At 65.1% G+C, this 45,872-nt stretch carries 38 protein-coding genes; 16 read left to right on the top strand and 22 right to left on the bottom strand.

Annotated features, from left to right (window positions below; translation table 11 throughout):
- Positions 1-84: 84 nt before the first annotated feature.
- On the bottom strand, positions 85-2,328 hold the full coding sequence (locus tag BO1_RS35545; RefSeq protein ID WP_174490621.1) for a TonB-dependent siderophore receptor: 2,244 nt from the start codon (positions 2,326-2,328) through the stop codon (positions 85-87).
- A gap of 550 nt (positions 2,329-2,878) precedes the next feature.
- Between BO1_RS35545 and BO1_RS54080 the strand changes: the two genes are divergently transcribed.
- The 7 genes from BO1_RS54080 to BO1_RS35580 all read left to right on the top strand — a co-directional run bounded on the left by BO1_RS54080 (position 2,879) and on the right by BO1_RS35580 (position 10,772).
- Positions 2,879-4,261, top strand: coding sequence for a lysine N(6)-hydroxylase/L-ornithine N(5)-oxygenase family protein (locus BO1_RS54080; protein ID WP_043287933.1), 1,383 nt, complete (start codon positions 2,879-2,881; stop codon positions 4,259-4,261).
- Positions 4,258-5,529 (top strand): MFS transporter, encoded by a 1,272-nt coding sequence (locus BO1_RS35555; protein WP_028221641.1) that lies wholly within the window; start codon positions 4,258-4,260, stop codon positions 5,527-5,529. Before BO1_RS54080 ends, BO1_RS35555 begins: the two co-directional genes overlap by 4 nt.
- The gene (locus BO1_RS54085) at positions 5,519-6,163 is read left to right on the top strand and encodes a GNAT family N-acetyltransferase (RefSeq protein WP_156992582.1); all 645 of its coding nucleotides are present in this window, start codon (positions 5,519-5,521) and stop codon (positions 6,161-6,163) included. Before BO1_RS35555 ends, BO1_RS54085 begins: the two co-directional genes overlap by 11 nt.
- Before the next feature lie 14 nt (positions 6,164-6,177).
- On the top strand, positions 6,178-8,073 hold the full coding sequence (locus BO1_RS54090; protein WP_043287936.1) for an IucA/IucC family protein: 1,896 nt from the start codon (positions 6,178-6,180) through the stop codon (positions 8,071-8,073).
- Positions 8,074-8,075: 2 nt separating this feature from the next.
- Entirely contained in the window at positions 8,076-8,879 is an 804-nt protein-coding gene (locus BO1_RS54095; protein WP_043287938.1) for a siderophore ferric iron reductase, read from the top strand.
- 40 nt (positions 8,880-8,919) lie between these two features.
- Positions 8,920-10,131, top strand: coding sequence for an aromatic ring-hydroxylating oxygenase subunit alpha (locus BO1_RS35575; RefSeq protein WP_028221642.1), 1,212 nt, complete (start codon positions 8,920-8,922; stop codon positions 10,129-10,131).
- A gap of 104 nt (positions 10,132-10,235) precedes the next feature.
- Positions 10,236-10,772 carry a hypothetical protein gene (locus BO1_RS35580; protein ID WP_028221643.1) on the top strand — a complete coding sequence of 179 codons (537 nt, stop codon included), beginning with the start codon at positions 10,236-10,238 and terminating at the stop codon, positions 10,770-10,772.
- A gap of 165 nt (positions 10,773-10,937) precedes the next feature.
- Here BO1_RS35580 and BO1_RS35585 read toward each other — a convergent pair whose 3' ends face one another.
- The gene (locus BO1_RS35585; RefSeq protein WP_028221644.1) at positions 10,938-12,065 is read right to left on the bottom strand and encodes an MBL fold metallo-hydrolase; all 1,128 of its coding nucleotides are present in this window, start codon (positions 12,063-12,065) and stop codon (positions 10,938-10,940) included.
- 81 nt (positions 12,066-12,146) lie between these two features.
- Between BO1_RS35585 and BO1_RS54100 the strand changes: the two genes are divergently transcribed.
- From BO1_RS54100 to BO1_RS35605, 4 genes are all read left to right on the top strand, one after another.
- The gene (locus tag BO1_RS54100; protein WP_043287940.1) at positions 12,147-12,761 is read left to right on the top strand and encodes a TetR/AcrR family transcriptional regulator; all 615 of its coding nucleotides are present in this window, start codon (positions 12,147-12,149) and stop codon (positions 12,759-12,761) included.
- A gap of 433 nt (positions 12,762-13,194) precedes the next feature.
- Positions 13,195-14,598 carry a GABA permease gene (gene gabP, locus BO1_RS35595; protein WP_028221645.1) on the top strand — a complete coding sequence of 468 codons (1,404 nt, stop codon included), beginning with the start codon at positions 13,195-13,197 and terminating at the stop codon, positions 14,596-14,598.
- A gap of 193 nt (positions 14,599-14,791) precedes the next feature.
- Positions 14,792-15,529, top strand: coding sequence for an aldolase (locus tag BO1_RS35600; RefSeq protein WP_028221646.1), 738 nt, complete (start codon positions 14,792-14,794; stop codon positions 15,527-15,529).
- A gap of 107 nt (positions 15,530-15,636) precedes the next feature.
- Positions 15,637-16,482, top strand: coding sequence for an AraC family transcriptional regulator (locus BO1_RS35605; protein ID WP_043287943.1), 846 nt, complete (start codon positions 15,637-15,639; stop codon positions 16,480-16,482).
- An 80-nt stretch (positions 16,483-16,562) separates the two neighbouring features.
- Here the strand turns inward: BO1_RS35605 and BO1_RS35610 are convergent, their stop codons facing one another.
- The 5 genes from BO1_RS35610 to BO1_RS60425 form a co-directional block, all read right to left on the bottom strand.
- Positions 16,563-17,588: a helix-turn-helix domain-containing protein gene (locus BO1_RS35610; protein WP_028221648.1), complete on the bottom strand. Its 1,026-nt coding sequence runs from the start codon at positions 17,586-17,588 to the stop codon at positions 16,563-16,565.
- Between the two features lie 378 nt (positions 17,589-17,966).
- Positions 17,967-18,785, bottom strand: coding sequence for an ethanolamine ammonia-lyase subunit EutC (eutC, locus tag BO1_RS35620; RefSeq protein WP_028221649.1), 819 nt, complete (start codon positions 18,783-18,785; stop codon positions 17,967-17,969).
- Positions 18,782-20,179 (bottom strand): ethanolamine ammonia-lyase subunit EutB, encoded by a 1,398-nt coding sequence (locus tag BO1_RS35625; RefSeq protein WP_028221650.1) that lies wholly within the window; start codon positions 20,177-20,179, stop codon positions 18,782-18,784. Before BO1_RS35625 ends, eutC begins: the two co-directional genes overlap by 4 nt.
- A gap of 33 nt (positions 20,180-20,212) precedes the next feature.
- Entirely contained in the window at positions 20,213-21,646 is a 1,434-nt protein-coding gene (gene eat / locus BO1_RS54105; protein ID WP_043287946.1) for an ethanolamine permease, read from the bottom strand.
- 216 nt (positions 21,647-21,862) lie between these two features.
- Entirely contained in the window at positions 21,863-22,036 is a 174-nt protein-coding gene (locus BO1_RS60425; RefSeq protein WP_167338422.1) for a helix-turn-helix domain-containing protein, read from the bottom strand.
- Positions 22,037-22,193: 157 nt separating this feature from the next.
- Here BO1_RS60425 and BO1_RS35640 point away from each other — a divergent pair, with 157 nt between their 5' ends.
- Both BO1_RS35640 and glgX read left to right on the top strand, forming a co-directional pair.
- A complete protein-coding gene (locus BO1_RS35640; protein WP_028221651.1) occupies positions 22,194-22,514 on the top strand; it encodes an antibiotic biosynthesis monooxygenase family protein in 321 nt (106 codons plus the stop codon).
- Positions 22,515-22,539: 25 nt separating this feature from the next.
- Positions 22,540-24,720, top strand: coding sequence for a glycogen debranching protein GlgX (gene glgX, locus BO1_RS35645; RefSeq protein WP_028221652.1), 2,181 nt, complete (start codon positions 22,540-22,542; stop codon positions 24,718-24,720).
- Positions 24,721-24,742: 22 nt separating this feature from the next.
- Here the strand turns inward: glgX and BO1_RS35650 are convergent, their stop codons facing one another.
- The 3 genes from BO1_RS35650 to BO1_RS54115 all read right to left on the bottom strand — a co-directional run bounded on the left by BO1_RS35650 (position 24,743) and on the right by BO1_RS54115 (position 28,011).
- The gene (locus BO1_RS35650; protein ID WP_028221653.1) at positions 24,743-25,492 is read right to left on the bottom strand and encodes a glycosyltransferase family A protein; all 750 of its coding nucleotides are present in this window, start codon (positions 25,490-25,492) and stop codon (positions 24,743-24,745) included.
- Positions 25,493-25,627: 135 nt separating this feature from the next.
- Complete coding sequence (locus BO1_RS35655) at positions 25,628-26,011, bottom strand: nucleotide pyrophosphohydrolase (protein WP_043287967.1); 384 nt, start codon at positions 26,009-26,011, stop codon at positions 25,628-25,630.
- Positions 26,012-26,142: 131 nt separating this feature from the next.
- Positions 26,143-28,011, bottom strand: a complete 1,869-nt coding sequence (locus BO1_RS54115) for a bifunctional diguanylate cyclase/phosphodiesterase (protein WP_043287951.1) — start codon at positions 28,009-28,011, stop codon at positions 26,143-26,145.
- 586 nt (positions 28,012-28,597) lie between these two features.
- Between BO1_RS54115 and motA the strand changes: the two genes are divergently transcribed.
- Both motA and motB read left to right on the top strand, forming a co-directional pair.
- The gene (gene motA / locus BO1_RS35665; RefSeq protein WP_028221655.1) at positions 28,598-29,464 is read left to right on the top strand and encodes a flagellar motor stator protein MotA; all 867 of its coding nucleotides are present in this window, start codon (positions 28,598-28,600) and stop codon (positions 29,462-29,464) included.
- Between the two features lie 19 nt (positions 29,465-29,483).
- Entirely contained in the window at positions 29,484-30,446 is a 963-nt protein-coding gene (gene motB, locus BO1_RS54120) for a flagellar motor protein MotB (RefSeq protein WP_043287954.1), read from the top strand.
- Positions 30,447-30,837: 391 nt separating this feature from the next.
- Here the strand turns inward: motB and BO1_RS35680 are convergent, their stop codons facing one another.
- The 5 genes from BO1_RS35680 to BO1_RS35700 form a co-directional block, all read right to left on the bottom strand.
- On the bottom strand, positions 30,838-31,254 hold the full coding sequence (locus tag BO1_RS35680) for a VOC family protein (protein ID WP_028221656.1): 417 nt from the start codon (positions 31,252-31,254) through the stop codon (positions 30,838-30,840).
- Between the two features lie 137 nt (positions 31,255-31,391).
- Positions 31,392-32,090, bottom strand: coding sequence for a fumarylacetoacetate hydrolase family protein (locus BO1_RS35685; RefSeq protein ID WP_028221657.1), 699 nt, complete (start codon positions 32,088-32,090; stop codon positions 31,392-31,394).
- 98 nt (positions 32,091-32,188) lie between these two features.
- Positions 32,189-33,235, bottom strand: a complete 1,047-nt coding sequence (gene gtdA, locus BO1_RS35690) for a gentisate 1,2-dioxygenase (protein WP_028221658.1) — start codon at positions 33,233-33,235, stop codon at positions 32,189-32,191.
- 104 nt (positions 33,236-33,339) lie between these two features.
- Positions 33,340-34,596, bottom strand: coding sequence for a flavin-dependent oxidoreductase (locus tag BO1_RS35695; RefSeq protein WP_028221659.1), 1,257 nt, complete (start codon positions 34,594-34,596; stop codon positions 33,340-33,342).
- 141 nt (positions 34,597-34,737) lie between these two features.
- The gene (locus BO1_RS35700; RefSeq protein ID WP_084688458.1) at positions 34,738-36,324 is read right to left on the bottom strand and encodes an ABC transporter substrate-binding protein; all 1,587 of its coding nucleotides are present in this window, start codon (positions 36,322-36,324) and stop codon (positions 34,738-34,740) included.
- Positions 36,325-36,657: 333 nt separating this feature from the next.
- Between BO1_RS35700 and BO1_RS35710 the strand changes: the two genes are divergently transcribed.
- On the top strand, positions 36,658-37,734 hold the full coding sequence (locus BO1_RS35710) for a porin (protein WP_028221662.1): 1,077 nt from the start codon (positions 36,658-36,660) through the stop codon (positions 37,732-37,734).
- 168 nt (positions 37,735-37,902) lie between these two features.
- Here the strand turns inward: BO1_RS35710 and BO1_RS35715 are convergent, their stop codons facing one another.
- The 7 genes from BO1_RS35715 to BO1_RS35745 form a co-directional block, all read right to left on the bottom strand.
- The gene (locus tag BO1_RS35715) at positions 37,903-39,486 is read right to left on the bottom strand and encodes an inorganic phosphate transporter (protein ID WP_028221663.1); all 1,584 of its coding nucleotides are present in this window, start codon (positions 39,484-39,486) and stop codon (positions 37,903-37,905) included.
- Positions 39,487-39,667: 181 nt separating this feature from the next.
- The gene (locus BO1_RS35720) at positions 39,668-40,657 is read right to left on the bottom strand and encodes an ABC transporter ATP-binding protein (RefSeq protein ID WP_028221664.1); all 990 of its coding nucleotides are present in this window, start codon (positions 40,655-40,657) and stop codon (positions 39,668-39,670) included.
- Positions 40,654-41,640 (bottom strand): ABC transporter ATP-binding protein, encoded by a 987-nt coding sequence (locus BO1_RS35725; RefSeq protein ID WP_028221665.1) that lies wholly within the window; start codon positions 41,638-41,640, stop codon positions 40,654-40,656. Before BO1_RS35725 ends, BO1_RS35720 begins: the two co-directional genes overlap by 4 nt.
- On the bottom strand, positions 41,637-42,569 hold the full coding sequence (locus tag BO1_RS35730; RefSeq protein WP_028221666.1) for an ABC transporter permease: 933 nt from the start codon (positions 42,567-42,569) through the stop codon (positions 41,637-41,639). Before BO1_RS35730 ends, BO1_RS35725 begins: the two co-directional genes overlap by 4 nt.
- 25 nt (positions 42,570-42,594) lie before the next feature.
- Complete coding sequence (locus BO1_RS35735; protein WP_028221667.1) at positions 42,595-43,572, bottom strand: ABC transporter permease; 978 nt, start codon at positions 43,570-43,572, stop codon at positions 42,595-42,597.
- A gap of 224 nt (positions 43,573-43,796) precedes the next feature.
- The gene (gene hisC, locus BO1_RS35740) at positions 43,797-44,924 is read right to left on the bottom strand and encodes a histidinol-phosphate transaminase (protein ID WP_028221668.1); all 1,128 of its coding nucleotides are present in this window, start codon (positions 44,922-44,924) and stop codon (positions 43,797-43,799) included.
- A gap of 91 nt (positions 44,925-45,015) precedes the next feature.
- The gene (locus tag BO1_RS35745) at positions 45,016-45,780 is read right to left on the bottom strand and encodes an HD domain-containing protein (protein WP_028221669.1); all 765 of its coding nucleotides are present in this window, start codon (positions 45,778-45,780) and stop codon (positions 45,016-45,018) included.
- Positions 45,781-45,872: the final 92 nt, after the last annotated feature.

A 45,872-nucleotide genomic window follows, 5' to 3' on the forward strand; every position in this document is an offset into this window, starting at 1 on the left:
GCAACGCTTGCGGCCCGCCGCGAATACAAGTTAAGGCCAACGTGCCCAGCGCCCCACCCAAACTCCAGGCTTCAATCCCCTGACTTAAAAATCAATCTTGGCGTTCAAGCTCACGGTCCGCGGATCACCCGGCGCGATATAACTGTCGTACTGGAACATCCAGTACCGCCGGTTCGTGAGGTTGTCGATAGCGGCACGCAGCGTCACGTCGTGACCACCAATGCGCGTCATATAATTCGCGCCCACATTCACGAGCATGTAGCCGCCCGTCTCCAGATCCCCGGCCGGACGCACCTCGGTGTTGCCCGTGTACTTCGCGTCCGCGCCCACCTGCAGACCCGGCACGAACGGCACGTCGTAGGTCACGCGCGCCGCCGCGACGAACTGCGGTGCGCCGGCCACGCGCTTGCCGTTGTACTGCTGCCCCTTCGCATACCACGTATCGAGCAGCATGACATCGCCCGCGACCTGCCAGCTACGACCCAGCCGGACGCTGCCGCCCGCCTCCAGGCCTTCGTAGATCGAATCGCCGTCCTGCGTAAGCACGTTCTGGCTGTTCGCATAGGAGGCGCCGCGCTCGATGCGGAACAGCGCCGCGTTCGCGCTCCAGCTTGCATGCTCGCTCTTGATGCCCACTTCATACTGGCGCGAGCGCAACGGATTGAGCACCGATCCGCCATTTGCATAGTTATCCGCAACAACCTGACCCGGCTCCAGCGACTCCACATAGCTCGCATAGAGCGTGGTTTTCGGCTCGAGCTTGTACATGAGCGCGAAGGTCGGCGTAACGACGCCGTTCTGCCCATAGGCCGAGGTCGTCGCGCCAGATATCGCAAAACCTTCCTGATCGTAGTTCGTGTAGCGCAGGCCCGCGAGTACCGACCAGCGGCTTGTGATCTCGACGGTATCGCTCAGGAACAGCGCCTTCTGGTTGATTTCACTCGTGCGATAGCTCTGCAGGCCGCTGCCCGAGTAGTAGCGCAACAGGTTGGGCTCGTACAGGTTGCCATCGCCCAGCAGGCCCGAGCCCGGAGCCGTCGCCGCCGGATAGTCGTTGGTCTGATGCTGGATCGCCGCACCGAACACCAGTTGATGCGTGAACGGCCCGGTCTTCACCTTGCCCTCGAAGGTGCCCTGCCAGTAGATGTCCTGATTCCTTTCGTCACCGTTCCAGCGGCTGTCCTGATAATCGCCGGCCTGGTTGAGCAGGATGAGCGTGCTTTCGTTGCGGTCGCGCGTCGACTTGGTGTAGCTCGCCGAGGTATTGAAGGTCCAGTCGGGTGCGATCTGGTATTTGACGCCCGCCGTGTAGAGCTGCAGGTTGGTGTTCAGGTGCTGGTCGGTGCCGCCGAGCCAGTTGGTGCCGCCGCTGATCGTCGCCGGCAGGCTCGTGCCGATGTAGCTCGGCGAGACGTAGATCGCCGGCGTCTGACCGCTCGAACGGCTTTGCTGATAGATCGCGTTGAAATAGACGTCGAGGTCGCGCGTGAGTTGCCCGTCGAGCGCGAGTGCCACCGAGTTGCGGTTGATGTCGCCCGCGTTGTAGGTCTTGCCCGCCTCGTGCGTGTAGTTGATGCGCGCGCCGAACATGCCATCGGGGCCGAAGCGGCGGCTCAGGTCGACGTGCTGGCTGAGCACGCCGTCCATCCGGTAGCCGAAGTCGAGGCTCGTGACCGGATCCTGGCCCGGCTTCTTCGTGACGTAATTGACCACCCCGCCCGGCTCCGCGAAGCCATACATGAAGCCGCCGAGGCCCTTGAGCAGTTCGACGCGCTCGAGGTTCTCGTAGGGCATCGTGATGCCGTACGAAATGAACGGATTGCCGTCGATGCGAAAGCCGTTCTGCCAGTCGATGGGCAGGCCGCGAATCGTGATGTAGGTTGCCCACGCGCTATAGGCGTTGCTGTTGTCGGTGACCGAGGCGTCGCCGGCAAACACGTCGCCGAGCTTGTTCACCTGGCGGTCGGCGAGGTCCTCGCCCGTGACCACGGTGGTCGAAAACGGCGTGTCGAGCTGCGAGCGCGTGCCGAGCGCGCCGTTGGACACCGGCGTTTCCAGATGCAGCGGCGAGTCGGTCTCGGCGGCAGCGCTCACCTTCACGGCGGGCAGCGACTGCTCGGCGGCAGCCGGCGCAAGGCCGGAGGCGGCCCCGCCCGTCGTCGCGGCGTTCGCGCCGCTCGGGGGATTGGCCTGCGCGGCAGCGCCCTCACCGGCTGCGGACTGGGCAAAGGCGGACTGGGCCGCGGCGGCAAACGCAAGCCAGGCGGCAATCCGCACTGGACGGTGGAGCCTGCGCCCCGTATGGCGTGTGGTCTGTTGGTTCTTCATATCGGCCGGAGTTGGGGGGGCGCCTCTCGCCCCGAAATATAAATGCGACTCATTCGTATTTCATATCGGGCCGCATCTTAGCAAAGCCTTTCGTCTTTTGAAAGCGTTTCGCATCAATTCGTCAGGGCGACTTGCTCGGCGTCGCGCCAATCTCCCCAACGGCCGCAGGGTCTTTCGTCTGAAGATTTTTCATAAAAAAGCGACTGAAGACGCTTCGCTCGCACGCACCGGGCGCAGTGCGGTCGATCCCGCTCGCGTGCCTGTGCGCTCGGGCTTTCAGGGCCCTGCGCGGTGACGGGGCTTCATGCCTGATGGATCAAGGCGTTCGTTCGGTTTCCTTAGTACCTCGCTTTTCGCTCTTGCCATGGCCGACTGAGTTTCCTATGATTCGCAAACACGAATCGTTCTCATTTACATTGTTCAGACGCCGCTTCGGGCAAACGTTTCCTGCGCCCGGCACCGGTGTCGGCTTTGTGACTGTCCTTCCCGTCTTCGTCCATCGATGAGGTATCGCAACATGGTCCTGTCCGGCCCGAGTGAAAGCTCAATCATGAGTACACCTAATGTCAAACCGAAAACCCATTCACGGCCCGCGCCCGGCTCCGGCGTGCTCGACTTCATCGCCATCGGCCTCGGTCCGTTCAACCTGAGTCTCGCGTGTCTTGCCGAGCCGATCCGCGACCTGCGCGGTCTGTTCCTCGAACGCAACGAGGACTTCGACTGGCATCCCGGCATGCTGATCGACGACACCACGCTGCAAAACCCGTTTCTCGCGGACCTCGTGAGTCTCGCCGACCCGAAGAGCCCGTTCAGCTTCCTCAACTACTGCAAGCAGGAAGGCAAACTCTATGCGTACTACATTCGCGAGCGCTTCTATCTGAGCCGCGCCGAATACAACCGCTACTGCAAATGGGCGATCCGCCAGCTTTCGAGCATTGCGTTCGGCTCGCTCGTGGAGAGCGTGGAATACGTGGAATGCGACGGCGGAGAAGGTCATTACGCAGTGCGCGGGCGCCACGTGCGGACCGGCGCGCCGTTCGTGCACCGCGCGGCGCGACTCGTGATCGGGGTGGGCTCGGTGCCGCAGTTGCCGTCGTGCTGCGAAGAGGCGCGCGAGCACTGCATTCATAGCGCGCACTATGTGGCCCGCAAGCGCGAGCTGCAAAAGAAGCGTTCGATTGCCGTGATTGGCAGCGGCCAGAGCGCCGCCGAGATCTTCTACGACCTGCTCAAGGAAAGCGACGAGCACGACTATGCGCTCACATGGATCACGCGCTCGCCGCGCTTCTTCCAGATGGAGAACACCAAGCTCACGCTGGAGATGATCTCGCCCGACTACATCGACTACTTCTACAACCTGCCGGACAGCGTGCGCGAGGGCATCATCGCGAGGCAGGACAGCCTCTACAAGGGCGTGAACGCCTCGCTCATCAACCAGATCTACGACCTGCTCGACGACCGGCGCAGCCGCGCGAGCCATCCCGCGCGCCTCATCACCAATTCCGAACTCACGGGCTGTCATTACGACAGCAACGAAGCGCGCTTCCAGTTGCGCTTCGTGCAGCGCGACGAAGGCGTGCAGTATACGCATGCGACCGATGGCGCGATCTTCGCGACCGGTTATGGCCAGAACGTGCCGGGCTTCATCGACGGCATACGCGAGCGCATCCGCTGGGACGACAAGGGCCGTTACCGGCTCTCGCGCAACTACGCGATCGACGTGAACGAATGCGACATCTTCGTGCAAAACGCCGGGCTGTACAGCCACGGCCTCACCAATCCCGACCTGGGCATGAGCTGCTACCGCAACTCGTGCATCCTGCGCGAGCTCACTGGCGTGGAGCACTACAAGATCGAGCGGCGCATCGCGCTGCAGGACTTCTCGGTGCCCGATACGGACGCGTTCGTGAAAGCGCCGCTGGAGACGCAATGAATCTGCGCAATACCATCATCCTGATGACGACCTTCGCCGTCGTCAGCGACGCGATCCTGATTCCGTTCTATCCGCAGTTCTTCGCCGCGCGCTACGGCGTCACGAGCCCCGTGCATGCGGGCGCGTACGTGGCGTGCATCTCCATCGTCGTGATGCTCACGCTGCCCGTTTGGGCGCGCATTGCGAAGCGCCTCGACGCCATGCATCTGCTCGTCTACACGCAGTGCGCGGCAGGCGTGCTCTCGGTCGCGAGCTATTTCGCGGCCACGGTGCCGCTTTTCTGGGTGCTCTCGCTCGCGATGTTCATGTGCAAGAGCAGCTATCTGCTGATGTACCCGTACATGATGCGGCTCGAAGCGAAGGCATCGCACGCGCATACCATCGGCGTGCTTTCCGTGGTCGTGCACTTCGGCGCGATTGCGGGCGCCGTGGCGGGCGGCCTCGTGATGCAGGTGTGGGACGCGCATCACTGCATCTTCGCGATGGCCGCCGGCGATTTCGTGCAGATGGCGATCTGCATGCACCTGATCCGTACACATCGCATCGCACGGCGCTGCCGCTTTTGGGTCAATGATGCCGAAGGTGCCGAGGCGCATGCGGTCCGCCCCAGCCTGCGCGAGCGCATGCCGATCTTGCGGCTCGCGCTGCTCATGCTCGCGTTCGACTTCTGCGTGTATCTGATCCGGCCGTTCATGTCGTCGTACTGGCAAGACGTGACCGGCTCGTCAAGCGAGCTTGCCTCCGGCCTCGTGTTTGCGATTCCCGGCATGGTCGCGCTGGCCGCGCTGCGCATCAACAAGCGCCTTGCCGCGCGTGGCAAGCCGCTGCCCAGCCATATGACCGCGAACCTGCTGCTGTGCACGGCGGGCGTGCTGCTGCAAGGCGTGGAGGTGCCGCTCGCGATCGTCGCGGGCCGGGTGATATTCGGCTGGGCGCTGTTCCAGATCGTCGTGAAACTCGACGTGACGATGTTCGCGCTCAGCACCCCGGCTTCCTATGCCGCCGATTACAGCGTCATCAACTTCTTCCAGAACCTGGGCGTGCTGCTCGCTTCGTTCGCGGCGGGCGCGATCGTCGATACGACCGGACTGCGCGCGCCGTTCTTCATCGCATCGGCGGGCCTCCTGGTCACCGTGTTGCTGGGCGCCTGGCTGCTCGATCGCCCCCGCGCCGGTGTATCCGATGTGTCCGATGCGACGCGCCAGCCCGCCGAAAGCGCCCATTCCCGCGACCTCACCGACTCAGGAGTCACCGCCCGTGCGAACTGACATCGTTGCCGAAGAAATCGCGCTGCATTCAGCGCCGCCGCGCGCCGCCAGCCGCGTCTCCGCCGCCTCCCGCGCGCGCCACGCAACGCATTGCGCCAGCCTTGATGGCTTCCAGATCCGCCCGCTCGATCCGGAGCACGACGCGCCCACGCTCCAGCGCTGGTTCGTCGAAGAACGCGCCGCGTTCTGGAACATGCGCGAGAAGAGCGTGAGCGAAGTGGCCGCGTTCTATCGGGCCATCGAAGACTCGGGCCACGCGCGGGCCTGGCTCGGCCTGCGGCACGGCGCGCCCGCGTTCCTCTTCGAGAGCTACGACCCGGCTCACGACGAAGCCGGTGAGCACTACGAGGTACTCGCGGGCGACCTGGGCATGCACCTCTTCGTGGGGCCGGCCAGCACGCCCGAGCCCGGCTACACGCGCCACGTGTTCCGCACGCTCATGACGTTCCTGTTCGAGCAATTGAACGCCGAGCGCATCGTCGTGGAACCCGATGCACGCAACACGCGCATTCATGCGCTCAATCGCGCAATGGGCTTCGTCTACGCCAAGGACGTACCGTTCCGCGAAAAGACTGCTTCGCTCGCGTTCTGCACGCGAGCCGATTTTTACGCTGCCATTCAACAGGACTTCTAAAAGGACGCCACACCATGAACCAACTCCTCGCCCAACCGTCGATGCAACACATCCAGCTCGCGCCGCATGAGGCCGCCGCGCATCTCACACCCGAAGTCTGGCGCGCAGCGAACCGCATGCTGGTGCGCAAGGCCATCGCGGAGTACGCGCATGAACTCATCGTCGAGCCGCAGCGCACCGGAGATGCTCCCGGCGCTGGCTACGCGCGCTACGCACTGGAATCCGACGACGGCACGCGCATCTACACGTTCGAAGCCCGCCTGCTCGCGCTGCGCCACTGGAGCATCCGCCCGGAGACAATCGTCTGCACCGGGAACGGCGCCGAACAGCCGCTCGATGCGCTCGCGTTCATTCTCGACGTGAAAGCGCGCCTTGGCATCAAGGAAGAGATGCTGCCGATCTATCTCGACGAAATCAGCAGCACGCTCTATGGCGCTGCTTACAAAGCGGTGAAGGCCGGTCCCGATACGCCCGAGCTGCTGAGCGCCGACTTCCAGGCCATCGAGACCGCCATGAGCGAAGGGCATCCGGGCTTCGTCGCCAACAACGGACGGCTCGGCTTCGATGCGGGCGACTATCGCGCATTCGCGCCGGAAGCCGCTTCGGCCATCCAGGTGATCTGGCTCGCCGTGCACAAGGACAACGCCGCGTTTCATTGCGCCGAAGACCTCGACTACGAGCGCCTCATGCACGAAGAACTCGGCGCGCAAACCATTGCGCGCTACCGGGCCATCGTCGAGTCGCGCGGCTGCGATTTCGACGACTACCGCCTGATGCCCGCGCACCCGTGGCAGTGGTTCAACAAGCTCTCCATCGCGTTCGCGTCCTACGTGGCGACGAATCGCATCATCTGCCTCGGCTACGGCGACGACCGTTATCTCGCCCAGCAGTCGATCCGCACGTTCTTCAACGTCTCGGACCGCTCGAAACGCTATGTGAAGACGTCGCTGTCGATCCTCAACATGGGTTTCATGCGCGGCCTCTCGCCCTACTACATGTCGGGCACGCCGGCCATCAACGACTTCATCAAGGGCATGGTTCAGAACGACCCGTATCTGCGCAGCAAGGGCTTCACGATCCTGCGCGAAGTGGCGTCGATGGGCTTTCGCAACCGCTATTACGAGGCGGCAGTGCAAGCGGACAGCCCCTACAAGAAGATGTTCTCCGCCTTGTGGCGCGAGAACCCGCTCGCGCTCGCCAGCGATGGCCAGCGCCTCACGACCATGGCCGCGCTGCTGCACACGGACCGCCACGGCCGCGCGCTGCTGCCCGCGCTCATCGAGGCATCGGGGCTCGACGCCGAAGCCTGGCTCGACCGCTACATGGAGGCCTATCTCGCGCCGCTCGTGCATTGTTTCTACACACACGACCTCGTGTTCATGCCGCACGGCGAAAACCTCATCCTCGTGCTCGAAAACCACGTGCCGGTGCGCGCGATCATAAAGGACATCGCAGAAGAATCTGCAATCCTCAATAAAGACGCGAAGTTGCCCGATAACGTGAAACGGCTTGCGGTAGACGTGCCCGAAAACGTCAAGCTGCTGGCGATTTTCATCGACGTATTCGACGGTTTCTTCCGCTACGTGAACCAGATTCTCGTCGAGCACGGCTGCTGCAGCGAGGACGTGTTCTGGAACGCCGTGGCGCGCTGCGTCGCGCGCTATCAGAGCGAGCATCCGGAGCTTGCGCAGAAGTTCGCCGACTACGACCTGTTCGCGCCCGAGTTCCTGCACTCCTGCCTGAACCGGCTGCAACTGGGCAACAACCTGCAGATGGTCAATCTCGCCGACCCCGCCGGCAACCTGAAGATGGCGGGCAATCTGCGCAACCCGCTCGCTGGGCGGCGTGACGTTCAACTGGCGTCGCTCGCGGCAGGCAAGCGCGCTGCCGTCGAAGCGGTAGAAGCCTAAGCATGGCGGCGAACCGCGCACTGGAGGACATGCTGCGGCTCGCCGCACGCCTCGTGCCTGGCTTGCACGGCGTGGTGCTGGCACAACCCGAAGCGCCACCCGCTCTTTCCGTGCAAGAACCGGTCTATGTGTGCCCCGCACCGCGCGCGGACGAAGGCAACCGCGCCGCGCTCGATGCCCTGTCCGCGTACTGGTCCCGGGCCTGGCCCGAGGCTGGGCGCGCCTACTGGGCGTCGCGCTGCTGGGGCATCCTGATCTGGCAGCCTGTGTATTTGAGCGTGATCGGCGTGCATGCCGCGCAGCGCGTGCTCTCGCTCGCCGCCCTCGCGCAACCCGTTTCCGAAGGCTGGACGCGCGAGGTACGGCTGCCCGATCACGCTCCCACCCCAGGCGATACCGAAGAGCTGATCGCGCACGCCGCGCGCGAGATTGCCGCGTGCTGCGCCCAGATCTACGCCGACCTCACGCCCGTGATCCGCGTGAATCCGGCTGCGGCGCGCGGGACACAAGCCGACGTGGTGCTTGCCGCCCTGCTTGCGGCACGCAAGATGCGGCCCGAGTGGAGCGACGCGCAAGTGGATGCGCTCGGGCGCCGGTGGCTTGCCGCGCTCGATATCGAAGGCTGCGGCGGCTACTTCGCGTTCGCACGCACCGACGGCTCGCACTCGCTCGCGCTAGAGCGCAAAACCTGCTGCTACCACTACCGCCGCCGCGACGGCGAAATGTGCAGCACGTGTCCGCGGCTCGCGAAGCACGAACGCATCGTGCGACTGAATGCCGAACGGGACGCCGCGCTCGAAACATGAGCATGCGGGCGCCTGGCGTCCAACCGAAAGGAATCGATCGATGAACGACATCAGCAACCTGACGCATCTCGCCCCGCCGCCCGATGCGACAGCGAGCCCATTGCAACTGCCCGCCAGCGCCTATTTCGACGAGGCGCTGTTCGAGCGCGAAATGGCGCGCATCTTTGCACATTCGGCGCTTTATGTGGGACATGCGCAGTCGGTGCCGGAACCCGGCGACTGGCGCCGCCTGCCGCAGGACGAAGGGGGCCGCATCCTGGTGCGCGATGCGTGTGGCGCGGAAGGCGTGCAACTGCTCTCCAACGTGTGCCGCCATCGGCAGGCGTTGATGCTGGGAAACCTGCCAGCCACGGGCAACGGCAGCAACGACGGCAACGGCGTCGAGACCCTGAACGCCACACACGCGCGCGGCAATCTCAAGGCGACGGGCGGCAACATCGTCTGCCCGCTGCACCGCTGGACCTACGATGCGCGCGGTGACCTGATCGGCGCGCCCGAGTTCGAGCGCAAGCCCTGCCGCAATCTCGAACGCTTCGCGCTACGCCATTGTCACGGACTCCTCTACGAAGGGCCGCGCGATCCGGCACACGACATGGCCAGCGTATTCGCACGGCCCGAGTTCGATTTTTCCGGCTATGTGCTCGACCACGTGGAGACGCACACCTGCAACTACAACTGGAAGACCTTCATCGAGGTCTATCTGGAGGACTATCACGTCGCGCCGTTCCACCCCGGGCTCGGGCGCTTCGTGACCTGCGAAGACCTCGACTGGGAATTCGCCGATACGTACAGCATGCAGCGCGTAGGCGTGCACGCGGCGCTTGCGCAACCGGGCTCGGAGGTGTACCGCGCATGGCACGACCGCCTGCTCGACTATCGCGGCGGCGAGGCGCCCGAGTTCGGCGCGATCTGGCTCGCGTATTTTCCGACCCAGATGATCGAACTGTATCCGCACGTGCTCGTGGTCTCGACGCTCTATCCGAAAGGACCGCAAGAAACGCTCAACGTGATCGAGTTCCACTACCCCGAGGAGATCGCGGCCTTCGAGCGCGAGTTCATCGAGGCCCAGCGCGCCGCGTATCTGGAGACGATGATCGAAGACGACGAGATCGCCGAGCGCATGGACGCGGGACGCCTGCGCCTCGCCCGGCGCGGCGTGAGCGACGCCGGGCCGTATCAGTCGCCGCTCGAGGACGGCATGCGCCATTTCCACGCGTGGTACCGGCGCGCGCTCGCGGGGCCGGCGTTTTAATGCTGGCTTAAGCCTGTGCTCGCATAGTCGAAAGTGACTCCCTCCGGGAGTTGCATGAGTCTTTCGTTTTGATTCGAGCGGTATCGATCGAAGGAGCTACGAAAATGCGATTACGTTCGTACCTGGCACTGGGCGCACTGGCGCTCGTCCCGGTGCTGGCGCTTGCCGGTGAGGCGAGCGCCCAGATGGATGCGCAACACGCCGTGCAGCCGATGTTCGTCAACGTCAATGGCCAGGCCGTGCCGGTGAAAGCCGAGACCCATGTCGTCAACACGGCGGCGGGCCCGATGAAGGTCAGCACGTGGAGCTGGCACAGCCCGCATGGCGGCGCCAGCTTCGAGATGCAGACGAGCACGGGTGGCGCGCCGCCTGCGATCGCGCTGCGGCAGATGCGGGCCGCTCAGGCGCAAATGGTAGCGATGCAGCAGCAAATGATGGCCATGCAACAGCAGATGATGGCGCTCCAGCACGCCGCGTTCGCGGGCGGGTTTGCCGTGCCAGCGCCGCAGCATGTGGTCTTTGCGGTGCCGCTGTGGGCAATGCCGGACCCTGTCGTGATCGTGGAACCGGCGCAGCGCGCCCCGGTACCGGCCGTCGCGCCGGCGGATACGCCGGCACGGTCGCCGGGGATCAAGGCGTAACAGGTTGAGCTTGCCCAACGGCTCGCCTGATTCGTGTTGCCTGTGAAGCCGTCGGCGCTTGTCGGCGGCTTGTTTTTGGGCTGAGGAAACCTGACTCGGCTACGCCATACAGCGCAGAGCGCGTCGACCAACTCCGACCACGCATCGCCAAGGCAAGCGCCCCCTTCACGAATTCGCCTCGCCCTCCTCGCGGCACAGCCATCCACGCGCGCGTCCGCCCGTTGCCACGGCCTCGTCCGCCACCTCGCGCCACCAGCGCTCGCCGCGATGCGGCGCCGCCAGGTCGAGCCGCTCGCCCATGCGCGGCGTCGCCAACGAGACACCACGCGTAAGCGCCAGTCCCGTCACACGCTCGAACGGTTCTTGCCAGCGGTGCATCGCCAGATCGAAGGTACCGTTGTGGATCGGCACGAGCCAGCGGCCGCGCAAGTCGAGGTGCGCCTGCACCGTCTCTTCGGGCTGCATATGCACATACGGCCACTGCGCGTCATACGCGCCAGTCTCGATCAGCGTCACGTCGAACGGCCCAAGGCGCGCGCCGATCTCGCGGAAGCCCTCGAAGTAGCCCGTATCGCCGCTGAAGAACACGCGCAGATCGCCATCGGCGATCACCCACGAGGCCCACAGCGTGCTGTTGCCGTCGAACAGGCTGCGTCCCGAGAAGTGCTGCGCGGGCGTGGCCGTGAACGTCATCCCTTCCACCTCGACGCTCTGCCACCAGTCGAGCTGGCGTATTTTCGCCGCGTCGACACCCCATTCGATGAGCCGGTCGCCCACGCCCAGCGGCGTGAGAAACACGCCCGTGGTGGCGGCGAGCGCGAGCACGGTCTCGCGGTCGAGGTGGTCGTAGTGATCGTGCGAGAGGATCACGCCGCGCAACGGCGGCAGGTTCTCGAGCGCGATGGGCGGCGCGTGAAAACGCTTGGGCCCCATGCGCTTGAACGGCGAAGCGCGCTCGCCGAACACCGGATCGGTGAGCCAGTACTCACCGCGCAGTTTCAGAAGCAGCGTCGAATGGCCGAGCCGGTAGAGGCTGCGATCGGGCGCGGCTTCGAGGTCGGCGCGGCTCAGCGCATCGACGGGCAGCGTGCCCGCCGGCATCGTGCCCTGCGGCTTCCTGAACAGCACGTTCCAGGCGATGCTGAGGCCCTTCGCGAGCCCTTCCACCGGGCGCGGGCGCACATTGTGAAAGCGCGTGCCGTCGTGCTGCGGCGAGCCGCCCGACATGACGCGCGAGCGGCGCGCGGTGGCGAATCCGAGCATGCGGTCGAGAAAATCGGGGATCGATGCCATGGCGTTTTCCGGCAAGAAAAGTAGACTCCACAGTGTAGTTTATTTTGGATAAAAGTAAACCGCCCGGTGTAAAATTCTTGTATGGATCCGAACGCCTCCCCCCAACGCCTGACCGACCGCAAGCGCGCCGCCATTCTCGAGGCGGCCATCGAGGAATTTCTCGCCGCCGGCTACGACGCCACCAGCATGGATCGCATTTCCGCCCGCGCGAACGTCTCGAAGCGCACGGTCTACAACCACTTCCCGAGCAAGGAGGCGCTGTTTGCGGCCATCCTGCATCGGCTCTGGGACGCGAGCGCGGGCAGCGCGCCGCCCGCCTACCAGGCCGGGCAGCCGTTGCGCGAGCAATTGCTGGCGATCTTGCTGCGCAAGCTGCGCCTCATGACCGACGAATCGTTTCTCGCGCTTGCGCGGGTGGCGATCGGGGCGGGCATTCACTCGCCCGAGCGTGCGCGGGACATGGTGGCGCGCCTCGGGCAGCGCGAAGAGGACGTGACCGTGTGGATCCGCGCCGCGGCCGCCGACGGCCGCCTGCGTGTCGACGACCCGCTGTTCGCCGCGCAGCAGTTGCATGGGCTCGTCAAGGCGTTTGCGTTCTGGCCGCAAATCACGATGGGCCAGCCGCCGCTGGGCGAAGACGAGCAGCAGCAAGTCGCGCAAGCCGCCGCCGACATGTTTCTCGCGCGCTACGCGTAACGCACGCGGGCGCTGCACTGCGCCGAATTCGCGCGTTTGACGACACAGCAGGCAAACAAAGCGTAGCGTAGCGCATCGGTCCGGCGCGCGATGCCGCGGTGAACCCAAGTCCGATGCAAGACCAGGACACCTGATCCGTTCGATCCATGCTTCCCATAAAACATCTGCACTCCGAACTAACTAATTGACGTTTTGACCCAATGAGCTGGCGGCGTCGCTTTCGTGCGCAACGTTGGCGCGATCGTGCTATCCGAGGCCATCTCGAATCGGATCTCATCATTCGGGGCGATCTTGAAAAGGCCGATCCCGCGATTTTCTTTATGCGGAACTGCGCCATTATCAAATGCGCATGGATTGACCCTTGACGCCCTTTCATGAGCAAACGAGACTTTGTGCGTTGTACTGCAATCAAGTGCTTGACAATGGAGACGACATGCAGGTATCGAAGGACGCAAAATTAAGCAGTGGACTCAAGCAGCGCCACGTGACGATGATGTCGATTGGCGGCGTGATCGGTGCGGGCTTGTTCGTGGGCTCGGGCCACGCCATCGCCGAGGCCGGCCCGGCGGCGCTGCTCGCCTATGTGTTCGCAGGCACGCTCGTCGTGCTCGTCATGCGCATGCTGGGCGAAATGGCCACGGCGCAGCCCGACAGCGGCTCGTTCTCCACCTATGCCGACCACGCCATCGGGCATTGGGCCGGATTCACGATCGGCTGGCTGTACTGGTGGTTCTGGGTGCTGGTCATTCCGATCGAGGCCACCGCCGCCGCCACGATCCTCAACACGTGGTTTCCCTCCATCGCGACCTGGGTCTATGCGCTCGGGATCACCTTCATCCTGACCGTCACGAACCTCCTCTCGGTCAAGAACTATGGCGAATTCGAGTTCTGGTTCGCGCTCATCAAGGTCGTCGCGATCATCGTCTTTCTCTGCATCGGCGGTGCGGCCATCCTTGGCATCCTGCCGCATTCAGGCGTGTCAGGTGCTTCGCGCCTCGTGGGGAACGGCGGCTTCATGCCGAACGGGCTCGGCGCCGTCTTTGCCGCCATGCTCACCACGATGTTCTCCTTCATGGGCACGGAGATCGTCACCATCGCCGCTGCCGAGTCGCATAACCCGCGGCAGCAGATCGTGCGCGCCACCAACTCGGTCATCTGGCGCATTTCGCTGTTCTATTTCGGCTCGATCTTCGTCGTCACGGCGATCGTGCCGTGGACCGATCCCGGCTTGACGTCGCAGGGCTCGTATCAGCGCGCCATGGAATTGATCGGCGTGCCGAACGCGAAGGCGATCATCGACGTCGTCGTGCTCCTGTCGGTCGCAAGCTGCCTGAACTCGGCCCTCTACACGGCCTCGCGCATGGTCTATTCGCTGTCCGTGCGGCACGATGCGCCCGCGCTGCTGCGCAAGACCGACAAGGCGGGCACGCCGCGCGCAGCCGTGCTCGCCTCTACCGCGTTCGGCTTCCTCACGGTGATCGCGAACTACCTGGTGCCCGAGCAAGTGTTCAGCTTCTTGCTGGCAACCTCGGGCGCCATCGCGCTGCTCGTCTATCTCGTCATCGCGGTCTCGCAGCTTCGGATGCGTGCAAAACTCGACATCGCCAAAGACGGCCCGCAGTTGAAGATGTGGTGCTTTCCGTGGCTGACGTGGGCGGTCATCGCGTTTATCTGCGTCGTGCTGACCGTGATGCTCGTGGGTCAGGACCACAGGATGGAGGTCGGGGCAACGGCCGCCCTCGCGCTCTGCGTTGTCGTGGCGTCGTGGTTGAACCGGCGCTATCGCCGGCGCCAGATGCAAATGCAGCCTGCGCAATCGTCGGCGCGCGTTCAATAAGGCGTATCCGGCTGCGAATGCCGACCCGGCCAGCCCTGCCAGCAACCCGGCAGGGCTGGACAGCAGCGCCACAAGCCAGGACACTGGATGCCGCCGGGCAAGCCCCCCACGCACACGTGCAGCGACGCATCAAGGCTGCAACGATTCTTCGCGAAACCTGAGAACAGCGCTGCCTGGAACAGGAGATGAGAGGATGAACGAGCTTCCAGCCATTTTTCACGATCCAGGCGTCGAGGTCCTGCGCGCCGATCTCGCGCTCGCACTGCGCGCGGCGGCGCATTATGGTCTGGGCGAGGGCGTCTGCAATCACTTCAGCGTGGCGCTTCCCGACGCGGATGGCCTGTTCCTGCTGAACCCGCGCGGCCTGATGTGGAGCGAGGTGGAGGGCGACGATATCGTGATCGTCGATGCGGCCGGCTCCGTGGTGGCCGGCCGGCATGACGTGGAGCCAACGGCCATGTTCATCCACGCCGCGATTCATCGCATCGCGAAGAAGACTTGCGTGCTGCACACCCACATGCCCTATGCCACGGCGCTCACGCTCACCGAAGACTGCGGGCTCGACACCACGCTCTCGCAGAACGCCATGCGCTACCACGGCCGCATCACGCTGGACCGCGACTATAACGGCCTCGCGCTCGGCCCCGAGGAAGGCGAGCGCATCGCGCATGCGCTGGCTGGCAAGGACATCGGCTTCCTCGGCAATCATGGCGTCGTGGTGTGCGGCGAGCGCATCGACTATGCGTTCGACGATCTCTACTACCTCGAGCGCGCCTGCGCCTCGCAAGTGCTCGCACGTTCGACCGGGCGCGCGCTGCGGCCCGTCGCGGCCGACCTCGCGCAAACGGTCGCGAATCAGATGCAGAGCGAGCGATTGCAATCGGAATTGTTCTTCGCTGCCTTGAGGAGAACCCTCCCCGCCAGCGCATAATCGAAGCTGCGGCCGGGCGCTCGATCTTTGCGCCCTGCCACGCGGCCACCACATCCTCGCCGTACGCCATTCGCACCGACTCGCGCCTGTTCGCCCCCGTTCACACCATGCAGAAATCGCGCCCGCCTGCCGCCCATACGCGCAACGTGCTGCAGCACGTGAGCCCGCCGCCGTTCGTCGGCACGCTGCCCGTGCCGGTCTATTTCCGCACCGAGCACATGCCGTCACACGCGCGCTATCCGACGATGCGGCATCCGTGGGGCGAATTCGTCTATTCGTTCAGCGGCATCACGGAGGTCACGACCGGCGATGAGTACTTTCTCGCCCCGCCGCACATGGGCCTGTGGATCGCACCCGGCACCGAGCACATCGGCTTCAATCATGCGGAGACCGTGCACTGCTCGGTCTATATCAGCCGCGAACTGTGCACCGCGATGCCCGCGCAAACCTGCGCGATGATGGTCTCGCCGCTCGTGCGCGCGATGCTCGACCATCTGCGCGGGCTGCCGCCCGCCGGACACGACGGTAGCGAGTCGCCTTCGCGCGCGCGCCTGCTGCGCGTACTGGTGGACCTGCTCTCCACTTGCGCGACGACGGGCAGCTATCTGCCCCACGCGGACAACCCCGAGTTGAACGCCGTGCTCCAGGTCTTCCACGACAATCCCGCCGACAACCGCCCGCTCGCCGAACTGGCCGCCGCGTTCCATATGAGCGAGCGCACGCTGATACGCCACGCGCAGCGCGAGCTGGGCATGTCGCTGACCGAATGGCGCGCACGCCTGCGTCTCGTGAGCGCGTTGCCGCTCCTGCAGGCCGGGCGCAGCGTGGAGTCCGTGGCGCTCGATCTGGGCTATGCGACTTCGTCGGCGTTCATCGCGATGTTCCGGCGCCTCACGGGCACGAGCCCGGGGAAATTCGTGGCCCGCCCCGCGAATATTCAGGTATCCGGATGAAATTACGCGCAAGGCGCAATTGAAGATTGAGTATTGAGGCAAGGCGCGCGCCGCGCCTTGCACGGCTGCGCCCGATACGCTCAAGCGGCGCGCAATGCCTCCGAGGGCCGCATGCCGAACATGCGCCGATAATCCGTCGCGAACTGGCTCAAATGCCAGAAGCCCCAAGCGGCGGCCACGTCCTGCACCGAGCCGGCCGTGCGCCCGCACAGGTCGCGGCGCGCACCGTTCAGGCGCAGCGCGCGCAGATAGGTCGCGGGCGCCATGCCGAGCACGTCCTGAAAGCAGTACTGCAGCGTGCGGCGGCTCACGAGCAATTGCTCGCAAAGCTCGGGCACACCCACCGGCCGGGAGCGATGCGCAAGCACGTAGTCGCGCGCCTGCGCGACGATCCAGCGCCGCCGCGAGGCTTGATCGACGCTCACGTCCGCCTGGGCATCGTCGGCCGTGCATGCGTCGAACAGCGCCGCCAGCAGTTCGGCCTGCAGGTCGTTGCGCGCGAAGTCCGAGAGCGGCGCAAGCGCGTGAGTTGTGCCGTCCGCGTCGCTCAGGCGCTGCGCGAGCAGCGCGCACAGATGCGCGAGACGCCCAGCCCCCGCCTGCACGATGGGGGTATCGGGCAGCCGCGCGTCCAGCGGCATGCGTTCGACGGTCTGCGCGTAGTGGCGCAGCACTTCGCCGCGCACCACCACGCCGTAGATCGAGAACTGCGCGGGGGTGACCAGTTCGAATTCCACGTTGCCGGGCCGCATGGCGAACGCCTGGGCGCCGAACGGCTGCGCGTCGATGCGCGCCTGCCGGTCGCGCGCGGCGGGAATGCCGAACCAGTACGCGTCGCCGCGCACCTCGCAGGCCTGACGCAGCGTGTGGCTCGTGGTCTCGCAGAAGACCTTCATGGTGTCGAGCGGAATCTCGGTGAGCGTGCCGACGAAGCGGCCCGCCGCGAGCTGGTCGTAGGTCTGCCGCCAGCCGACGAGATTGCGTGCCTGTTCATCGGCGTCGTGCGCGACGCTCACCACGGCGTGCCCTGCCGGCGCGTGCGCACCCTGCGCGCTCAGGCGCGTGTCTTCGGCCGTCTGCTCCAACGGCGTGGCCGTGTGATCCATGGGGTTCTGAACCATGGGGTGCCTCCTTGCGCAACCTGTCTGTCGAAACGATTCGCGCAGGAGATGCAATTTCCGCGCCAGAGCGTGCGGCCATGCGGGGATGGCTCGCGGCGCGCGCGGCGGCGCATTGCGCGCTCCGCGTCAAGCGGCGGGTGCGCAACGGCGGCGCACCGCGCTCGCTTCGATGTTCAACAAATGCGCATTATCGGCGCAGCGCCGCATGCACACCAATGCGGTGCAACCATAGGTTGACGCACGATTGTGGCGCGAATGCGGGGCGCGAACAGGCGCGCGCGGCGCACGAATCGGGGTGCGCTACGCCATGGGGCGGGATTGCAATGCTCGCGACAGGCTTGCAACAGGCTCACGCAGGCGGGACTAAACGGATTCGATCCGCTCCGCCTCATGGGCTCCAGGCAGGAGCGCGTCGCTGTCGTCCTTGAGGCCCACGCCGGTCAGCCCGAGCCGCCGCGCATGCGTGAGCAGATAGTGGAGCTTGTGCGCGGCCCCCTCGTACGGCAGGCCCTCGGGCCGCACGTTCGAGATGCAGTTGCGCATCGCATCGTGGCAGCCCACCTTCGGCGCCCAGGTGAGGTATACGCCCAGGCTGTCGGGCGAGCTCAGGCCTGGCCGCTCGCCAATCAGCATCGCCACGAGCTTCGCCCCCAGCAATTCGCCAATCTCGTCGCCAAGCGCGACGCGCGCCTGGCGCGCCACCACCACGGGCCCGACACGCCAGCCGCGGCCCGCCGCGGCATCGGCGTCCAGACGCTCGCGCACGGCCCGCAACAGCGGCAAGGCCTGCTTCGCGGCGGCAAACGCAGAGAGCCCGTCGCCGACCACGAACACAATGTCGGGACCCTCTTTGCCTTCATGGCCCGCGCGGCCCGCATCGGCCAACGCCGCGCGGCTCTCGTCCGAGAGCCGCCGCCCGAGATCGGGGCGCCGCAGGTAGTGATCGCGGTCGGGCGCGGCGCTCGCCGCCCCGAGTGTCGCAAAGCCCGCGCCCTCCAGCTCGCGCCGCAGCGCCTCGGCGTCGAGCGGCTGATGCACGGCATCGCGCGCCTGCGCGTGCGAGAGATTGAACGCGAGCAGCGGCGCGGTCGGCAGGCCGTTGCCCGCGCGGCCCAGCGCGATGCGCGCGTTCGTGAACGCCTTGAGGCCGGCCCACGGATTCTTTTCGACGGCGTCGCTCATGCGCTCACTCCCATCCATTCGTGAGCGCCCGCGAGCAACGGCACGCGCGGCGAGGCGGGCAGCAGCGCGCCTTTCGCATCGGCGATCTCCATCGTCTCCAGCCATTCCTCGAACTCGGGCGCGCGCCGCAGCCCGAGCAGATCGCGCACATAGAGCGCGTCGTGAAACGAGGTGCTCTGGTAGTTGAGCATCACGTCGTCGGCGCCCGGAATGCCCATGATGAAGTTGATGCCCGCCGCGCCCAGCAGCGTGAGCAGCGTGTCCATGTCGTCCTGATCGGCTTCGGCATGGTTCGTGTAGCAGATATCGCAACCCATCGGCACGCCTAACAACTTGCCGCAGAAATGGTCTTCGAGTCCCGCGCGAATGATCTGCTTGCCGTCGTAGAGGTATTCCGGGCCGATGAAGCCCACCACCGTGTTCACGAGGAACGGCTCGAAGCGGCGCGCGACGGCATAGGCGCGCACTTCACAGGTTTGCTGATCGACGCCGTAATGCGCGTTGGCCGAAAGCGCGCTACCCTGCCCCGTCTCGAAGTACATGAGGTTGTTGCCGACGGTGCCGCGCTTGAGCGAGAGCGCCGCCTCGCGCGCCTCGCCGAGCAGCGCGAGCGAGATACCGAAACTCGCGTTGGCCTTTTCCGTGCCCGCGATCGACTGGAACACGAGGTCCACGGGCGCACCCTTCTCGACGGCCGCGATCGTGTTGGTGACGTGCGTGAGCACGCACGATTGCGTCGGCACGCGGTAGCGCTCGCGAAAGCCGTCGATCATCGTGAGCAGCTTGACGATGGCGGAGAGGCTGTCGGTGGCCGGATTGATGCCGATCATCGCGTCGCCGCAGCCGTACATGAGGCCGTCGAGCATCGAGGCGGCAATGCCCTTCACGTCGTCGGTGGGATGGTTCGGCTGCAGGCGCACCGACATGCGTCCGGGCAACCCCACCGTGTTGCGAAAGCGCGTGACCACGGGGCGCTTTTTCGCCACCGCAATGAGGTCCTGATTGCGCATGAGCTTCGAGACCGCCGCCGCCATCTCCGGCGTGATACCCGGCCCGACGCGTTCGAGCGTCGCGCTGTCCGCCTCGGGCGAGAGCAGCCAGTTGCGGAAATCGCCCACCGTGAGATGCGAGATCGGCGCGAACGCCGCCATGTCGTGCGTATCGACGATCAGGCGCGTAACTTCGTCCTCCTCATAAGGCACCAGGGCCTCGCTCAGGAAGGTCTTGAGCGGCACGTCGGCGAGCGCCATCTTCGCGGCGACGCGCTCCTCCTCGCTCGCCGCCGCCACGCCCGCGAGCTGGTCGCCGCTGCGCAGCGGGCTCGCCTTGGCGAGCAAGGTCTTGAGGTCCGCGAAACGGTACGTGCGCGGACCGATCGTCTCCGTATAGGACATCGCTTCAGCTCCAGTCTTGCATTTTGCACCCGCTCATTCTTCGAGCAGCACGCCTTGGGGCTCGATCGGCGCATCCGTCTCGAGGTCCGGCTGGGCGCTCGAAGCCGCGTCGCGCTGGGTGCGGGTCGCCAGGAAATAAGCATAGCCCACTGCGAGGAACAACACGAAGATCAGGGCCACGAGCGCGTTGTAATAGACCATGGTGGCGAGGCACACGACCGCGGCGACGAGCGCGAAGGCCGGAAACAGCGGATAGAGCGGCGCGCGGAACGGCCGTTCCATGTTGGGCCTCGTGCTGCGCAGCTTGAAGAGCGCCGCCATGCTGATGATGTACATGACGATGGCGCCGAACACCGACATCGTGACGATGTTCGCGGTGAGCGTCTGGCCGGCGAACTGGATCAGCTCGTCGCTGTAGATGGCCGCGATGCCGACCACGCCGCCCGCGAGGATCGCGCGATAAGGCGTCTTGAAGCGCGGATGCACCTTGGCGAGCCAGGCGGGCAGATAGCCTTCGCGGGCCAGCGCGAAGATCTGGCGCGAGTAGCCGAGGATGATGCCGTGGAACGACGCGACGAGCCCGAACAGACCGAGCCACACGAGCATATGCATCCAGCCGCTGTGCTCGCCCACGATGTACTTCATGGCCTGCGGCAGCGGGTCGTTGATGTTGGCGAGCTTGGTCCAGTCGCCCGCGCCGCCCGCGAACACCATCACGCCAACAGCAAGGGCCACCAGCGTGAGAATGCCGGTCACGTAGGCAATCGGAATCGAGCGCTTGGGGTTCTTCGCTTCCTCGGCGGCCATGGCCACGCCTTCGATGGCGAGGAAGAACCAGATCGCGAACGGAATGGCCGCGAACATGCCATGGAAGGCGCCCATCGAGAAGTGATCGTTGCCCGACCAGCCGCCCTTCAGGAAGTGCGCCCACGCAAAGCCCGGCGACACCACGCCCATGAACACGAGCAGCTCGAAGATCGCGAACAGCGTGACCACGAGCTCGAAGGTCGCGGCAATCTGCACGCCCACGATATTGAGCGCCATGAACACGAGATACGCGCCCATGGCGGCGTGCTTGGGTTCGAGGCCCGGAAACTGCACGTGCAGATACGCGCCGATGGCAAGCGCGATGGCCGGCGGCGCGAACACGAATTCCACGAGCGTGGCCGCGCCGGCGAGATAGCCGCCGGCCGGACCGAACGCGCGGCGCGCGTAGGCGAAGGGGCCGCCCGCGTGGGGAATCGAGGTGGTGAGCTCGGTGAAGCTGAAAATGAAGGTGGTGTACATCGCCGCCACGAACACCGCCGTGACGACGAAGCCCAGCGTGCCGGCCGTCGCCCAGCCGTAGCTCCAGCCGAAGTATTCGCCGGAAATCACGAGCCCGACAGCAATGCCCCACAGCTGCCAGGTGCCGAGCGTCTGCTTGAGCGCTGGCGCGGCGCCGTGGCCTTTCGAGTCTGCCTGCATGGTGTTTTCTCCTCCAGGATGGCCCGCGCGGACAGAGCCGCATGGGATGTTGGAGACCATGCTAGAGAGTCATTAAACGACGTGTTATCGAAAATCGGCAATTGCGCGAAACTTTCGTTTTGCCTACGCAGCATCGGCCATTGAGCGATTCAACCCTTGAATGTCCTGGTCCGGACACGAAAAACCGCCCGAAGGCGGTTTGTGAACTGCGTAACATCAGGCGGCAATGGAGACCGGAGGGAAGAACACCGCAGGACTGATTCTGAATCGTTGAGCGAGCAACCCAATTTGGCGCGTGTTCAGCTCTCGCTTGCCGTTGAGAATCTCCGAGATAACACCCTGGCTGCCGATCTCAGGTAGATCGCTCTGCTTCAGGTTGTGTTGATTCATCAGCGCTGCCCGAGCGGGAACGCCGCTTGCTCCTTGCCGGCAAACCATTCGATAATTGGGCGGCTCATTGCGTAATAGCCGCGAAAGAAACTGCGCGAATCATCCGAATGAGACCGCTCCATTCATCGAAGACCGCCACACACTAAAGGAATGCCGCATGTACATCGCCATGAATCGCTTCAAGGTCGCGCTGGGTTCGGAAGCCGCGTTCGAATACGTCTGGAAGAACCGCGACACGCATCTGAAAGAAGTGCCGGGCTTCGTCGAATTTCATCTGCTCAAAGGCCCGCAGCGCGAAGACCACGTGCTCTACGCGAGCCACACGATCTGGGCCAACCACGCCGCGTTCGAAGCGTGGACGCGCTCCGACGCCTTTCGCGCCGCCCACCGTAACGCGGGTAATGCCGGCCAGAGCCGCCCGACCTATCTGAGCCATCCCGAGTTCGAAGGCTTCGAAGTGGTGCAGACCGTCAAATGACGCCCTGCCGGGCGCGCGAGGGCCCATGAGGAAGAAGACCGCCAGCCGCATTGCCGAAGGCCAGCCGTTCCCGTTCGGCGCCACCTGGACCGGGAGCGGCGTGAATTTCGCGCTGTTCTCCGCGAACGCCACCCGGGTCGAGTTGTGTCTCTTCGACAAGACGGGCCTGCGCGAAATGGAACGCATCGTGCTGCCCGAATACACCGACGAGGTCTGGCACGTCTTCCTGCCCGACCTCGCACCGGGCGCGATTTATGGCTACCGCGTGCACGGGCCGTACGAGCCGCAGGCGGGGCATCGCTTCAATCCGCACAAGCTGCTGCTCGATCCGTATGCGAAGGCGCATGTGGGCGCGCTCAAGTGGCATCCCGCCGTGTTCGGCTACACGCTCGGCAGCCCCGACGCCGACCTTTCCTTCGACACGCGCGACAGCGTGCGCTACGTGCCGCGCTGCCGCGTGGTCGACCAGACCTTCAGCTGGCACCACCCGTTGCGCGAGCGCGTGCCGCGCGAACGCGCGATCCTCTACGAAGCGCACGTGCGCGGCTACACGCTGCGCCATCCAGAGGTGCCCGAAGAAGAGCGCGGCACCTTCGCGGGCATGGCACATTCGAAGGTGCTCGAGTACATTCGCGGCCTCGGCGTGACCTCGGTCGAACTGATGCCCGTGCATACCTTCCTGAACGACGCGCATCTGCTCGAGCGCGGCCTGACCAACTACTGGGGCTACAACACCATCGGCTTCTTCGCGCCCGATCCGCGCTATTCGGTGGGCGCGCAGGGCTCGATCGACGAGTTCAAGAACATGGTGGATCACTTCCACTACGCGGGCCTCGAAGTGATCCTCGACGTCGTCTACAACCACACCGCGGAAGGCAGCGAACTCGGTCCCACGCTCTCGTTTCGCGGCATCGACAATGCCTCGTACTACCGGCTCGTGGCCGACAACCCGCGCTATTACATCAACGACACGGGCACGGGCAACACGCTCAATCTTTCGCATCCGCGCGTGCTGCAGATGGTCACCGACAGCCTGCGCTACTGGGTGCTCGAAATGGGCGTGGACGGCTTTCGCTTCGACCTCGCGACGATCCTCGGGCGCGAGCCCTATGGCTTCGACGAAGGCGGCGGCTTTCTCGACAGTTGCCGCCAGGACCCGATACTCGCGGGCGTCAAGCTGATTGCCGAGCCGTGGGACTGTGGACCGGGCGGCTATCAGGTGGGCGGCTTTCCGCCGGGCTGGGCCGAATGGAACGACCGCTTTCGCGACACCGTGCGCGGCTGGTGGAAGGGCGACGAAGCACAAGCCGCCGATCTCGCCACGCGCCTCGCCGCCTCGGGCGACCGCTTCAACCGGCGCGGGCGCAAGCCGTGGTCGAGCGTGAACTTCGTCACCGCGCACGACGGCTTCACGCTGCACGACCTGGTCTCGTACAACGAGCGCCACAACGAGGCCAACGGCGAAGAGAACCGCGACGGCCACGCCGACAATCTCTCGTGGAACTGCGGCGCCGAAGGCCCGACCGACGACGCGCAGATCCGCGCGCTGCGCGAGCGCCAGAAGCGCAACTTCCTCGCGACGCTGCTGCTCTCGCAGGGCACGCCGATGCTGCTCGCGGGCGACGAATTCGGCCGCACGCAGCACGGCAACAACAACGCGTATTGCCAGGACAACGCGATCAGCTGGGTGGACTGGGAAGGCATCGACGAAGACGGCCGCGCGCTCGCCGAGTTCGTGCGCAAGCTCACGACGCTGCGCCACGCGCTGCCGGTGCTGCGGCGCAACCGCTTTCTGACCGGCGAGCACAACGCCGCGCTCGACGTCACCGACGTCGAATGGCTCACGCCGGCGGGCGTGCCGCTCACCGTCGAGCAATGGGACGACGCCCAGATGCGATGCTTCGGCATGCTGATCGATGGACGATCGCAAACGAGCGGCATCATGCGGCTCGCCTCGGACGCGACCTTGCTCATCGTCCTCAATGCGTATCACGACGTAGTGGACTTCACGCTGCCCTCGGTGCCGGGCAACGATCAGTGGAGTTGCCTGATCGACACGAACCAGCCGGTGCGCGACGAGCTGGAGGACTTCGAGGCCGGCGACGTCTATCAGGTGACGGGCCGCTCGCTGCTGCTCTTCGCGCTCCATGCGCGGGGCGCGACGCAGCGCGTGTTCCAGCGGCTCGAGCAGGATCTCACGAGCTGAGCACGGCGCGCCCGGCGCACGCTCACTCGACAGCCCAGGGCATGGGCACCACTGCGCCGTGCAGCACCCGCATGCGCGCGTTGCCTTGCACGAAGAACGCCTCGGGCGCCGAGCCCTCGTTGCCGCCCAGCCGGTAGTGCACCGTATAGCGGCCCGTGCCCGTGAAGCAATCCATGCCGTGCGCCTGCACGAGGCGCACCAGAAAGCGGCTGTCGCCGCCCCAGCCCCACAGCCAGAAATGCGAGGCCTTCATCAGGAAGTCGGTGCGGAAAAAATAGCAGCTCGTATCGATGAGGCAGCCGCTCACGCCGTCACGCGGGCCAAGGCTTTCGCAGTCGTCGCGGCAGACGAAGCTGCCGTCCTTGCGATGGACCGCGCGCAGCGCGTACACCATTTCGTAGGGCGCGGCCGGCCGCGACTCCAGGGCGCCGATGCACGACGCCACGTGGTCGGGATGCAGCCAGTTGTCCTGATCGAGCATCATCGCGTAGTCGTTGTTCACGAGGTAGCCCGCCGCGCACATCACGCGCGCGCCATACCAGTGCCCGCGCTGCGAGGCCGGGATGCGGCTCGTGCGCGCGCCGCCTGTGTTGAACGGCAGCACCAGCGTGTGCACGCGCGCATCGGCCGGCAGCGCGAGAGGCCGCGCGAAGGCGGGCCCGTCGAAGATCACGAGCACGTCGGTGGGTATGGTCTGGTCGAGGACCGATTGAATCGCGCATTCGAGTTCTGCTGCGCCAGTCGTGGGAATGACGACGATTGCCGGGTTCATGATGGCGTGAATGGAATGACCTGGAAGTCAGCCATATTCCTCGCATGCCAGGTCCTGCGGAACCAGAGAATTCCGAAAGCTGGGCGACCTGTGAACCGTGCGCGCAGCGCGCTTGCGCGTGCCCTCGCGCTTGCGTCAAAGCTCGCTGTGCTTGGTCGCGTTGCCCTTCGCCTTCTCGACCGGATAGCGCGTCTCGTTCAGACGGACCTTGTCGGCCGCCGCCTTCGCGAGATCGAATCCGGCCGTATGCGCCACGAGCAGGAGATAGATGAACACATCGGCGCATTCCTGCTCGAGGTGGGCGCGGCCGGGCGGATCGGCAAGGAGCGCCGCAATCTGCGCGTCGTCCTTCCACTGGATCGTTTCGAGCAGCTCGCCGGCCTCGACGCTCGTCGAGACGATCAGGTTGCGCAGCGTATGAAACTGCTGCCAGTCTCGCGCATCGCGGAACGCGAGGACTTGCTCCATGAGACTGTCGAGCGGCGTGGGAGCAGGCGTGGTCTGGGAGGATGGGGGCATTGCGGTGTGGTGAGGCGCGAGAAGTGCGGGACCTGCGCCCGGCAGGGCGCGCAGCCAGGATTGTACCGCCATGCCGCCAGCCACCGTGGGGCCGCACGCTCACCTGCTGTTCGTGCCGCATGACTCGCGGCTCATTGCTCCACCAGCACCTCGCGCACCGCATGGCGTGCAAGGCGCCAGGTGTTGCGCCCCGCCCGCTTCGCCTCGTACATCGCGGCATCGGCGAGGCACAGCGAATCCTGCACGCGCGCCCCTCGCACCGCATCGCCCGCGCCTTGCAGCACCACGCCCACGCTCGCACTGGCCTCCATGACCTGGCCGCCCGCCACGAACGGCCGCGCGAGCGCATGGCAGACCGCCTGTGCGATGCGCTCCGCACCAACCGCATCGGCCACGCCGCGGCTCACCACCACGAACTCGTCGCCGCCCAGCCGGCTCACCATGTCACCCGCGCGCACCGTGGCCGTGAGACGGCGTGCGACCTCGCGCAGCAGTGCGTCGCCCGTGTCATGGCCGAAGCGGTCGTTGATGCCCTTGAAGCCGTCCAGATCGATGAAGAAAAGCGCGAAGGCGCCCGCGCGCGCAAGCGTCGCGCCCAGCTCCTCCTGCAGCGCGCGCCGGTTCGCCAGCCCCGTGAGCGGATCGATCAGGGCGTTCGCGCGCAGGCGCTGCTCGGTGCGGCGCTGCTCGGTGATGTCGTGCGACATCACGTAGAGGCCCGTCACCTTGCCTTCGCGCTTGGCGGGGATATAGGTCGTGCACCACACGCGCTCTTCATCGGCGCGATAGCGCACCTCGTTGCAGGTCACGCGCTCGCCCGCGAGCGCGCGCGCGAACAGCGGCTGCAGCGCCTCGAACACCTCGGGGCGCAGCGTCTCCTGAATGCTCGCGCCGCGCAACGCCGCCGAGGGCGTGCCGAATACGCGCCTGAAAGCCTCGTTGTTGAACTGATAGCGCAGGTCGCGATCGACCACGGCAATCAGCGCGGGCAGATTGTCGGTGATGGTCTGCAAGGCGTCGCGGCTGCGGCGCAGCTCGGCGGTGCGCTCGCGCACGCGCTCCTCCAGCTCCGCGTGATAGTTGCGCAGCGCCTCCTCGCTCTTCTTGCGGCTGTCGATGTCCTGCACGGCGGCGATAAAGTGCAGCGGCACACCCGAGCCGTCGCGCACGAGCGTCACGGCCAGGCTGACCCAGATCGCTGTGCCGTCCGGGCGCACGTAGCGCTTCTCCATCGTGTAGGTGGCCTGCTTGCCCGCCAGCAATTCGGCGACGAGCGCGAGGTCCGCGCCGAGATCGTCGGGATACGTGACCTCGGCGAACGTCAGCATGCGCAGGGTGTCTTCGCTGTACCCGACGATTGCCGAGAACGCCTCGTTGACGTCGAGAAATCGGCCGTTCAAATCGACCAGTGCATTGCCGACGGGCGTTTCCTTGAACACCGTCGTGAAGCGCGCCTCGCTGATGGCGAGCGAGCGGCGGTCGCGCTCATGCGCCGTGCGCGAGCGGATCAACTGCGCGCGCACCTCCAACTCGCGCTCCACGAGCTGCGCATAGCCGGCCAGCGCCTCGGCGTCGTGCGGCTCGAAGCCGCGCGGCTCGGTGTCGATCAGGCACAGCGTGCCCACCACCTGGCCGTCGGCGAGCCGCAGCGGCGCACCGGCGTAAAAGCGGATGTGCGGCGCGCCCAGCACCAGCGGATTGTCGACAAAGCGCTCGTCGTCGAGTGCGTCCTCGACCACGAGCATGCGCTTGCTGAGCACCGCGTGCGCGCAGAACGACACGCTGCGTGGCGTTTCGCACGCCGCGAGCCCGTAGTGCGCCTTGAACCACTGGCGATCTGCGTCGACGAGCGAGACCAGCACGATGGGCACCTTGAACGCCCAGGCCGCCAGCCGCGCGATGCGATCGAACGCCTCCTCCGGCTCGGAGTCAAGGATCTCCAGGCGCTTGAGCGAGCGCAGGCGGGTGTCCTCATCGAGTGGGAGCGGAGCGGTAATCATCGGTGGGGTCTTGCCTCGACGGAATCGGCACGCTGCCGGGTACGGCGATTCAGGCGGCGCTCGCCCGCATCGCGCAGATTGGTCTGGATGGTTAATCGGGTTAACGGCAGCGGCGCGGCAAACCTTACCCCGATGTAACCTGGCGCGCGCTCGTACGCCTGCAAGCTCGCGCGCGGATGCCTGCAGGGCAGGCCACGCCGCAAAAGCGCCCGGGCGTGCACGGGTCACGGCGCCGGCCCCACGGTACGCAGCCGCGCGTCTGCCGGGCCTCGGCCAGAGTGTGCCTGCGGGTAAATCCGGGTTCAGCCCGCCTGGCGCGGCCATTGCGGCGCTTTCGCAACACCTTCTCTGCGCACTTCGGAAATTCCCTTCCACTACTTCGGATGACGAATTTATATTAGGCGGCCAGTCGATCGAACCCCTCAAAAAAAGCTGTCTCGACGGCTTCAGCAACGCGTGCCGCCGCCGTAAAAATGGCCAGGATTCGTGTGAGACGCGACGCCTGCTCGCGCGCCATCGCACGCGCCGCGCCTGAAGCGCGCGCAGCACGGAGCCAATTGATCTTCAGGGAACGAGGGAAAACATCATGTTTGTCGCAATCGGCTGGATCCTCGTACTCGGATCGGTGATCGGGAGCTTCGTGGGCGTGGGCGGCCACCTGCCCGCGCTCGTGCAACCTTTCGAACTGCTATGCATTTTCGGCGCGGCGACTGGCGCCTTCGTGGTGAGCAACCCGCGCGCGACGCTTGGCAAGACGCTCAAGGCGCTGCCGACCTGCTTCAAGGGAGGCGGCTATACCAAGGCGCAGTATCTGGAGCTCATCGCACTGCTCTACGAGCTGCTGCAAAAGGCCCGCAAGGAAGGCATGATGGCCCTCGAAGCCGACATCGAAGCGCCGGAGAACAGCCCGATCTTCCAGAAGTACGCGCGCGTGCTGGCCGATCATCATCTGCTCGACTTCATCGTCGACTATCTGCGCATGATGTCGAGCGGCAACGTGAACCCCATCGAGATGCAGGACCTCATGGACGAGGAGCTCGACACGCACCACGCCGAAGCCTCGGTCGCCCCCAACGCGATCCAGAAGATGGCCGACGGCCTGCCCGCCTTCGGCATCGTGGCCGCCGTGATGGGCGTGGTGCACACGATGGGCTCGGTCGGCAAGCCGCCCGCCGTGCTCGGCGAGATGATCGCGGGGGCGCTGGTGGGCACCTTCCTCGGCATCCTGCTCGCCTATGGCTTCGTCGGGCCGCTCGCCGATCTTCTCAATGCCAAGGGCCGCGCCGCGTCCAAGCCGTATCAATGCGTGAAGGCCGTGCTGCTGGCCTCGCTCGCGGGCTATGCGCCGCCGGTGGCCGTGGAGTTCGGCCGCAAGGTGCTCTTCACCGCCGACCGCCCGAGCTTCAAGGAGCTCGACGATACCGTGCGCGCAACCAGGACTGCGAAGGCCTGAGCCTCAGGGGAGACGACAGATGGCCGAAAGACAGCCGGGCGCACGCGGTGCGGGGGACAGCGAGAGCAGCAAGCCCACGCTCGTCGTGCGGCGCGTGAAGAAAGGCGGCCACGACGGCCACCACGGCGGCGCATGGAAGATTGCCTATGCCGACTTCGTGACGGCCATGATGGCGTTCTTCCTGTTGATGTGGCTGCTCGGCTCGACCTCGCAGTACGACCGCGACGGCATCGAGAAGTACTTCAACACGCCGCTTTCGACGATGCTGGGCGGCAAGCCCAATTCAGCGAATCCGAGCCCGAGCGTGATCCCGGGCGGTGGTCACGATCTCTCGAACCAGGTGCCGGCCATCGGCGGCGCGAACGCGCAGCCCTCGGCCGCGCGCGCGGTACCGGTCGCGGTCAAGCCCAGCCTGAACGCCGAAGCCTCGGCCAACGACAAGGCGCGCCTCGCGCAACTGAAGGCGCGACTCGCGACGCTGATCGAGCAGAAGCCCGCGCTCAGCGCATTCAAGGACCAGATCCGCGTGACGATCACCGACGAAGGCCTGCGCATCGAACTCGTCGATTCGCTCAAGCGCCCGATGTTCGCCACGGGCAGCGCGAAGCTGCAGGACTACGCGTACGCGATCCTCGTGGAGATCGGCAGCGCGCTGAACGACGTGGACAGCGGGGTCTCCATTGCCGGCCATACCGATTCGGTGCCGTACTCGGGCGGCCTCGCCGGCTATTCGAACTGGGAGCTCTCGAGCGAGCGCGCCAACGCCGCGCGGCGCGCGCTGGTGGCGGGCCATCTGCGCGAAGACCGGCTCTTGCAGGTGCGCGGCCTCGCCGACGTGCTGCCGCTCGACACGGGCGCCACCGACAGCCCGCTGAACCGGCGCATCAGCATTCTGGTGATGAACAAGGCCGCCGAGCGCGCCTTCTTCGAGGACGCGAGCCGCTCTGCGGTTGGAGGCCCGAAGGCGGGACCGGCTTTGTAGCAGGGGCAGAACGGTGGGAGGCGCCTGGTGGGAGGCTTGGCGGGACGCGCGACGCGGGCCGGCTGGGCACTGTAGTTGCGGCGCAACAGGTCAGGTGAAGCGCCGGATGGCCCGCAAAGCCCGCTGGGTGCCGCTTGCCGCCCGACGCGATTACAAGAACTGAGCGGTTTACCTCGCTTTGCTTGCGAAATCGTCCCAAGAATGGCCACCGTAGACTAGTCTTGCATTCAAACGAACGATGGGGAACGCGATGAACATAACGAACTGGATTGTCGTGCTCGACTGCGCCTACATGGAGTATTCGAGCTGGCGCGGCAAGAATGTGTATCGGCGCACAGTCGCGTACGACCGCGTCGTGTGGTGCTGAACGGTGCGTGTCACCTTCGAGCACTTACTCTAACCATTGCGGGTTCCAGACGACTTCCCAAAGATGTCCATCGGGGTCCTGAAAATAGCCTGAATAGCCGCCCCAGAACGTGTCGTGTGCGGCTTTGACGATGGCGGCTCCAGCCGACGCCGCGTTTGCCATCACTGCATCCACCTCGGCTTTCGAAGAGACGTTGTGGCCCAGGGTCAGCTCGGTCGCGCTGGCCGGCCCCAGCGCCAGCCCGGTGTCATGGGCGATGCTCTTGCGAGGCCAGAGCGCCAGACGAAGGCCGGGTTGCAGCTCGATAAACACCACGGCCCCATGCTCGAATTCCTTGCCAACGATGCCTTCGGTGGCAAAACCCAGACCCTCGCGGTAGAAGCGCAATGAAGCGTCGAGATCGTCTACGCCAAGCGTGATGACGGTGATGCGGGGTTTCATGCGTTGGATGCTCCTTATGCGTAACGTAGCGCGACTGCAGAAGGCAGGCTGCAAAGCGTACGCTCAGGGCGCAACGAAGTCCAATAGCGCGTTAGCGATCTGCGCCACGAGTCAGAGCCGCAGCGCTGCACATTCCCTCAAACGACGCGAACATCGAGCTCGCCAAGCCCTTCCACGCCAACGGTGAGCGCGTCGCCCGCCTTCACCGCGCCCACGCCTTCCGGTGTGCCCGTGTAGATCACGTCGCCGGGTTCGAGGCGGAAGAACTTCGAGAGATCGGCGACCGTCTCCGCCACCGACCAGATCAGATGCGAGACGTCGCTCCGCTGCTTCGTTTCGCCGTTCACCGTGAGCCAGAGGCCGCCGCGCTCGAAATGCCCGACTTCGCTGGCCCGATGAATGGGCCCAAGCGGTGCCGAGCGGTCGAACGCCTTGCCGATCTCCCACGGCCGGCCCATTTCGCGCATCTTCATCTGCAAGTCGCGGCGCGTCATGTCGAGCCCGACCGCATAGCCCCACACGTGCTCGAGCGCATCGGCCACGGCGATGTCCGAGCCGCCCTTGCCGATCACGGCGACCAGTTCCGCTTCGTAGTGATAGTTCTGCGTTTGCGCCGGGTAGGCGAGCTCGAGCGTTTCGCCATAGTTGACCGGCACGACCGCATCCGCGGGCTTGCAGAAGAAGAACGGCGGCTCGCGGTCGGGATCGAAGCCCATCTCGCGCGCATGGGCCGCGTAATTGCGGCCGACACAATAGACGCGGCGCACCGCATAGCGCGCCTGGCTGCCCGCCACGGGTACGGCGATGGGGGCTTGCGGCTGAAAGACGAATTCCATCAAAAACGGCTCCTGAATGTGAACGGAGAGAATCGGCAATACGCGGGCGCGCGTTGCGCCCGGTGTTCGTGTAGTTGGTGCGGATCGCACCACGTGCACTAGTCGCGCTGTTCGCGCAGCAGATTCAGCGCGGAAAGAATGGGCCGGTCCGAATAGCTGAACAGCACGCAATCGCCCTGCGCCTTCAGGCTCACGGGTTGCCACGACGGCACGACGAAAACATCGTGTGGCGCGAACTCGAACGTCTCGTCGCCGATCCGCACGCACCCCTCGCCCTCGACGACGCAAAAGATCGTCGCGTCCGTCGTGCGATACGTCTTGCCCGAGAACCCGGCGGGCAAGTACTGCATGAACGTCGCCATGGTGGGCATCGGCCAGCCGCCGGTGACGGGATTGACATAGCGGAGCTTGACGCCGTCCCATTCGTCGATCTCGCCATTGCGGTAAAGCGTGTCGAGCGCTTCGCGGCTTCGCTCATAGGGATAACTGAATATCGGCGATGTCGGGTTATCCGCCACGTGCCGGACCGGCGCCATATTGTGGCCGAAGCGCGCGAAGCTGTGGCCTTCGGGGCGCGTCACCGGCTGCGTCGGCTCCGGATAGCTTTGCGCGAACCCCGCATCGAGCGCGCCGACGATGGGAATGTCGAGCCCGTCGAGCCATACCACCGGCTCGCCACCCTCCGCGCTCAGCGGGTTGCCGTGGTCGTGCCAGGTCCACGAAGGCGTGATGATGAAATCGCCGGGTCGCATCGTGGTGCGCTCGCCATCGACGGCCGTCCATGCCCCCTGCCCCTCCACGATGAAACGCAACGCGGATTGCGTGTGCCGGTGGCTGGGCGCCACTTCGCCGGGCAGGATCAGTTGCAGTCCCGCATAGAGCGCGGGCGTGATGCTCGATTTGCCCGGCAAGCCGGGGTTCTCGAGCACGAGCACGCGGCGCACGGCCTCTTCTGCGCTGATCAGCCCGCCTGCCTCCATGACGAGGTCGCGGATCTGCGCGTACTTCCAGATGGCCGCGCGCGCCTGCGGCCGTGGTGCGGCGGGCACGAGGTTATGCAGGGACTCCCACAGCGGGGCGAGCTGTTGCGTCGAAAGCTGCCGGTAGTAGGCCGCGCGCTGCTCGTTGCGCGAATTTGCCGTCATGCGTGTCTCCTCATGTATGTGTCGTTCCGCAGCGCGCGTTCGAATCGTCGCACGCTCGCCCTGTGTGATGCGAGCGCTGACGCGACCACCCCTGCGAACGCCGCTCACCCCACCTGCTGCTTCGCGCGCATATCGTCGAGATGGAAGCCCGCGACGCTGCGATACTGGTTCGCGATTTGGCTCAGTTCGTCCACGCTCACCACGTCTTCGATGCGCTCGAAGCGCTGCCCCTGCGTGCGCTCGTAGACCACCTGCAAGATCTTGTCCGGCGGCGCCTTGCGGTTCATCAGCACGACGTCGCCGGTCGCCTTCACGCGCTCCCGGTCGTATGCCTGCAGTGCTTCCGGGCAGACGCCCAGCTCGCCGCAACGGTCGGCCAGCACGCGCGCATCGACGATCGCCTGCCCCGCGCCGTTCGAGCCGCGCGGCACCATCGGGTGCGCCGCGTCGCCAAGCAGCGTGATCCGGCCGAAGGTCCAGCGCGGCAAGGGATCCTGATCGACCATCGGATATTCGAGTATCGTCTCGGTCTGCTCGACCATCGCGGCCACGTCGAGCCAGTCGAACTTCCAGTCCGCAAACGCCGGGAAGAAGTCCTCCAGCCGGCCCACGCCGTTCCAGTCGCGCCGCGCCGGCTTCGGCGCCTCGATCTCGGCGACCCAGTTGACGAGCTGGTTGCCCGCCGCATCGACGTTCTCGCGGATCGGGTAGATCACCATCTTGCCGTGCTTGAGCCAGCCGGCGCGCACCATGCTCGCGCCGCTCAGGAATGGCGGCGCCTTGATGGTTCCGCGCCACATGTTCACGCCCGAATAGCGCGGCGCGCCCTCGTCGGGATAGAACTGCTTGCGAATGACCGAGTGAATGCCGTCGCACGCGACGATCGCGCTGCCGCGCACGCGATGCCGCTCGCCCGCGGTGTCGACGAACTCGGCCGTCGCGCCGGTCTCGTCCTGGCTCGCACCCACGCAACGCCGGTCGGTGAGCACGCCGTCGGGTCCGAGCCGCTCGCGCACGGCCGCCAGCAAAATGGTCTGCAAGTCGCCGCGATGAATCGAGAACTGCGGATACGGGTAGCCCGCGTAGCGGCCCGCTGGCTCGCGATAGATCAATTGACCATGACGATTGAAAAACGCGGACTCGCGCGTCGTCACGGCCACGGACGCCAAGGGCTCCAGCAAGCCCAGCTCCGCGAGCTCACGTGTTGCATGCGGCAGCAGATTGATGCCGACCCCGAGCGGCTTGATCTCGGGCACGGCCTCGAATACGCGGCACGCAATGCCCGCCCGATGCAACGTCAACGCGAGCGTCAGCCCGCCAATGCCCGCGCCTACGATGAGTACCTCGCTGTCCTTCGTCATCACTTTCCTCTCTTCCGGTCTGCACATTCAATATGACAAGCAATCCTTACCGATTTCCCTGCTTCGAACCTTTATCGCTCGCTCCAGGTTCCGGCTTGCGGGCGGCGCGCTGGCCCCTGACGCGCGCCGCCCTTGCGCGGCTTACTTCGCCGGTGCGGCGTCGAAGCCGTACAGTTGCGAATCGATGCGCGGAACCACATGAATGCCCGCGCGCGCGGCATAGGTCGAGACCTGCAGATGCGTCGGGATGATGCCCACCTCGTCATGCAGGACTTGCGCGGTCTGCCGGTACAGCGCTTCGCGCTTCGCATCGTCGACCGTCGCGAGACCTTCGTTCAGCGGCTTCCAGAAGTTCGGCGAATCGTAGGTCTGGATGTTGATCTTGCGGAACGGATTGTTGGTCGGGTTCGAGAACAGCGATTCGAGCTGCACGCCCATGTCGCCGGCGTCGGCGCCCCAGCCGATCATGAAGAAGCCCAGTTGGAGCTGATTGACGCGCGAAATGAAGGTCCCCATCGGCTGCGTTTCCACGCTCGTATGGCAGCCAATTCGCGTGAGCATCTGCGCCACCGCCTGCGCGAGCTGCGAGTCGTTGACGTAGCGGTCGTTCGGCGCGAACAGCGTCAGCGAGAAGCACGCCGGGTAACCCGCCTCGGCCAGCAGCTTCTTCGCTTCATCGGGCTGGTACGGATCGGGCGGCAAGGCCGGGTTGTAGCCGAACATCGTGCTCGGCACGCTGTTCTGCGTGGCCACGCCGAGGCCCTTGAGCACGCGGTCCACCAGCAGCTGGCGATTGATCGCGAGCGAGAACGCGCGGCGCACGCGCACGTCCTTGAACGGATTCTTGCCGAGCGGCTTGCCGTTGTTGTCGGTGACATACGGCGCGTTGTCGGCGAGCTGGTTCATGACCCAGAAGACCATCAGCGTGCTCGGCTTCGTGTAGACCTGCAGATTCTTGTCGGCCTTCACGCGCTGCACGTCGGCGCTCGGCACGTCGATGACCGCATCGACATCGCCCGAGAGCACCGCCGCCACGCGCGCCGCCGCATTCGGCAGGATACGCACCGTCACCTTGTCGTAAGCGGGCTTCGGCCCCCAGTAGCTGTCGTTGCGAACGAGCTCGACGCGGTCGCCGCGCACGAAGCGCGCGAACTTGTACGGCCCCGTGCCCACCAGCCCCTTGCCCGTTTCGAAGGCTTCGCTCTTCACGCCCTGCGTGTCCTTCTTCGAGACCATGAAGATCATCGAAAGATAGTTGGGCAGCACGGCGAGTGGCCGCGACGTCGTGAGCTTCAGCGTGTACGGATCGACCGCCTCCGCCTTGACGATGTCCTTGGTGAACACGCCGAACGTGGCTGGCGAATTCGTGAGCGTTTCAGGGCGTTGCAGCGAGTACACCGCGTCTTCGGCCGTGAACGGTGTGCCGTCCTGGAACTTCACGTCGTGGCGCAGACGGATCTCCCACGTCTTGTCGTCGAGCGGCTTCCACGACAGCGCCAGCCCCGGCTGCAGACGCCCGTCGGGCGACAGGTCGATCAGCGGCTCGAATACATTGCGCGCGACATTGCGGTTGCCGGGCAGATTGGCGAACTGCGGGTCGAGCGACGTGACGTCCGCGCTCACGCCGTATTTGAACTCCGCCGCCCCCGCCGGCTGCTGCGCGAATGCGCCCAGCGCGATCACACCGGCCGCCATTGCCAGCCGCCACTCCCGCCACCTTCTTGCCATCTTTCGTCTCCTGTGTGTGCGAAACCCGCAAGGGTAACGCTTTATTGAGGGAGCCACGACCTGCTCCCGCCAGCACCCGCATCACGACGCATCCGGAACCGGGTGCAAAAAATATTTCTGTATAACTATATTATCGTTATACACTTTGACCGAAGTCAAGCAGCGTGTGCGGTCCTCATCGGCACGCAACGCACGCTCGATGGGCACTGTCTGCAAAAGCGCAATGCCCGCAATGGTTGTGTGGCGCAGGACCATCAACACACAAGCGCGCCACAGAAAGCGCAGCAACTCGAGGCCGAACTGGCCCACACTATCCACATAAGGAGACAATCGATGAAGAAGACCCTCGCGGCCCCTCTCGCAGCCGCGGCGCTTTGCGCCTTTGCTTCGGCCGCGCACGCGCAGAGCAGCGTGACGATCTACGGGATTCTCGACGCGGGCATCAGCTACGTGAACAACACCGGCGGGGGCGCGGCGTGGCGCATGGATACCGGCGTGCAGCAGGGCAACCGGCTCGGCTTCATGGGCACCGAGGATCTGGGCGGCGGATTGAAGGCGCTCTTCAAGCTCGAAAACGGCTATGACCTGAACACGGGCGCGCTCGACCAGGGCGGCATTTTCGGGCGCCAGGCCTACGTGGGGCTGTCGAACCGCATTGGCACGCTGACGATGGGCCATCAATACGACTTCATGGGCGACGTGATCGGCAACTACTCGATCGCCTATGTGGCAGGCGTCTACGCGTTCCATCCAGGCGATTACGATCGCGTGTCGGGCGACCGGCTCGACAACACCGTCAAGTTCGTGAGCAACAATTTCGGCGGCTTCACGGCCGGTGCGATGTACGGTTTCGGCAACCAGGCCGGCGACTTCCACCAGAAGAGCTCGATGAGCTTCGGCCTGACCTACGATAATGGGCCGCTCAGCCTCGGCGCCGCCTATACGGACGTCAACAACTTCCAGATCAACCCGGCCAGCGACCTGGGCGTCACGTCGATCTTCGGGCAGCCCGTGACCGGCTCGTTCGTTGCGGACAGCCTGAAATCATGGGGTGTGGGCGGCAGCTACTCGTTCGGCAAATTCGGCGTGATGGCGAACTACACGGGCACGCGCATCTCTTACCAGGGGAACGGCGCAACGCTGAGCACCGTGGAAGGCAGCCTGCTCTATCACTTCACGCCGGCGCTGGTAGCGGGCGCGGGCTATACGTGGACGAAGCTCGAGGATTCGCACTGGGGGCAAGTGTCGGCTGGCGTCGATTATTTCCTGTCGAAGCGCACCGACGTTTATGTCGAGGCGAATTACGAGCAGGCGAGCGGCGACGATACGCATGCGGCCATCCTCACGCTCGCGCCGTCGAGCACGAACAAGCAGGTGGTCGCGCGCATTGGTATGCGGCACAAGTTCTAGGCGGGGCTTGCGCGCCCGGTTGGGCGCTTTCGTCAAAAAAGGCAACGCCGGCGAAAGCCGGCGTTGCCTTTTTGGGCTATCTGCACGAAGGCAAGGGGCTTACCGCGCGCCGCTGCGCGCGGACCACGGGCACGACGGTGCACGAGGCGGACGTTACACGGCCAGGGCCTAAAATACGCGATGAAACGCCCAGTAAAGGACAGCGGCCAATGTAATCGAAGCGGGCAGCGTAAGGACCCATGCGAGCACGAGATTGCGTACCGTACTGCGTTGCAGCCCGGAGCCGTTCGCCGTCATCGTCCCGGCTACCCCTGAGGCCAGCACGTGCGTGGTGGATACCGGCAAGCCCCAGACGTCCGCCGCGCCAATCGTCAGCATGGCAACGGACTCGGCCGCTGCACCCTGGCCATAGGACAGATGCTGTTTGCCGATCTTTTCGCCTACCGTCACCACGATGCGCTTCCAGCCCACCATGGTGCCAAGGCCCAGCGCCATGGCCACCGCAACCTTGACCCAAATCGGGATGAACTTCGTCGCATGGTCCATTGCTTTTCTGTACGCGTCGATGGCGCCCTGATCTTCCGCCGAAAACGCAACGGCTTTGGACTGCTCCATCAATTGAATGGCCTCTGCCGCGAGATACATGTTGTTGCGCACGTTGTCGACGAGATTCTGCGGGACGTTGGCGATCCCCGACTGATCAACCTCATCCGCGATGCGGTCCGTCAACTGCTTGAGCGCGGGCACCGTCCCGGCAGTCATGCGATGGGTCTGGATATACGCTTCGACATCCTTGCGGGGATTGGCAGATGGCGCGTGCCCATTGGTGTAGTTCGCGAGCGCGGCGGACGCTTCGTGAGCGAGTGTGATGAAGGTCTGCGTTTCAGCAGGCGTGACGGCCTTGTTCAACGCATAGGCGGTCGGCACCGTGCCGATCAGGATCAGCATGATGAGTCCCATGCCTTTTTGGCCATCATTCGAACCGTGCGCGAACGACACGCCGGTGCAGGTCAAGATCAGCAGCGCACGAATCCAGAAGGGCGGCGGCGCGTCACCTTGGGGGGCTTCGTAGAGCTTCGGCACGCGCACGATCGCCTTGAGCGCGACGAGCAGCAGCGCCGAGAGCAGAAACCCCACCAGCGGTGAAAACAGCAGCGCCTTGCCGACGCCGAGCGCCTGATTCCAGTCGACGCCGCTCGTGCCCGACGGCCCCTGCATCAACTGGTTCGCGAGTCCCACGCCGATGATCGAACCGACCAGCGTATGCGAGCTCGACGACGGCAGGCCGAAGTACCACGTCCCGAGATTCCAGACAATCGCAGCAATGAGCAGCGCGAACACCATGGCAAAGCCCGAGCTCTGGCCAACCTGCAAGATCAGCTCGACAGGCAGCAGCTGCAGGATGCCGAACGCGACTGCGCCGGTCGACACGAGCACGCCAAGAAAATTCCACAGCCCGGACCAGATCACCGCGAGATGCGGGTCGAGCGAATTGGTATAGATGACCGTGGCCACGGCATTCGAGGTGTCGTGGAAACCGTTCACGAACTCGAATCCGAGCGCGATCAGCAATGCCGTGCCCAGCAGGACATACGGAAGGAACGAACCTTCCTTGACGGGGCGAAGATCCGTGACCAGGTGGGTCGCAACGAAGACCGCGCCGCTCACAATGAGCGCGATGAAAACGGCATAGCCGAGCTGGCGTCTTCGAAGGCTCAGATTACTTGTCTGAGGATAGGCGACTTCTGGCATGGTGCGTTCAACGGGAGTAGGGCCGCCTATCCTACTGCCCCATGCGGGCATATCGATGAAGGTTTTGTGTAGTATTGCTTTCGATGCGTAATGTTACGTGTGACGCCGACAGTCTGCGCGGACCACGCGGCAACATCAATCGCCGCGTGGTCCGCGCCGCGCTCGTCAGTCGGTCGCGCCCTCAGTCGGCCAAATGACACGCCACGAGCTGCCCATCGCCCGTGCAGCGCAGCTCGGGCGCGCGCTGCGAGCAAAGCGCAATGGCCTTGGGACAGCGCGGGTGAAACCGGCAGCCCGACGGCGGATTCAGCGGCGAGGGAATCTCGCCCTCGATCGCGCAGAACGTCTTCTTGCGCTTGTCGAGTGCGGGCACCTCGGCGAGGAGCGCCTGCGTATAGGGATGCCGCGGCTCGCGATAGACCGCTTCCGTGGGCCCAGATTCCACGATTGTGCCCAGATACATCACGACGATGCGATCGGCGATATGGCGCACCACGCCAAGATCGTGGCTGATGAAGAGATAAGTCAGCCCCAGCTCCTCGCGCAGCCGGATGAACAGGTTGAGCACCTGCGCCTGGATCGACACGTCGAGCGCGGCCACCGACTCGTCGCAGACGAGGAACTTCGGATTCACCGCGAGCGCCCGCGCGATGCCGATGCGCGCGCGCTGGCCGCCCGAGAACTGGTGCGCGAAGCGGTCCATCGTGTCGGGCGAGAGCCCCACGCGCTCGAACAGCCCCGCCACGAAATCGCGCGCCTCGCTCTTGCGGATCAAGCCGTGCACGTGCGCCCCTTCGGCAACGATGTCCACGGCGCGCATGCGCGGATTCAGCGATGCGTAGGGATCCTGAAAGACCATCTGGATGGCGAGTTCCGTGCGATTGCGCTCGCGCCGGCCGAGCGTGGCGAGATCGACGTCCTGCCAGAGCCGCTGCCCGCTCGTGGGCCAATAGGCGCCCGCCACGAGCCGCCCGACCGTCGACTTCCCGCAACCGGACTCACCCACGAGCCCCACGACTTCGCCCTTGTCGATACGCAGGCTAAGATCCGTCACGGCCTGCACGCCCCTGGGCGGCTGCCTGCGGGTCAGCGTGTTGACGAAGCGCCCGATCGCGTCCTGCCTCGGTGCAAATGTCTTCGTGACGTTGCGCAATTCTAGCAATGCGCTCATGCCATCTCCTCGTGTGCGTCGACAATCGGGCGGATGCAGCGGAACGTGTGTCCGCCCTCGCCAGCGGTTTCGGGTATTTCGTGCGCGCATTCAGGCGCAGCGTGGCCACAACGGGTGCGAAACGCGCAGCCCTCGCCCGCGTTGAGCAGCGAAAGCGGCGCGCCCGGAATCTGGCGCAGCATGGCCCCTTTCGGATTACGGCTCGGGATCGAATCCATCAGCCCGCGTGTGTAAGGGTGACGCGGCGCGTCGAGCACCTGGTCGACACTGCCCTGCTCGACGATGCGGCCGCCGTACATCACGCAGACGCGATCGACGAGCCCCGCCACCACCGAGAGATCGTGCGTGATCCAGATCAGCGCGGTGCCGCGGTTGCGGCACAGTTGCTGGATCTCGCCCAGGATCTGCGCCTGGATCGTGACGTCGAGCGCCGTGGTGGGCTCGTCGGCGATCACCACGTCGGGCCGGTTGATGAGCGCGATCGCGATCGCCACACGCTGGCGCATGCCGCCCGAGAACTGATGCGGATACGCGCGCAGACGTTCGTCGGGCGCCGGAATGCCCACCTGCACGAGCGCGGCGCGTGCCTCGTCCAGCGCCGCGCGCCGGCTCATCTTGCGGTGCGCGAGCACGGCCTCGACCATTTGCGTGTCGATGCGCAGCACCGGGTTGAGCGTCATCATCGGGTCCTGGAAGATCATCGCGATACGATTGCCGCGGATGCGCCGCCACTGCGCCTCGCTCAAACCCCGCAACTCCTCGCCCGCGAGCCGGATGCTGCCGCCCACGATCTTGCCCGGCGCGTCGATGAGCCCCATGATCGAGTAGCCGGTCTGCGACTTGCCCGATCCCGATTCCCCCACCACACCGAGTATCTCGCCGCGCCCGACGCTGAAGCTCACGCCGTTCACGGCCCGCACGACACCGCGCGGCGTCGTGAAGTGCGTGCAAAGATTATCCACCTGCAATGCGGGCGCGTTCATTTCTTCAACCTCGGATTGAGCACGTCGCGCAGCCGGTCGGCCATGAGATTCAGGCACAGCATCAGGACGAGCAGCGCGACGCCGGGAAACACGCTGATCCAGTACGAGCCGGACAGCAGATAGTTGTAGCCGTTGGAAATCAGGAGTCCGAGCGAAGGCTCGGTGATCGGCAGGCCCAGGCCGAGAAACGACAGCGTGGCTTCGAGCGAGATCGTGGTCGCCATCTGCACCGTCGCGACGACGAGCAGCGGCGGCACGCAGTTCGGCAGCACGTGGCGAAAGAGAATGCGCGTGTCGCTGAGCTTCAGGCACCGCGCCGCCTCCACGTACTCCTTGCGCAATTCCACGAGCGCCGATCCGCGCGCGGTGCGCGCATACACGGCCCACTGCACGAGCACGAGTGCGTAGACGATCTTGTCGACGCCCTTGCCGAACGCCGCGATGAACACGAGTGCGATCAGGATCGAGGGAAACGAAAGCTGAATGTCGGCAAGCCGCATGATGAACGCATCCACGGCGCCGCTGTAGAACGCGCCGAAGAGGCCGAGCGCCACGCCCACGATCATGGCGAGCACCGTGCAGGCCACGCTCACATAGAGGCTCGTGCGCATGCCGTAGAGGATCGCCGAGAGCATGTCGCGGCCCTGGTCGTCGGTGCCGAGCCAGTAGATGTGGTGGCTCATGCCGGCGTGCGCGAGCGGCGGCAGCTGCGAATCGCCAATGTCGAGCTGCGCGAGATCGTACGGATTCTGCGGCGCCACCCACGGCGCGAGCACCGCCAGAACGGCGATCGCGAGAAACAGCACGAGCCCCGCGACCGCGAGCTTGCTCTGGCTGAACTCGGCCCAGAACGCGGCGATCTGGCCACCCATGCGTGCGGGACGCTCGGGCCTGGCCAGCGCGGCCGCTTCAGTGGACGGCTCGGTCATGGCCGTACCTGTCGTGTGTGCCATGTCATTCCCCTTGTGCCGCGACTGAAATGCGCGGATCGAGCAGCGAATACAGAATGTCGACGACGAGATTGATCAGCATGTAGATGGCCGCCACCGTCAACAGATAGGCGATCACCACGGGCCGGTCGAGCCCGTTGATCGAATCGATCAGCAGCTTGCCCATGCCGGGCCAGGCGAACACGGTTTCCGTCACGATCGAGAACGCGATCAGGCCGCCGAGGTTGATGCCGATGACCGTCACGAGCGGAATCATGATGTTCTTGAGGATGTGCACGCCAACGATGCGCGACGCGCTCAGCCCCTTCGCACGCGCGAACTTCACGTAGTCGGTAAGCGCCGCTTCGCGCGTGGACGAATACGCGAGCCGGATGATGAGCGCGATATTGAAGAGCGCGAGGTTGAAGGCGGGCAGGATCAGATGCTTCCAGCCATCGAGCGTCAGAAAGCTCACCTGCATGCCCAGCAGCGAGCGCGTGGCGCCGCGCCCGCCCGACGGCAGCCAGCCGAGCAGCACCGAGCACACGAGGATCATGATCAGCCCGACCCAGAAGGTTGGCAGACTGAAGCCGATTGTCGAGGACGCGGTGATGAGGCGCGAGGACAGCTTCTCGGGGCGCAGGCCCGCATACATGCCGAGCGGAATGCCGATCACGATGGCCATCAGCATGGCGATCACGCTCAACTCGAGCGTGGCCGGCATGCGCGCCAGGATCATCTGCGCCACGGGCGCGCCGGTCAGGAACGACGTGCCGAAGTCGCCATGCAGCGAATGCGTGAGGAAGTGCCAGTACTGCAGCCACGCGGGCTGATCGAGGCCCAGCGACGCGATGATCTGTGTACGCATTTCCGGCGTCGCGCTATCGGGGACCATCAGCGCGATGGGGTCGCCCACCACGTAGACACCGGCAAAGACCAGCAGCGACATGGCCCAGAGCGCGAGTACGCTCTGCAACAGCCGCCGCAAAATGAATTCAAGCATGGAATGTCTCGCTCCATCGGGGGAATGCGCCTGGCGCGCGGGTCGCATCGCGCCCGCCGCTGCCGTCCGGCACCGCGCAGGCTATGACGCAGATGCAAAGCGCGGCCGGTATTTTGATATAACTATAATACAGTTTAAGTTATGCGACTTGTGTTTTTCTGCTCCGAATGTGCGGCGCGGGTGCCGTGCCTGATGTGAGTGAGGCATCGGCGCCCGCGGGCAAATCACGCATTAACTGCCGTCAACTCGCGTAGCGCGGCGAAGAAGCGCTCGTTTTCCTCGGGCAGCCCCACCGTGATGCGCAGCCATTCCCCCAGACCGTAGTCGGTGATCTTGCGCACGATGATCCCGCGCCGCAGCAGCGCGTCGAACAGCTCCGCCGAGTTGCCCACCTTGATCATCACGAAGTTGCCCTGGCTCTCGACGTATTCGAGGCGCAGCTCGCGGCAGACTTCGTAAAAGCGCGCCATGCCTTCGCGGTTCAGGCGCCAGGACTCGTCGAGATAAGCGCTGTCGTCGAGCGCCGCAATTGCAGCCGCCTGGGCGAGCGAGTTCACGTTGAAGGTCTGGCGCACGCGGTTCAGCAGGTCGGTGACGTGCGGCGTCGCAATCGCGAAGCCCACGCGCAGGCCCGCCAGGCCGAACGCCTTGGAGAAAGTGCGCGAGACCACGAGGTTCGGATAGCGCCGCACGAGCGCCGCGCTGTCGTAGCGCAGCGCGGGCTCGAGGTACTCGTTGTACGCCTCGTCGAGCAGCACGATGACATTGGCCGGAATACGGTCGAGGAAGGCGCAGAGCGCCGCCTCAGTAAAGAACGTGCCGGTGGGGTTGTTCGGATTGGCCACATACACGACACGCGTCGATGCACTCACGGCTTGCGCCATCGCGTCGAGGTCGTGGCCATAGTCCTTCGCGGGCACGGAGACGAGGCGCGCGCCCGTTGCCTTCACGGCGTTCTGCCAGGCCATGAACGCGTATTGCGAGGAGACCGCATTGCAGTCGTCATCGGCGCGCGCGGGCTGCAGGAAGGCACGCGCGACGAGTTCGAGGATGTCACTGGACCCGTTGCCGAGCGTGAGCCAGTTCTTCTCGACGCCGTACTTGCGTGCGAGCGCAACCTTCAAGGCGTGGCCATTCGGATCGGGGTAGCGCGCGCCGCCCTGGATGATGGCGTCGATCGCCGCGCGCGCTTTGGGCGGCATGCCGAGCGGATTCTCGTTCGAGGCGAGCTTGATGATGCTCGCTTCGGGCAAGCCGAATTCGCGTGCGGTTTCTTCGATGGGCTTGCCTGCCTGATACGGTTTGAGCGAGCCAATCCAGGCCGGCGCCAAGGGGCGCAGTTCGGTAGTCATATGAGGCACCTTTGCGGTGCTGCGTCGAGCGCAGCGGTCAATGAGCGGTGCGCGGCACGCGCCGCGCGCATGTAATCAGAGAAGCGTGTGGTTAGAGAAACTTCGTCGGCCAGATGATCGTGCGCCAGATGTGCGCCGAAGAACTGTTGTCGAAGCCGAGGCCTTCCTTCGGCTGGCGGAAATTGCGGCCGATGATGTCGACGAAATCGTCGAGGCTCACCTTCGCGTTCGGGTCGAACGAGTACACATCGTGCAGCGTGATCGAGCGGCTCGACAAGTACCACTTGTGATTGCGCGCGTATTCGTAATCGCGCTTGATGTATGGCTCGGGTTCGTAGGCGTCGCCGAAGTAGCGGATATAGGCTTCGGGGTAGGCGTAGCCTACCGACTCGTCTGCGAAGAAGCGCAGCGCCTGGTGGTACTTGATGGCCCAGCTCACTTCTTCATCTACGTAGGGCGCGATCATTTGTGCGCCCCAGTAGCCATGGTCGCCGCGGATGAAGCCTGCCACGCTGATGTCGTGGAGCAGGCATGCCAGCACGATTTTTTCGCTTTGGCCGGCTTTTAGCGCGTGGGTCGCGCTTTGTAGCACGTGGTTTGCTGGGCCGAAGCGGTGCTTGAAGAAGTCGAGGAGCGTGGGGGCCTCTGGCATCTTTGCGAGGCGCGTGTCGTCGCCCATCATGAAGTGGCCCGTGCCGGGCGGTGGTGGGACGGCTTGTGTCGGGTCGCGGTCGCCCGATGTGTAGATTACAGATTTCACCACTCGGCGGTCGAGATCCGCGATCATCTGGTGCTCTAGCGCGTCCGCTCGGTCGGAGAGCGTGGCTCCATGTCCCGGTTCAATTGGGCTCGTCATTGCGTTGACTCCTCTATTTGAATGTTTTGATGCTCTGATTTCTGGATTCTTTCGGTGTGCTTTGCTGTTTTGGCCTTAACTTGTTTTCGCGG

Origin of the sequence: Paraburkholderia oxyphila NBRC 105797, from assembly GCF_000685075.1 — a bacterium.
Classification (GTDB): domain Bacteria; phylum Pseudomonadota; class Gammaproteobacteria; order Burkholderiales; family Burkholderiaceae; genus Paraburkholderia; species Paraburkholderia oxyphila.

What these genes read in the sequence shown, in the direction of transcription:
- BO1_RS35545 (WP_174490621.1), bottom strand. Translation starts at nt 2,328, where the DNA reads ATGAAGAACCAACAGACCACACGCCATACGGGGCGCAGGCTCCACCGT.
- BO1_RS54080 (WP_043287933.1), top strand. Translation starts at nt 2,879, where the DNA reads ATGAGTACACCTAATGTCAAACCGAAAACCCATTCACGGCCCGCGCCC.
- BO1_RS35555 (WP_028221641.1), top strand. Translation starts at nt 4,258, where the DNA reads ATGAATCTGCGCAATACCATCATCCTGATGACGACCTTCGCCGTCGTC.
- BO1_RS54090 (WP_043287936.1), top strand. Translation starts at nt 6,178, where the DNA reads ATGAACCAACTCCTCGCCCAACCGTCGATGCAACACATCCAGCTCGCG.
- BO1_RS54095 (WP_043287938.1), top strand. Translation starts at nt 8,076, where the DNA reads ATGGCGGCGAACCGCGCACTGGAGGACATGCTGCGGCTCGCCGCACGC.
- BO1_RS35575 (WP_028221642.1), top strand. Translation starts at nt 8,920, where the DNA reads ATGAACGACATCAGCAACCTGACGCATCTCGCCCCGCCGCCCGATGCG.
- BO1_RS35580 (WP_028221643.1), top strand. Translation starts at nt 10,236, where the DNA reads ATGCGATTACGTTCGTACCTGGCACTGGGCGCACTGGCGCTCGTCCCG.
- BO1_RS35585 (WP_028221644.1), bottom strand. Translation starts at nt 12,065, where the DNA reads ATGGCATCGATCCCCGATTTTCTCGACCGCATGCTCGGATTCGCCACC.
- BO1_RS54100 (WP_043287940.1), top strand. Translation starts at nt 12,147, where the DNA reads ATGGATCCGAACGCCTCCCCCCAACGCCTGACCGACCGCAAGCGCGCC.
- gabP (WP_028221645.1), top strand. Translation starts at nt 13,195, where the DNA reads ATGCAGGTATCGAAGGACGCAAAATTAAGCAGTGGACTCAAGCAGCGC.
- BO1_RS35600 (WP_028221646.1), top strand. Translation starts at nt 14,792, where the DNA reads ATGAACGAGCTTCCAGCCATTTTTCACGATCCAGGCGTCGAGGTCCTG.
- BO1_RS35605 (WP_043287943.1), top strand. Translation starts at nt 15,637, where the DNA reads ATGCAGAAATCGCGCCCGCCTGCCGCCCATACGCGCAACGTGCTGCAG.
- BO1_RS35610 (WP_028221648.1), bottom strand. Translation starts at nt 17,588, where the DNA reads ATGGATCACACGGCCACGCCGTTGGAGCAGACGGCCGAAGACACGCGC.
- eutC (WP_028221649.1), bottom strand. Translation starts at nt 18,785, where the DNA reads ATGAGCGACGCCGTCGAAAAGAATCCGTGGGCCGGCCTCAAGGCGTTC.
- BO1_RS35625 (WP_028221650.1), bottom strand. Translation starts at nt 20,179, where the DNA reads ATGTCCTATACGGAGACGATCGGTCCGCGCACGTACCGTTTCGCGGAC.
- eat (WP_043287946.1), bottom strand. Translation starts at nt 21,646, where the DNA reads ATGCAGGCAGACTCGAAAGGCCACGGCGCCGCGCCAGCGCTCAAGCAG.
- BO1_RS60425 (WP_167338422.1), bottom strand. Translation starts at nt 22,036, where the DNA reads ATGAATCAACACAACCTGAAGCAGAGCGATCTACCTGAGATCGGCAGC.
- BO1_RS35640 (WP_028221651.1), top strand. Translation starts at nt 22,194, where the DNA reads ATGTACATCGCCATGAATCGCTTCAAGGTCGCGCTGGGTTCGGAAGCC.
- glgX (WP_028221652.1), top strand. Translation starts at nt 22,540, where the DNA reads ATGAGGAAGAAGACCGCCAGCCGCATTGCCGAAGGCCAGCCGTTCCCG.
- BO1_RS35650 (WP_028221653.1), bottom strand. Translation starts at nt 25,492, where the DNA reads ATGAACCCGGCAATCGTCGTCATTCCCACGACTGGCGCAGCAGAACTC.
- BO1_RS35655 (WP_043287967.1), bottom strand. Translation starts at nt 26,011, where the DNA reads ATGCCCCCATCCTCCCAGACCACGCCTGCTCCCACGCCGCTCGACAGT.
- BO1_RS54115 (WP_043287951.1), bottom strand. Translation starts at nt 28,011, where the DNA reads ATGATTACCGCTCCGCTCCCACTCGATGAGGACACCCGCCTGCGCTCG.
- motA (WP_028221655.1), top strand. Translation starts at nt 28,598, where the DNA reads ATGTTTGTCGCAATCGGCTGGATCCTCGTACTCGGATCGGTGATCGGG.
- motB (WP_043287954.1), top strand. Translation starts at nt 29,484, where the DNA reads ATGGCCGAAAGACAGCCGGGCGCACGCGGTGCGGGGGACAGCGAGAGC.
- BO1_RS35680 (WP_028221656.1), bottom strand. Translation starts at nt 31,254, where the DNA reads ATGAAACCCCGCATCACCGTCATCACGCTTGGCGTAGACGATCTCGAC.
- BO1_RS35685 (WP_028221657.1), bottom strand. Translation starts at nt 32,090, where the DNA reads ATGGAATTCGTCTTTCAGCCGCAAGCCCCCATCGCCGTACCCGTGGCG.
- gtdA (WP_028221658.1), bottom strand. Translation starts at nt 33,235, where the DNA reads ATGACGGCAAATTCGCGCAACGAGCAGCGCGCGGCCTACTACCGGCAG.
- BO1_RS35695 (WP_028221659.1), bottom strand. Translation starts at nt 34,596, where the DNA reads ATGACGAAGGACAGCGAGGTACTCATCGTAGGCGCGGGCATTGGCGGG.
- BO1_RS35700 (WP_084688458.1), bottom strand. Translation starts at nt 36,324, where the DNA reads ATGGCAAGAAGGTGGCGGGAGTGGCGGCTGGCAATGGCGGCCGGTGTG.
- BO1_RS35710 (WP_028221662.1), top strand. Translation starts at nt 36,658, where the DNA reads ATGAAGAAGACCCTCGCGGCCCCTCTCGCAGCCGCGGCGCTTTGCGCC.
- BO1_RS35715 (WP_028221663.1), bottom strand. Translation starts at nt 39,486, where the DNA reads ATGCCAGAAGTCGCCTATCCTCAGACAAGTAATCTGAGCCTTCGAAGA.
- BO1_RS35720 (WP_028221664.1), bottom strand. Translation starts at nt 40,657, where the DNA reads ATGAGCGCATTGCTAGAATTGCGCAACGTCACGAAGACATTTGCACCG.
- BO1_RS35725 (WP_028221665.1), bottom strand. Translation starts at nt 41,640, where the DNA reads ATGAACGCGCCCGCATTGCAGGTGGATAATCTTTGCACGCACTTCACG.
- BO1_RS35730 (WP_028221666.1), bottom strand. Translation starts at nt 42,569, where the DNA reads ATGACCGAGCCGTCCACTGAAGCGGCCGCGCTGGCCAGGCCCGAGCGT.
- BO1_RS35735 (WP_028221667.1), bottom strand. Translation starts at nt 43,572, where the DNA reads ATGCTTGAATTCATTTTGCGGCGGCTGTTGCAGAGCGTACTCGCGCTC.
- hisC (WP_028221668.1), bottom strand. Translation starts at nt 44,924, where the DNA reads ATGACTACCGAACTGCGCCCCTTGGCGCCGGCCTGGATTGGCTCGCTC.
- BO1_RS35745 (WP_028221669.1), bottom strand. Translation starts at nt 45,780, where the DNA reads ATGACGAGCCCAATTGAACCGGGACATGGAGCCACGCTCTCCGACCGA.